48 protein-coding genes and 1 riboswitch (2 of these 49 running past the window's edge) are annotated in these 57,671 nt (G+C 62.8%); of the genes, 20 read left to right on the top strand and 28 right to left on the bottom strand.

Features of this window, described 5'->3' with window-relative positions:
• Positions 1-3,239, top strand: partial view of a double-strand break repair helicase AddA gene (gene addA, locus EET67_RS12010; protein WP_128626411.1) — the 3' portion only. 295 nt of this gene lie to the left of the window's left edge; the window shows 3,239 of its 3,534 coding nt (coding positions 296-3,534); the start codon falls outside the window, past its left edge; its stop codon occupies positions 3,237-3,239.
• 72 nt (positions 3,240-3,311) lie between these two features.
• Positions 3,312-3,635 carry a thioredoxin gene (gene trxA, locus EET67_RS12005; RefSeq protein WP_128626410.1) on the top strand — a complete coding sequence of 108 codons (324 nt, stop codon included), beginning with the start codon at positions 3,312-3,314 and terminating at the stop codon, positions 3,633-3,635.
• Between the two features lie 59 nt (positions 3,636-3,694).
• Here trxA and EET67_RS12000 read toward each other — a convergent pair whose 3' ends face one another.
• The 4 genes from EET67_RS12000 to EET67_RS11985 are packed head-to-tail and all read right to left on the bottom strand — an operon-like array spanning position 3,695 to position 8,203.
• Positions 3,695-4,474 carry an ABC transporter ATP-binding protein gene (locus tag EET67_RS12000; protein ID WP_128626409.1) on the bottom strand — a complete coding sequence of 260 codons (780 nt, stop codon included), beginning with the start codon at positions 4,472-4,474 and terminating at the stop codon, positions 3,695-3,697.
• Entirely contained in the window at positions 4,471-5,472 is a 1,002-nt protein-coding gene (locus tag EET67_RS11995) for a FecCD family ABC transporter permease (RefSeq protein ID WP_128626408.1), read from the bottom strand. Before EET67_RS11995 ends, EET67_RS12000 begins: the two co-directional genes overlap by 4 nt.
• A complete protein-coding gene (locus EET67_RS11990; RefSeq protein ID WP_128626407.1) occupies positions 5,469-6,308 on the bottom strand; it encodes an ABC transporter substrate-binding protein in 840 nt (279 codons plus the stop codon). Before EET67_RS11990 ends, EET67_RS11995 begins: the two co-directional genes overlap by 4 nt.
• Positions 6,309-6,313: 5 nt before the next feature.
• A complete protein-coding gene (locus tag EET67_RS11985) occupies positions 6,314-8,203 on the bottom strand; it encodes a TonB-dependent receptor domain-containing protein (RefSeq protein WP_128626406.1) in 1,890 nt (629 codons plus the stop codon).
• A 161-nt stretch (positions 8,204-8,364) separates the two neighbouring features.
• A riboswitch (cobalamin riboswitch) is annotated at positions 8,365-8,567 on the bottom strand.
• A gap of 187 nt (positions 8,568-8,754) precedes the next feature.
• Between EET67_RS11985 and EET67_RS11980 the strand changes: the two genes are divergently transcribed.
• A complete protein-coding gene (locus EET67_RS11980) occupies positions 8,755-9,747 on the top strand; it encodes an adenosine kinase (protein ID WP_128626405.1) in 993 nt (330 codons plus the stop codon).
• A 4-nt stretch (positions 9,748-9,751) separates the two neighbouring features.
• Here the strand turns inward: EET67_RS11980 and EET67_RS11975 are convergent, their stop codons facing one another.
• A complete protein-coding gene (locus EET67_RS11975) occupies positions 9,752-12,037 on the bottom strand; it encodes an NADP-dependent malic enzyme (protein ID WP_128626404.1) in 2,286 nt (761 codons plus the stop codon).
• Positions 12,038-12,140: 103 nt separating this feature from the next.
• Here EET67_RS11975 and mutS point away from each other — a divergent pair, with 103 nt between their 5' ends.
• Entirely contained in the window at positions 12,141-14,912 is a 2,772-nt protein-coding gene (mutS, locus tag EET67_RS11970; protein WP_425359522.1) for a DNA mismatch repair protein MutS, read from the top strand.
• A gap of 90 nt (positions 14,913-15,002) precedes the next feature.
• On the opposite strand, the gene EET67_RS11965 is transcribed toward mutS, so the two are convergent.
• Positions 15,003-15,974 (bottom strand): small ribosomal subunit Rsm22 family protein, encoded by a 972-nt coding sequence (locus EET67_RS11965; RefSeq protein WP_128626403.1) that lies wholly within the window; start codon positions 15,972-15,974, stop codon positions 15,003-15,005.
• An 18-nt stretch (positions 15,975-15,992) separates the two neighbouring features.
• A complete protein-coding gene (locus EET67_RS11960; protein ID WP_128626402.1) occupies positions 15,993-17,255 on the bottom strand; it encodes an Hsp70 family protein in 1,263 nt (420 codons plus the stop codon).
• 202 nt (positions 17,256-17,457) lie between these two features.
• Here EET67_RS11960 and EET67_RS11955 point away from each other — a divergent pair, with 202 nt between their 5' ends.
• The 5 genes from EET67_RS11955 (at position 17,458) to EET67_RS11935 (ending at position 24,287) form a co-directional block, all read left to right on the top strand.
• Positions 17,458-20,271, top strand: a complete 2,814-nt coding sequence (locus tag EET67_RS11955) for a [protein-PII] uridylyltransferase (RefSeq protein WP_128626401.1) — start codon at positions 17,458-17,460, stop codon at positions 20,269-20,271.
• A 15-nt stretch (positions 20,272-20,286) separates the two neighbouring features.
• Positions 20,287-21,888: a murein biosynthesis integral membrane protein MurJ gene (gene murJ, locus EET67_RS11950; protein WP_128626400.1), complete on the top strand. Its 1,602-nt coding sequence runs from the start codon at positions 20,287-20,289 to the stop codon at positions 21,886-21,888.
• Positions 21,889-21,979: 91 nt separating this feature from the next.
• Positions 21,980-23,044: a tryptophan--tRNA ligase gene (gene trpS, locus EET67_RS11945; protein ID WP_128626399.1), complete on the top strand. Its 1,065-nt coding sequence runs from the start codon at positions 21,980-21,982 to the stop codon at positions 23,042-23,044.
• 86 nt (positions 23,045-23,130) lie between these two features.
• Positions 23,131-23,622 (top strand): universal stress protein, encoded by a 492-nt coding sequence (locus EET67_RS11940; protein WP_128626398.1) that lies wholly within the window; start codon positions 23,131-23,133, stop codon positions 23,620-23,622.
• 89 nt (positions 23,623-23,711) lie between these two features.
• Positions 23,712-24,287: a NifU family protein gene (locus tag EET67_RS11935; RefSeq protein ID WP_128626397.1), complete on the top strand. Its 576-nt coding sequence runs from the start codon at positions 23,712-23,714 to the stop codon at positions 24,285-24,287.
• A gap of 113 nt (positions 24,288-24,400) precedes the next feature.
• Here the strand turns inward: EET67_RS11935 and EET67_RS11930 are convergent, their stop codons facing one another.
• The 6 genes from EET67_RS11930 to EET67_RS11905 all read right to left on the bottom strand — a co-directional run bounded on the left by EET67_RS11930 (position 24,401) and on the right by EET67_RS11905 (position 32,551).
• Positions 24,401-24,967 carry an ActR/PrrA/RegA family redox response regulator transcription factor gene (locus tag EET67_RS11930; protein ID WP_128626396.1) on the bottom strand — a complete coding sequence of 189 codons (567 nt, stop codon included), beginning with the start codon at positions 24,965-24,967 and terminating at the stop codon, positions 24,401-24,403.
• A 112-nt stretch (positions 24,968-25,079) separates the two neighbouring features.
• Positions 25,080-26,405, bottom strand: coding sequence for an ActS/PrrB/RegB family redox-sensitive histidine kinase (locus EET67_RS11925; RefSeq protein WP_128626395.1), 1,326 nt, complete (start codon positions 26,403-26,405; stop codon positions 25,080-25,082).
• Between the two features lie 38 nt (positions 26,406-26,443).
• Entirely contained in the window at positions 26,444-28,933 is a 2,490-nt protein-coding gene (gene hrpB, locus EET67_RS11920; protein ID WP_128626394.1) for an ATP-dependent helicase HrpB, read from the bottom strand.
• Positions 28,930-29,577: an ATP-binding cassette domain-containing protein gene (locus tag EET67_RS11915; protein WP_128626393.1), complete on the bottom strand. Its 648-nt coding sequence runs from the start codon at positions 29,575-29,577 to the stop codon at positions 28,930-28,932. The genes hrpB and EET67_RS11915 overlap by 4 nt, the downstream gene beginning before the upstream one ends.
• 34 nt (positions 29,578-29,611) lie before the next feature.
• Positions 29,612-31,291 carry an ABC transporter permease gene (locus tag EET67_RS11910; RefSeq protein WP_128626392.1) on the bottom strand — a complete coding sequence of 560 codons (1,680 nt, stop codon included), beginning with the start codon at positions 31,289-31,291 and terminating at the stop codon, positions 29,612-29,614.
• A 42-nt stretch (positions 31,292-31,333) separates the two neighbouring features.
• Positions 31,334-32,551 (bottom strand): ABC transporter substrate-binding protein, encoded by a 1,218-nt coding sequence (locus EET67_RS11905; RefSeq protein ID WP_128626391.1) that lies wholly within the window; start codon positions 32,549-32,551, stop codon positions 31,334-31,336.
• 382 nt (positions 32,552-32,933) lie between these two features.
• Between EET67_RS11905 and EET67_RS11900 the strand changes: the two genes are divergently transcribed.
• Positions 32,934-33,641 carry a DUF1045 domain-containing protein gene (locus EET67_RS11900; protein ID WP_128626390.1) on the top strand — a complete coding sequence of 236 codons (708 nt, stop codon included), beginning with the start codon at positions 32,934-32,936 and terminating at the stop codon, positions 33,639-33,641.
• A gap of 93 nt (positions 33,642-33,734) precedes the next feature.
• The gene (phnN, locus tag EET67_RS11895; protein WP_128626389.1) at positions 33,735-34,361 is read left to right on the top strand and encodes a phosphonate metabolism protein/1,5-bisphosphokinase (PRPP-forming) PhnN; all 627 of its coding nucleotides are present in this window, start codon (positions 33,735-33,737) and stop codon (positions 34,359-34,361) included.
• A 67-nt stretch (positions 34,362-34,428) separates the two neighbouring features.
• On the opposite strand, the gene EET67_RS11890 is transcribed toward phnN, so the two are convergent.
• The 15 genes from EET67_RS11890 to infC form a co-directional block, all read right to left on the bottom strand.
• On the bottom strand, positions 34,429-35,706 hold the full coding sequence (locus tag EET67_RS11890) for a polyhydroxyalkanoate depolymerase (protein WP_128626388.1): 1,278 nt from the start codon (positions 35,704-35,706) through the stop codon (positions 34,429-34,431).
• 297 nt (positions 35,707-36,003) lie between these two features.
• The gene (locus tag EET67_RS11885) at positions 36,004-36,291 is read right to left on the bottom strand and encodes a DUF1330 domain-containing protein (protein WP_128626387.1); all 288 of its coding nucleotides are present in this window, start codon (positions 36,289-36,291) and stop codon (positions 36,004-36,006) included.
• Between the two features lie 37 nt (positions 36,292-36,328).
• Positions 36,329-37,027 carry an orotidine-5'-phosphate decarboxylase gene (gene pyrF / locus EET67_RS11880; RefSeq protein ID WP_128626386.1) on the bottom strand — a complete coding sequence of 233 codons (699 nt, stop codon included), beginning with the start codon at positions 37,025-37,027 and terminating at the stop codon, positions 36,329-36,331.
• Positions 37,024-37,614 carry an NADPH-dependent FMN reductase gene (locus EET67_RS11875; RefSeq protein WP_128626385.1) on the bottom strand — a complete coding sequence of 197 codons (591 nt, stop codon included), beginning with the start codon at positions 37,612-37,614 and terminating at the stop codon, positions 37,024-37,026. Before EET67_RS11875 ends, pyrF begins: the two co-directional genes overlap by 4 nt.
• Before the next feature lie 67 nt (positions 37,615-37,681).
• Positions 37,682-38,290, bottom strand: coding sequence for a phospholipid N-methyltransferase PmtA (pmtA, locus tag EET67_RS11870; protein WP_128626384.1), 609 nt, complete (start codon positions 38,288-38,290; stop codon positions 37,682-37,684).
• Between the two features lie 115 nt (positions 38,291-38,405).
• Positions 38,406-39,533 (bottom strand): molecular chaperone DnaJ, encoded by a 1,128-nt coding sequence (gene dnaJ / locus EET67_RS11865; protein WP_128626383.1) that lies wholly within the window; start codon positions 39,531-39,533, stop codon positions 38,406-38,408.
• Between the two features lie 190 nt (positions 39,534-39,723).
• Positions 39,724-41,643 carry a molecular chaperone DnaK gene (gene dnaK / locus EET67_RS11860; RefSeq protein ID WP_128626382.1) on the bottom strand — a complete coding sequence of 640 codons (1,920 nt, stop codon included), beginning with the start codon at positions 41,641-41,643 and terminating at the stop codon, positions 39,724-39,726.
• A gap of 200 nt (positions 41,644-41,843) precedes the next feature.
• On the bottom strand, positions 41,844-42,830 hold the full coding sequence (locus tag EET67_RS11855) for a Gfo/Idh/MocA family protein (protein WP_128626381.1): 987 nt from the start codon (positions 42,828-42,830) through the stop codon (positions 41,844-41,846).
• Positions 42,831-42,933: 103 nt separating this feature from the next.
• Positions 42,934-45,339 (bottom strand): phenylalanine--tRNA ligase subunit beta, encoded by a 2,406-nt coding sequence (pheT, locus tag EET67_RS11850; RefSeq protein WP_128626380.1) that lies wholly within the window; start codon positions 45,337-45,339, stop codon positions 42,934-42,936.
• A gap of 21 nt (positions 45,340-45,360) precedes the next feature.
• Positions 45,361-46,446 carry a phenylalanine--tRNA ligase subunit alpha gene (gene pheS, locus EET67_RS11845; RefSeq protein ID WP_128626379.1) on the bottom strand — a complete coding sequence of 362 codons (1,086 nt, stop codon included), beginning with the start codon at positions 46,444-46,446 and terminating at the stop codon, positions 45,361-45,363.
• Between the two features lie 3 nt (positions 46,447-46,449).
• Positions 46,450-47,328 carry a lipopolysaccharide kinase InaA family protein gene (locus tag EET67_RS11840; protein ID WP_210211118.1) on the bottom strand — a complete coding sequence of 293 codons (879 nt, stop codon included), beginning with the start codon at positions 47,326-47,328 and terminating at the stop codon, positions 46,450-46,452.
• A gap of 87 nt (positions 47,329-47,415) precedes the next feature.
• Positions 47,416-47,814 (bottom strand): 50S ribosomal protein L20, encoded by a 399-nt coding sequence (gene rplT, locus EET67_RS11835; RefSeq protein WP_128626378.1) that lies wholly within the window; start codon positions 47,812-47,814, stop codon positions 47,416-47,418.
• Positions 47,815-47,847: 33 nt separating this feature from the next.
• The gene (gene rpmI / locus EET67_RS11830; RefSeq protein WP_128626377.1) at positions 47,848-48,057 is read right to left on the bottom strand and encodes a 50S ribosomal protein L35; all 210 of its coding nucleotides are present in this window, start codon (positions 48,055-48,057) and stop codon (positions 47,848-47,850) included.
• Between the two features lie 171 nt (positions 48,058-48,228).
• Entirely contained in the window at positions 48,229-48,849 is a 621-nt protein-coding gene (locus EET67_RS11825; RefSeq protein WP_128626376.1) for a methyltransferase family protein, read from the bottom strand.
• Positions 48,850-48,960: 111 nt separating this feature from the next.
• Positions 48,961-49,497, bottom strand: coding sequence for a translation initiation factor IF-3 (infC, locus tag EET67_RS11820; protein WP_128626475.1), 537 nt, complete (start codon positions 49,495-49,497; stop codon positions 48,961-48,963).
• A 206-nt stretch (positions 49,498-49,703) separates the two neighbouring features.
• Between infC and EET67_RS11815 the strand changes: the two genes are divergently transcribed.
• The 9 genes from EET67_RS11815 to EET67_RS11775 form a co-directional block, all read left to right on the top strand.
• Positions 49,704-50,477, top strand: a complete 774-nt coding sequence (locus EET67_RS11815) for an alpha/beta hydrolase (RefSeq protein WP_128626375.1) — start codon at positions 49,704-49,706, stop codon at positions 50,475-50,477.
• Between the two features lie 4 nt (positions 50,478-50,481).
• On the top strand, positions 50,482-51,624 hold the full coding sequence (locus EET67_RS11810) for a benzoate/H(+) symporter BenE family transporter (protein WP_128626374.1): 1,143 nt from the start codon (positions 50,482-50,484) through the stop codon (positions 51,622-51,624).
• A gap of 116 nt (positions 51,625-51,740) precedes the next feature.
• On the top strand, positions 51,741-52,181 hold the full coding sequence (locus EET67_RS11805; protein ID WP_128626373.1) for a DUF2852 domain-containing protein: 441 nt from the start codon (positions 51,741-51,743) through the stop codon (positions 52,179-52,181).
• A 120-nt stretch (positions 52,182-52,301) separates the two neighbouring features.
• On the top strand, positions 52,302-53,057 hold the full coding sequence (locus EET67_RS11800; RefSeq protein ID WP_128626372.1) for a M48 family metallopeptidase: 756 nt from the start codon (positions 52,302-52,304) through the stop codon (positions 53,055-53,057).
• Between the two features lie 114 nt (positions 53,058-53,171).
• Positions 53,172-53,828, top strand: coding sequence for a phosphoribosylanthranilate isomerase (locus EET67_RS11795; RefSeq protein WP_128626371.1), 657 nt, complete (start codon positions 53,172-53,174; stop codon positions 53,826-53,828).
• Between the two features lie 33 nt (positions 53,829-53,861).
• Complete coding sequence (gene trpB / locus EET67_RS11790; protein ID WP_128626370.1) at positions 53,862-55,082, top strand: tryptophan synthase subunit beta; 1,221 nt, start codon at positions 53,862-53,864, stop codon at positions 55,080-55,082.
• A 2-nt stretch (positions 55,083-55,084) separates the two neighbouring features.
• Complete coding sequence (trpA, locus tag EET67_RS11785) at positions 55,085-55,903, top strand: tryptophan synthase subunit alpha (RefSeq protein ID WP_128626369.1); 819 nt, start codon at positions 55,085-55,087, stop codon at positions 55,901-55,903.
• A 36-nt stretch (positions 55,904-55,939) separates the two neighbouring features.
• Positions 55,940-56,863, top strand: a complete 924-nt coding sequence (gene accD, locus EET67_RS11780) for an acetyl-CoA carboxylase, carboxyltransferase subunit beta (RefSeq protein ID WP_128626368.1) — start codon at positions 55,940-55,942, stop codon at positions 56,861-56,863.
• A gap of 189 nt (positions 56,864-57,052) precedes the next feature.
• A protein-coding gene (locus tag EET67_RS11775; RefSeq protein ID WP_128626367.1) for a bifunctional folylpolyglutamate synthase/dihydrofolate synthase crosses the window boundary here: on the top strand, positions 57,053-57,671 show its 5' end (the start). Its footprint extends 713 nt past the window's final position; only the first 619 of its 1,332 coding nucleotides appear in the window; it begins with the start codon at positions 57,053-57,055; its stop codon lies off the right edge, out of view.

The following is a 57,671-nucleotide window of genomic DNA, read 5'->3' as shown; positions in this document are numbered from 1 at the left end:
GGCCGAATGCCGCCAAGCTGCGCCGTGCGCGGCGGCTTTTTGCCGAAGCGCTGGAAACGCCGGGCGGGCTGAAGATCCAGACGATCCATGCGTTCTGCGAATCGGTGCTGCACCAGTTTCCGCTCGAAGCCAATATCGCGGCGCATTTCCAGCTTCTCGACCCGCTGATGGAGGAAACGCTGTTTGCGGCGGCGCGCCGCGAAATGGTTACCGGTGCCGCGGCAAGCGAAAACCCGGCGCTCGCCGAGGCCTTCGCCATGGTGCTGGAGCGCGGCGGCGAGGCAGGGCTTGATGCATTGCTCGGCGAAATCGTGCAAAAGCGCGACGGGCTGCGTGCCTTCATCGATGCGGTAGGGGACGGCACGTCGGACTATGCCGCGCTGTTCGAGGAATTCGGCTTCGGCGAGGGCGACACGGCGAGCGGCATAGCCGATACCGTCTGGCCGGACGCCTATTTCAACGAAGCGCTGGCGCTGGAATTTGGCCGCCGCGCCATTGCCGCCGGCAAGGTCAATGCGCAGAGTTTTGCCGAAAACCTGGCCGAGGCCTGCCGGCAGGACGATCCGGTAAAGCGGCTGCAAAAGCTGCATGCGACCTTCCTGACGAAGAAATCGGGAGAGGGCTGGGTGCTTCGCAGCACCAGGACCATCGCCTCGAAAGGCGTGGCCGAGCATTTCCCCGACTTCGAGACCCAGTTCGAGCGTATGGGATTATTGGTCCTCGAGACATCCGATCGGCTGGCGCTGATCCGTATGCTGGAAGGGACCCGCGCGGCCCTTACCATCGCCGACTGGCTGATCGCGCGCTACGAACAGTTGAAGGCCGGGCGCGGCTTTCTCGACTTTAACGATCTCATCACCCGCACCGTGCGCCTGCTGGCAAGGCAGGATGCCGGGCCATGGGTCCAGTACAAGCTGGACAAGGGCATTGACCATATTTTGCTCGACGAGGCGCAGGACACCAGCCCCGAGCAATGGCAGGTGGTCGAAAGGCTGGCGGAGGAGTTCTTCGCCGGCATGGGCGCGCGCGACAATGTGCACCGCACGGTCTTTGCCGTCGGTGACGAGAAACAGTCGATCTATTCGTTTCAGGGCGCGGCGCCTGAATCCTTCGCCCGTACCGGTCATGAGTTTTCGCAGAAAATCCGCGCCGCCAATGGCAGTTTCGAGGCCATCCGGCTGACATTGTCCTTCCGCTCCACCGACGACGTGCTGCGCGCGGTCGACACCGTATTTTCCAGCGATGAAGCGCGACGCGGCATCACGCTCGATCCCGAACCCATCCAGCACAGCGCCATCCGTTCCGGCGCCGCAGGCTATGTCGAAATCTGGCCCTCGCTCGGTGCCTCCAGCGTGGAGGAGCCGGAGGATTGGACCAAGGCCATCGACCATGCCGATGCGCCGGCCGTGCGCGTTGCCGAAAATGTCGCCGCCACCATCGAGAAATGGATTTCTTCAGGCGAGATCATCGAAGGTACCGGCAAGCGGCTGACGGCGGGCGACGTCATCATTCTGGTGCGCAAGCGCGACCGTTTCGTCCATGCGCTGGCGCGCAGCCTGAAGAACCGCAATATCCCGGTTGCGGGTGCCGACCGGCTAAGCCTGCCGGCGCATATTGCGGTCAAGGACATGATGGCGCTTGGCCGCTTCCTGATCCAGCCGGAAGACGACCTTTCGCTGGCGGCGGTGCTCAAGAGCCCGATCTTCCAGCTTTCGGAAGAAACGCTGTTTGCGCTGGCAAATGGCCGGCCGGCGGGCATGTCCTTGTTCAACTCGCTGCGGTGGCATGGGCAGGGCGCACCCGAATTGGCGCGGGTGGCGGATCAGTTGGACACATGGTCGACCCAGGCCGCGTTCAAGCCGGTCTTCGAGTTCTATTCCGCCATTCTCGCCCGCGACAAGGTTCGCCGCAAAATGATCGCCCGGCTCGGACGTGATGCTGGCGATATCCTCGATGAGTTCCTGAATTTCTGCCTTGCCGAAGAGCGTACCGGGCTTCCGGGGCTGGAGGCCTTCCTGGCCACGCTCGAAAGTGCGGGCCCCGAGATCAAGCGCGAGATGGACCAGACACGCGACGAGGTCCGTATCATGACCGTGCACGCCGCAAAAGGGTTGGAGGCGCCGGTGGTGTTCCTGGTCGATGGCGGTGCCGCGCCCTTCAGCGAGCAGCATCTGCCGCGCCTGATGCCGTTCCAGCCTCAGGGCGAATTGCGCCATGTCAAAGGCTATCTCTGGCGGTCGGGCAGTGACGTCGCCAATGGTTTCTCGCAAGCTGCCAGCCTTGGCGCAAGGGAACGCGCGGACGATGAATATCGCCGCCTGCTCTATGTCGGCATGACGCGCGCTGAGGATCGGGTGATCATTTGCGGCTATCACGGCAAGCGGGCGCAAAACCCCGCGACCTGGCATGCATTGGTGAGTGCCGCGCTGACCGCCAGCCCGCAGAGCGAAGCGCGCCAGCATCCGGTGAGCGACGATAGCGTGCATCGCTTCCGGGTCACGCCGATACAGGAAGTGCAGCCGACACCAGACGGCGAGGCGAGCGAAGTGGTGACGACCCCGGCACCCATGCCTGAGAGGTTGCTGAAAGGGCCGCCATTATCCGAGCAACTGCCGCGACCGCTGTCGCCATCCGGGGCATCGGCCCTGATCGAAGAGGAGCAGGAAGCGCCGGTGTCCAGCCGCTCGCCGGTGCTGGACCCGGATATCGAGCCCGGTTTTGCCATTGCACGCGGCCTCATCCTGCACAAGCTCTTGCAGGTCCTGCCGGGCATCGACCAGGCCGGGAGGGCGGCTGCCGCGGTGCGCTATATGGACCGGGTTGCGGCGGACTGGCCCGAACATGAGCGCGCCGCCGCGCTTGCCGCGGTCGAGGGGATCATGACGGCGGCGCAATTTGCGCCCTTGTTTGCGCAAGGCTCGCGCGCCGAAGTCGCCGTCATGGGCAAACTGATGGTGAGGGGTAGCTTGCGCCCGATCTCGGGTAAGATCGATCGCCTCGCCGTCACCGCCGACGAGGTCCTGATCGTCGATTACAAGACCGACCGGCACCCGCCCGCAACACCGGAGGAAATTCCGCTGGGCTATGTCACGCAGCTTGCGCTTTACCGGGCCCTGCTTCAGCCGCTTTATCCCGGGCGCAAGGTCTCGGCCTGCCTGCTGTTTACGGCAGCACCCGCCCTGCTGCAGATTCCCGATCGCGCGATGGAAGACGCCCTTGTCCGACTCACGCAGGCGTGACACAAGGGGTGCTTGAACGCCCGCCCGATATCCACCACATATGGTGCGACATCGAACCGAAAGGATTTTCTCATGGCCACTGTGAAGGTCGACAAGAGCAATTTCAAATCCGACGTGCTGGATGCTTCCGGGCCTGTCGTGGTGGATTTCTGGGCCGAATGGTGTGGCCCCTGCAAGATGATCGGCCCGTCGCTGGAAGAGATTTCGACCGAACTGGCCGGCAAGGTGAAGATCACCAAGCTCAATATCGACGAGAATCCCGAGATCGCCGCGCAATATGGCGTGCGCTCCATTCCGACGCTGATGATCTTCAAGGATGGCGAGGTCGCCGACATCAAGGTCGGCGCGCTTCCCAAGACAGCGTTGTCGCACTGGATCGGCGGTAGCGCCGCCTAATTGCAGCCAATCTGTTTGAAAGCCCGGCCGTCGTGCCGGGCTTTTTTTGTTGGCTGCGATCAGTGGGCCTTGCGGTCAACGTCCAGCGGCTGCACCACCATCCCGCCAGCGATAGTGTCGATAAAACTCGTCACGCCATAGACTTGCCGCAGGCGCTCGGCGGTCAGCACCGCTTCCGGTGAACCATCGGCAACGATCATGCCGTGATCGATCATGATCAGGCGTGTGCACCAGCGGGCTGCGAGCCCGAGATCATGCATCGAGGCGATCACGCCCCGGCCTTCGCGGGCAAGATCGGCAAATATCCGCATCAGCGTTATCTGGTGCCAGGGATCGAGCCCGACGGTCGGCTCGTCCGCCAGGAGCAGCGGCGCGTCCTGCGCCAGCGCGCGGGCAATCAGCACCCGCGCCTTTTCGCCGCCTGAAAGTTCGATTGCGGATCGATGGCGGAATTCGTCGATTTCCATGCGCTGGATCGCCTGCTCGATCACCGCGATATCCTGTGCACTCAATCCGCCAAGACTACGATGCGGAGCGCGCCCGAACGCGACCAGCGTTTCGACCGATACCGGCCAGGCGATTTCACGCTCCTGCGGCAGATAGGCGATGTGATGGGCGCGCTCACGCGCGGAGATGGCTTTGGTATCGCGCCCGGCGATGCGGATATCGCCGCTGCCGCGCAGCAACCCGAGTGCGGCGCGCAGCAGGGTCGATTTGCCCGCACCATTGGGGCCGATCAGGCCGATGAACTCGCCGGCCGCGACGTCGAGGGTGATGCCTTTCAGGACTGGCCGTTGGCCGAGCGAGACTTTCAGGCTGGATAGCGAAAGCAGCGTCACGCCAGCTCCTTTCGCGTCTTGTAGACCAGCCAGAGGAAGAATGGCGCGCCGACGATCGCAGTCAGCACGCCGAGTTTCAGGTCGCGGTCCGGCGCGATGATGCGCACCAATATGTCGGCGGAAAGCAGCACGCAGCCACCGCCAAGCGCGCTGACCGGCAGCAGACGCGACGGCTTGGCCCCGACCAGCGGACGCAATATATGCGGTACCACCAGGCCGACAAAGCCTATCGCGCCGGCTACGGCGGTGGCCGCACCGATCGATGCGGCGGTGCCGAACACCGCCAGGAACTGCACCCGCCTCAGATCGACGCCCATGCTCGCTGCTGCATCGCGGCCGAGCGTGAGCGCATCCAGAGAACGGCCGAGACCGGCAAGCATCAGGCAGCCGGCGAGGATGAACGGGCCGGCCAACCAGACATGGGTCATGGAACGGTCGGTCAGCGAGCCGAGCATCCAGAACATGATTTCAAGCGCGGCAAAGGGGTTGGGCGAGAGATTGAGCGCCAGCGAGGTCATGGCGCCGGCAAAGCTGGTGACGGCGATGCCGGCGAGGATGATGGTCAGCGACCCGCCGCGCGTTCCGGCCATGGCCTGCACGACGACAACGGCTATAACCGCGCCGGCAAGGGCCGCGAGCGGCAGGCCGAGCGCGAAGGCGGCCGACAGGCCGGTATAGATGGAAAGCACGGCGCCGAGCGAGGCCGAGGCGCTGATGCCCAGCAGGCCGGGCTCGGCGAGCGGGTTGCGCAGATAGCCCTGGAGCACCGCGCCCGACAGGCCGAGCGTGACGCCGATCATCAGCCCCAGGATAGCGCGCGGCAGGCGGATCTCCTGCATGATGAGCGCGATGCCGTCGCCCTTGTCGGAAAACAGGGCAGCCATGCTGTCGCCGAAGGCGATGCCGGCCGGTCCCACCGTGAGCGAGAGCAGGAACAGGACCACCGTCGCGACGGCGAGGATCGACGCAACAAGTCTGTACCGGGCGAGATCGCTCACTGTGCCGCCGCCTTCTGGAGAATGGTTGCCGCCTCCAGCGTGAAGGGGGCACCGCAGATCATATTGGGCACCGGCACCTCCACCATCTGCGCCTTCGCGCCGAGCGCCCGATAGGCGGGATGCACGAAATTCTCCTGCGCCAGCGCCGGCGCGCCATAGTCGTGATTGCTGATGGCGATCATGTCGGGCTTGGCCATAATCAAGAGCTCCATCGGCAGGCGCACCGTGCCGGCGACGCCGAGCTTTTCGGCGATATTGGTAAGGCCGGCGGCCTGGAAGATTTCATCGGCGAGCGTGCCGGTCCCGGTGGTGTAGCTGTTGGAATCGGAGAGTGCGATGGTCTTGCCCGATGCCGGCGCTTGCTGCAGGGCGGCAAGTCCCCGGTCGAGCCCAGCCACGAGTTCGGCGGCTCTTTGCCGGCGACCCAGCAACTCCCCGATACGGGTGATGTTCTCGCGCACATCGCCGAAGGACCTCGCCGGCGCGAATTCCTCGACGCGGAAGCCGAGACGCCGCAGGAGGCCGACCGTCGCGCGTGGCGAGAAGGTTCCGGCAAGGACCAGGTCCGGTTCCATCAGGAAGATTTCCTCGGCGAGTGCGTGATTGGCGACATAGCGTTTCGCTTGCCTGACCATGACGGAAGTGCTGGGATCGCTGGCGAGCACCGAGACGGAATGGAGCTGGCCCTCGCCGGCGATCAGCATGGCAAGCTGGTCGGTGCAGACATTCATCGACACGACCCTGCCCGGCGCCTGCCCCGCCGCAGCGGGCGACACTATGGAAAGGGCCGCCGCCGCGAGAAACAGGCATGTGCCGAACCGGGTGAGGGATAGCATTCCCGTCAGAAGCTCCGTGAGAAGCTCAGATTGAACGTGCGGCCGGGAGAACGGAAGCCGTTCGAGGTTGAATATTGTTCGTCGAACACATTCTCGACTGCCAGCTTCAGCTCTGACCGCTCGTCGAAGGCATAGGATGCCCGCAGGTCGACCGTCGTATAGGCCGGCAGCTTGACTGTGTTGAAGTCATTGGTGAAGCGGCTGCCCGTATAGACGACTGCGGCCCCGAGAGCGAGTTCCTCGGTCGCCTGGAATTCCAGCTCTGCAGCCGCCTTGAAACGGTACTGATAGGGAATGTCGAAACCGCTTGTGCGGTTTTTCGGATCGCGGATGTCGATCGAGGCGCGCCCCGACAGGCTATCATTGAATCGGTGGCCCAACGTGGCTTCGAATCCGGTAATCATAGCGCGCTCGATATTCGACGGCAGCCAGACTTCCGGCCTGACTTCGCCCCAGTTGATCTGGTTTCGGATCAGTGTCCGATAGAGCGCCAGATCAAGGCTGGTGGCTTCGGTGGGTTGCCAGTTCAAGCCGACCTCGTAAGAGCGCGATTCCTCCGGCAACAGGTTCGGATTGCCCATGAAGGGATAGTAGAGCTCATTGAAGGTCGGTGCCCGGAACCCGGTGGCGAATGAGGAGCGGGCGACCAGTCCCGGCACGAATTCATAGCTCGCGCCGATATTGTAGGTGGTGGCGCCACCGAACTGGTCATTGTGATCATAGCGCAGGCCCGTATCGACGGTGAGCACCTCATATTCGAATGAATATTGGCCGAATACCGCGGCCAGGTCGCGGTCGGTCACGTCATAGGGCAGGCCGAAGACCGAACTCCCATCGACGCTCTCACGATAGGCTTCCACGCCGCCGGTCACCACATGGCGAGCCTTCTCGGTTTCGAAGGTCTTTTGCGTGGAAGCGAAGATGCCGTAGCGCAGCGTGTCGAAAATGTCTCCCTGCACGTCGCCGCGGAAATTGATCGACTTGTCGACCGAGCTCGTCAGCTCGAGCGTCGAGGACCAGCTTTCCGAATGGTCGACGCGCGCGCCGATCTTTCCGGCGAAATTGTCGGTGTCGGACTCGTTTGGAGCCGGAGGCCGCTGATCATACTGATTGCGCCCGCGCGCATAGAGCCCGTCGGCATAGAGACGGCCCCAGTCGAATTCCTTCGACAGAGCGAAGTTCAGCGAGCCCTGCCGAAAGCCATCCTCATCGAGCTCATCACTGCGAGTGGTAAAGTCGTAGCCGCGCGTGCCGAACAGGCTGCCGCCCAGAGAATAGTCCACCCCGTCGGCGGTGCGGCCGCCGACATTGCCGGAGACATATCCACCCCAGGGATGCATCACGCCGGCGGTCAACGTACCGCAAGCGGCATTGCCATTGTCGCAGGCACCGCCCTGCCTGGTGATGATGTTGATGATGCCGCCGATGGCGTCGGCACCGTATTGCGCCGAATGCCCGCCCTTGGCGATTTCGATGCGCTCGATGGAGGCAAGTGGAATGGCCGAGATCGCTGTGGTGCCGAGCGTGGCGGAGCTTGCGCGAACACCGTTGATGAGCACGAGCGTCTGTCTTGGCGACGTTCCGCGCAGCGATACGCTGGAATCGGCACCAAAGCCGCCATTGGTCCTTACGGAGACGCCCGCATAGGTCTTCAGTAGCGATGGCAGGTCGGCGGCAGCCGATTTTTCGATTTCCTGTTCGCCGATGACCGTCACGGATGACGTGCTCCTCGCCAGTGCCGATTCGCGCCGCAAAGGAGTGGTTACCGTTATCTGGTTCAGCTGGATCGTCGCATCATCGCTTTCCTGGGCGGATGCAGGTGCCAGAGATATGAGTAGCGCGGCGGCACCGGCTGCCAGAGCCACGATGCCTGCGCGTAAAACTCCTGTCGTCATTCATCCCTCCGTTTGGCCTGAGGCGTATCGCCGGCCAAGCCATTAAAAACCGCGGATCGGAAGGATTGCGGGGCACTGAGCCCCTGAGCCATTCGAACGCGCGGCAACACATTTGTGTCACCGCTACGGACGGCCGCGCCTGAGCACCCCTCGTGCCCGGGCATGGGTGACCGGAAAAGGCAGGTCTCCTGACTTCCGTGTCATTGCCTGCTTCTGTCTTCCCGACCCGCAAACGGGTCAGTGACTTGGGTGAAGCGGCTCAACGGTTACAGTTGCGGGGGCAGTCACGGATTCGGCCGACCGATCGACCTCACCATGTTCCCTTTTCATTCGCCGAGGCGAAACCAATTCCGGCGACAGGATTAGCGATGGTTTCGGATGGCGTCAATCATCGGTTGCGGAGGCTGTCGGGACAGGCTTGTTCAGGGGCGTTTTCCCGCATAGCGCGGCAAACGGGAAGGCAGGCGTCCAAATTCCTTGCAAGAAGCCGTTGCAAACGGCTAGACCGCTGGCGATTTGATCGCGCGACCAGCCTTTGCCTGCGGGGATTCATGACCAAATATGACGTGCTTTGTATCGGCAACGCTATCGTCGACATCATCGCCCAGTGCGACGAAGCGTTCCTGCGCGACAACGCCATCATCAAGGGCGCCATGAACCTGATCGATGCCGAGCGCGCCGAACTGCTCTACAGCCATATGGGTCCGGCGATCGAGGCCTCGGGCGGCAGCGCTGGCAACACGGCGGCGGGCGTCGCCAGCTTCGGTGGTCGCGCCGCCTTCTTCGGCAAGGTGTCGCAAGATCATCTCGGCGACATCTACACGCATGACATCCGCGCGCAGGGTGTGGCGTTCGACACCAGGCCGCTTGCCGGCAACCCGCCGACGGCGCGCTCGATGATCTTCGTCACGCCCGATGGCGAGCGCTCGATGAACACCTATCTCGGCGCCTGCGTCGAACTCGGGCCGGAGGATGTCGAGGCCGACAAGGCGCGCGCGGCCAAGGTCACCTATTTCGAGGGCTATCTGTGGGACCCGCCGCGGGCGAAGGAAGCGATCCTGCTGGCCGCCCGGCATGCGCATGAAGCCGGACGGGAAGTCTCGATGACGCTGTCCGACCCCTTCTGCGTCGACCGCTATCGCGGCGAATTCCTTGACCTCATGCGCAGCCGCACCGTCGATATCGTCTTTGCCAATGAAAGCGAGCTGAAATCGCTCTACCAGACGGAGTCGTTCGAACAGGCGCTGGAGCTTGTCCGCAAGGATTGCAGCATCGCCGCTGTCACACGTTCCGAACGCGGTTCGGTTATCGTGAAGGGCGACGAAACCGTCGCCGTCGATGCAATCGAGATCGACAAGCTTGTCGATACGACGGGTGCCGGCGACCTTTATGCCGCCGGCTTCCTGTTCGGCTATACGGCAGGCCGCAGCCTTGTGGATTGCGGCCGGCTGGGGTCGCTTGCCGCAGGCCTGGTCATCCAGCAGATTGGGCCGCGTCCGCGTGAAAACTTGCGCGAGGCCGCCGGGCAGGCCGGCTTGTTGTAGCGTATTACGTGTCGGCGCTATAGGCGGCGATCACCGCCATATTGACGATGTCGCTGTCCTTTGCGTTGAGCGGAACGATCTGCACCGGCTTGTTGAGGCCGACCAGCAGCGGGCCGATCACGGTCGATCCGCCGAGTTCCTGCAGGAGCTTGGTCGAGATTGAGGCCGAGTGATAGGCCGGCATCACCAGCACGTTCGCCGGCCCGGAGAGACGGCAGAACGGATATTGCTGCATAATGCGCGGATTTAGCGCCACATCGGCGGCCATCTCGCCGTCATATTCGAAATCGACGCGGCGCTTGTCCAATATCTTCACCGCTTCCTGGATGCGCTCGGAGCGCTCGCCGGCCGGATGGCCGAAGGTCGAATAGGCGAGCATGGCAACACGCGGCTCATAGCCCATGCGGCGCGCGAAGCCTGCGACCTCCTCGGCGATGTCGGCGATCTCGACCGCATCGGGCATGTCATGGACGGCGGTGTCGGCGATGATCACGGTGCGTCCACGGCACAGCGCGATCGATACGCCGATGACGCTGTGGCCGGGCCGTGCGTCGATCACCCGGCGGACATCTTCCAGCACGGTGGAATAGTTGCGCGTCACGCCGGTGACCACGGCATCGGCATCGCCGAGCGCCACCATTGTGGCAGCGAAGTGGTTGCGGTCGGTATTGATCAGCCGCTGGCAGTCGCGGAACAGGAAGCCCTTGCGCTGCAGCCGTTCATAGAGATAGTCCGCGTAGATGGCATTGCGGCGTGAAAGCCTTGCATTGATGATCTCGATGCCGGGCTTGTTGATGTCGATGCCGGCATTGCGGGCGTTTTCCTTGATGATCTCGTCGCGTCCCACCAGGATCGCGGTGCCGAGTTCCTGATTGGCATAGGACACGGCCGCCCGCATCACCTGCTCTTCCTCGCCCTCGGCGAACACCACCCGCTTGGGGTGGCGGCGAACGCGATCATAGATCCGCTGCAGGGTGGAGGCGATCGGGTCGCGACGGGCCGACAGCTCGTTGGCATATTTGCCGAGATCGAGGATCGGCCTTTGCGCGACGCCCGAATCCATCGCCGCCTTGGCGACGGCGAGCGGAACGGCGGCGATCAGGCGTGGATCGAACGGCACCGGAATGATGTAGTTGGGGCCGAATTTCGGCCGGCTGCCGCGATAGGCGGCGGCGACGTCGTCGGGCACGTCCTGCCGGGCAAGGGCGGCCAGCGCCTGCGCGGCGGCGATCTTCATTTCATCATTGATGGTGGTTGCCCGCACGTCGAGCGCGCCGCGAAAGATGTAGGGGAAGCCGAGCACATTGTTGACCTGGTTCGGATAATCCGAGCGGCCGGTCGCCATGATGGCATCGGTGCGGATGTCGGCCACTTCCTCGGGCGTGATCTCCGGGTCGGGATTGGCCATGGCGAAGATGATCGGGTTCTTCGCCATGGATCGCACCATGGCAGATGTCAGTGCTCCCTTGGCCGAAACGCCGAAAAAGACGTCGGCCCCATCCATCGCCTCGGCCAGCGTGCGTTTTTCGGTCTTGACGGCATGGGCCGATTTCCACTGGTTCATGCCCTCCGTGCGGCCCTGATAGACCACGCCCTTGGTGTCGCACAGGATGATGTTTTCGGGCGAAAAGCCCATCGCCTTCGCCAGTTCGATACAGGCGATGCCGGCCGAGCCGGCGCCGTTGCAGACCAGCCGCGTCGTCTTCATGTCGCGGCCGGTGATCTCCAGCGCATTGATCAGTCCGGCAGCGGCGATGATCGCCGTTCCGTGCTGGTCGTCGTGAAACACCGGAATGTCCATCAGTTCGCGCAGGCGTTGCTCGATGATGAAGCATTCCGGCGCCTTTATATCCTCCAGATTGATGCCGCCGAAGGACGGTCCGAGATAGCGCACGCAATTGATGAATTCGTCGACATTCTCGGTGTCGACTTCCAGATCGATGGAATCGACATCGGCAAAGCGCTTGAACAGCACCGCCTTGCCTTCCATCACCGGCTTGGAGGCAAGCGCGCCGAGATTGCCGAGCCCGAGGATCGACGTGCCGTTGCTGATGACGGCGACCATATTGCCGCGCGATGTATAGTCGAAGGCGCGGCTCGGATCGTCGGCGATGGCCAGAACCGGCGCGGCTACCCCCGGCGAATAGGCCAGCGACAGGTCACGTTGTGTCGCCATCGGCTTGGTGGGGTTGATTTCGAGCTTGCCCGGCCTGCCGGCGGCGTGGAACTCGAGCGCCTCCTGGGTGCTGACGGAAGGACCGAGATTTTCAGGTTTGTTGCCGGATGCCATGCTTTGCGTTTCCTCGCCTGACGCAGTCTATTTTTGTGGACCGTTCGGCATTAAGGCTACACTCCGACGCTGTAAATCGCCAATCAGGGCGGGGCTCTTCTTTTTGGACGATACATTGAACGACGAAACACCGATCCACATCGAGAACAGTTCCCCGGCGCAGCCGGCCGCGGCCGCCACGCCGATGATGGAGCAGTATATCGAGATCAAGGCGGCGAACCCCGATTCGCTGCTGTTCTATCGCATGGGCGATTTCTACGAATTGTTCTTCGACGATGCCGAAGTTGCCTCGCGCGCGCTCGGTATCGTGCTCACCAAGCGGGGCAAGCATCAGGGCCATGACATTCCGATGTGCGGCGTGCCGGTCCATGCCGCCGACGATTATCTGCAGAAGCTGATTGCCCTTGGCCATCGCGTCGCCGTCTGCGAGCAGATCGAGGACCCGGCCGAAGCCAGGAAACGCGGCTCGAAATCGGTGGTGAAGCGCGATGTCATCCGGCTGGTCACGCCCGGTACCATCACCGAGGACAAACTGCTGGCGCCGTCGGAATCGAATTTCCTGATGGCGCTGGGGCGGGTCAAGGGTGGTGCGGATACAAGAGCCGGGGAGCGCGTCAGCGCGACAGGCAACCAGACAAGTTACGCGCTGGCCTGGATCGAGCTTTCGACCGGTATTTTCCGGGTGGCCGAAACCAGCGCCGACAATCTGCTGGCAGACATCTTCCGGGTCGATCCGCGCGAACTGATCCTGGCCGAGCCGGTGTTCCGTGATGAGGAGCTGAAGCCGGTATTCGATCTCATCGGCCAGGTGGCGAGCCCGCAGCCGCCGAGCCTGTTCGATTCAGCTTCGGCGCCTTCCCGCATCGCCCGGTTCTACGAAGTGGCGACGCCCGACAGTTTCGGCACCTTCTCACGCGCTGAACTGTCAGCAATCTCCGGCGTCATCGCCTATGTCGAAAAGACGCAAAAGGCCGAACGGCCACCACTGTCGCGACCGGAGCGCGAGCAGGCCGGCACGACGCTGTTCATCGATCCGGCGACGCGGACCAATCTGGAACTGCTGCGAAGCACGGATGGCGGACGCGACGGCTCGCTGTTCAGCGCCATCGACCGCACGGTGACTGGGGCGGGCGCCCGCCTCTTGGCCGACCGACTAATGTCGCCGCTGACCGACCCCAAGGCGATCAACCGGAGGCTCGATGCGGTCGCGTTCTTTCTTACCGAGCGGCGGCTTGGCGAGGCACTGCGCGCCTGTCTCAAGGGCGTGGCCGATATGCCGCGCGCTCTGACGCGGCTCGCGCTCAACCGGGGTGGTCCGCGCGACCTTGGCGCGTTGCGCTCCGGCTTCGAGGCGGCCGTGGCGCTCAGGACGCTGTTTGCCGATGCGATCGTGCCGGCGGAGGTGAAGGAGGCGCTGGAAGCTATCTCGGCGCTGCCGATCCGCTTTGCCGATCAATTGACGGCAGCTCTGGCCGACGACCTGCCGCTGCTGAAACGCGATGGCGGCTTCGTGCGGGCGGGATACCATGCCGAACTCGACGAAATGCGGGCGCTGCGCGACGAATCGCGCCGCGTCATCGCTGGCATGGAGCGTGAGCTGGTCGAGGAGACGGGTATCCGTTCGCTGAAGATAAGGCACAACAATGTGCTCGGCTATTATATCGAGGTGACCGCCAATCATCAGGCGGTCATGACCGGCACCGATGAAGCCAAGGCGCGTTTCATCCACCGCCAGACCATGGCCAACGCCATGCGCTTCACCACGACCGAACTGGCGGAGATGGAGACGAAGATCGCCAATGCGGCCGAGCGGGCGCTGGCCATCGAACTTGCCACTTTCGATGCGCTGGTTGCCGAAGCTGTGGGCCATGCCGACACGATCCGTGCCGGAGCATTGGCGCTGGCGATGCTCGATGTGGCTTCAAGTCTCGCCGTGCTTGCCTCGGCCGAGGCCTGGCGTCGGCCGGTGGTCGATGACAGCCTTGCTTTCGAGATTGTCGGCGGGCGCCACCCGGTGGTCGAGCAGGCGCTGCGCCGCGCCGCCGCCAATGGCTTCGTCGCCAATGATTGCGACCTGTCGCCGGAGAACGGCGCCAAGGCCGGGGCGATCTGGCTTTTGACCGGCCCGAATATGGGCGGCAAGTCGACCTTCCTGCGCCAGAACGCACTGATCGCCATCCTCGCCCAGATGGGCTCTTATGTGCCGGCGGCATCGGCGCGCATCGGCGTGGTCGATCGGCTGTTTTCCCGTGTCGGCGCCTCCGACGATCTGGCGCGTGGACGCTCCACCTTCATGGTCGAAATGGTCGAGACGGCGGCAATCCTCAACCAGGCAGGCGAGCGCTCGCTGGTCATTCTGGACGAGATCGGGCGCGGCACGGCGACCTTCGACGGACTGTCGATTGCCTGGGCGGCGGTGGAATATCTGCACGAGAAGAACTGCTGCCGGGCAATCTTCGCCACCCATTTCCATGAGATGACCGCCCTTGCCGGCAAGCTGGAACGACTGCACAACGTCACCATGCGGGTCAAGGAGTGGGAGGGTGACGTGGTCTTCCTGCATGAGGTCGGCAAGGGCGCGGCGGATCGCTCCTATGGCGTGCAGGTGGCCCGGCTGGCAGGCCTCCCCGACGCTGTGGTGCAGCGGGCGAAGGACGTGCTGCACCAGCTCGAGGCCGGCGAGACATCCGGCAAGGCCGATCGCCTCGTCGACGATCTGCCGCTGTTTTCAGCGATGGTACGCAGGGAGCCGCCGAAGCCCGCCGCCAATGACGCGCTCGGCGGGGCGCTTTCTGCCCTCAATCTCGATGAGATGACACCGCGCGAGGCACTGGAAGCGCTCTACCGGCTGAAGGAGATAGTCGCGAAGGGGTAGCTCTTTACCAAAGAGATGCTTTGGCAAAACCGGCGCCCTACGTTGCCAGAGGGGGTGCGAAGGAACGAAGGCCGTGCAAGGTTCCGCCCCTCACTCCACCCACATCGCATCGCCCCAATCGAGCCGTTTCGCAGCCTTGAAGGCCGCGCCGTCGCGCCGACTGAAGACGTGTTCTCCGACCGCACCGCCGGCATCGCAGAGCTTGAGCCGGACCACGCCGCTGGACGTTTGCGGGGTGCCGAGCACACGCCCGGTTGGCCTCTCGCCCGGTGTTCTGGACGCTGCCAGGAATATGTATTTCTCGTCCTCCCACGGCACCTCGCCCCCCTTGGCCAACCGGTGCAGCCGCGAGCGGGCGACGCGGCGCGAAAAGTGACACCAGTCAGGAGCGGCAAGCGGACAATCCTGCTGATGCGGGCAGGGGGCGAGGATCTGTGCCCCGGCCCGGATAAGGCGCGAACGCGCGCGCAGGATGCGCTGCCAGCCGGCCGTCGTGCCGGGCTCGACAATGAGCAGGATACCGCCGGTCAGGCTCCAGAGCCGGTCGACCAGCGGCTCGATTTCATCGGGGGCGATCTCGTCCAGCACATAGGCGAGCGTGACAAGATCGGCCGGCTGCAGGTCGGGGAATTTGCTGGTGACATCGCCGGGGCAATAGCTTGCGGCGACGGGGGCGGCATGGCGGGCAAGCGTGCTGCCGACGGCGCGGATCGCCGGGCTCGCCTCGACCATCACCGCCAGCCCGAGGCTTTCCCAGCAGTCGCGCGCCGCCCAAAGCACGGTACCGGGGCCGGCGCCGATGTCGAGCAAGCTATGGGGTGAAAAATCCGGGCGGACTTCCGCCACCTTCCCGATGCTGGCGCGGACCGCCGCATAGGTTGCCGGCAGCCTCGCGGCGAGATAGGCCTTCGCCGCCATGTCGTCGGACAGATGCAGGCGACCGTCGCGTGTTTCGGCACGGTAGCGCCTGGAAAGCACATCTGCCGCCTGCTTCAGTGCCGGCAGCTTGACGCCTTCCAGAGCATGATCGACCGCCTGGCGCAGTGCGACGGGAAGTTCCATGGCCCCCTCGAACCTTTGTTACGCAGTCGCGAATTTGCGCTTCGCGTCGAGCGCCAGTCCGAGCCCGACGCTGCCGAACATATCGCCTTCGACCGCGATTGCCTTCGGGAAAAGCGCAAGGATGCTCTGCTTCAGCAGCGGTATCGCAGTCGAGCCGCCGGTGAGGAACAAGGTCGTGATTTGCTCCGGTTTGAGGCCGGCCTCGGCAACGGTCTTCGAGACGACGGCCACGACCCGCTCGACCGTGTCGTCGATGGCTTCATCGAGACCGGCGCGGGTCACCGGCAGCCTTAGCCGTTCGCCGGGAAGGCTGATGTCCATTGTCGTCTCTCGGGCGTCGGTGAGGTCGATCTTGGCTCGCTCGACCTTGGACGCGAGTGCATGGCCCTGCCTGTGGCTGACGACATCGATCATGCGTTCGACCAGTTCGGGCCGTGCCGCTTCGTAGCGGATCTGCCGCAGGTCGGTCATCGCCTTGGGCGTATAGAGCATATTGATGCGCTGCCATGTGGCGAGGTCGAAGAAGTAGCCCGCAGGCAGGTTGCGCTTGCCGTCCCTGGTCGGTGTCTTGTAGCCGAATTCAGGCATCACATGGCTGACGGAGAGCAGCTTGTCGAAATCGGTGCCGCCGATATGGATGCCGGTGCTGGCAAGGATATCTTCCCTGCGGTCGTTGGCTTGAGCGCGCTCGGGCGACACCCGGACAATGGAAAAATCGGATGTGCCGCCGCCGATATCGATGATCAGGGCCAGTTCCTCGCGTGTCACGCGCTGCTCATAATCGAGAGCGGCCGCGATCGGCTCGAACTGGAAGGCGATGTGCTTGAAGCCTTGCGCCCGCGCCGCGTTTTCGAGCTGATCCTGTGCCTCGCGGTCCGCTGTTTCGTCCTCGTCGACGAAATGCACCGGACGCCCCAGCACCACGCTTTCGACCTCCTCGCCGGCTTCTGCTTCGAGCCGGTCCTTCAGATAGCCGATGAAAGAACCGATGATATCCGTAAAGGCGATCGAGCGTGCCTTGATGCGGGTTTTCTCATGGACGAGCGACGAGCCGAGCACGCTTTTCAGGGCGCGCAGCAGCCGTCCTTCCGCATGGTCGGTATAGTCGGCGATGGCGCGCCGGCCGAAATAGGTGCCGTTGTCCTCGAAATTGTAGAAGACGGCGCTCGGCATGGTCACCTGTTCGCCTTCGAGCGCGACGAGTTTTGGGCGGCCGCCGCGGAAAATGCCGACGGTGGAGTTGGACGTGCCAAAGTCTATGCCGCCGCTGATCGGGCTCATGGTTCATTCCTCATGCGTGATTGTGGCCGTGGCGGCGGGAGAGAGGCGGTTACACAAAGCCTGGCGTGATGTCGAGGTGGCAGATTGCCTTTTATGGCGCCGCGACAATACGGGAGGGAGATTGCCGAGACGTGCGGGGCCATACCAACTGCATAAAAAACGCGCTATAGACGCCGGTCGAAACGCGAGTCTCCTAACCGGCATGGCCAAGATTCCCCTGAAGCTCGAGCGCCTGATCGACGGCGTGGCCTTGCGCCACGATCTCACCGCGTTGACGGCGGCGACAGGTGGCAATGGTTCGTCCATGGCTGTGCGCAGCGAAGTATTGAAGCTGCTCAAGGCGACGATCGCTTCGGGCAGGGGCACGGTCGAGACCATGGTGATGGAGGATGGCAGCGGCACGGCCTGCGCCTCGCGCCTTTCCCATCTCATGGATGAGATCATCCGGGCGCTTTACGATTTCGCCGTCACCCATGTCTATCGTGCCAAGAACCCCTCCGCGGCCGAACGCATGGCCATCGTGGCGGTTGGCGGCTATGGCCGCGGCACACTGGCGCCCGGTTCCGACATCGATCTCCTCTTCCTTCTGCCCTACAAGCAGACCCCATGGGGCGAGCAGATCGTCGAATATATGCTCTATATGCTGTGGGATATGGGGCTGAAAGTCGGCCACGCTACGCGCAACATCGACGAGTGCATCCGCCAGTCGCGTGCCGACATCACCATCCGAACCTCTATCCTCGAAGCGCGCTTCGTCTGGGGCGAGCGCAAGCTCTATCAGGAACTGCTGCAGCGCTTCGACCAGGAGGTGGTGAAGGACAGCGGCCCGGACTTCGTTCAGGCCAAGCTTGCCGAGCGCGACGAACGCCACGCCAAGGCCGGTGAAAGCCGCTATCTGGTCGAGCCTAACATCAAGGACGGCAAGGGCGGCCTGCGCGACCTCCAGACGCTGTTCTGGATCGGGAAATATTTCTTCCGCGTGCGCAGCGGGGCGGAACTGGTGGCGCAGGAGGTCTTCACGCGCGCCGAATACAACCAGTTCCTCAAGGCAGAGGATTTCCTGTGGGCGGTGCGCTGCCACATGCATTTCCTGACCGGCAAGGCGGAAGAACGACTGCATTTCGACATACAGCGCGAGATCGCCGAGCGGCTTGGCTATACCAGCCATCCCGGCCTGTCGGCCGTCGAGCGCTTCATGAAGCATTATTTCCTCATCGCCAAGACGGTCGGCGATCTGACGCGCATCTTCTGCGCCGGGCTGGAAGAGGAGCAGGCCAAGCATGTGCCGGGCTTCAATCGCATCTTCCGCACCTTTTCGCGTCGCCGTCGCAAGCTTGCCGGCGCGCCCGACTTCATCGTCGACAATCACCGCATCAATATCGCCGATGATGAGGTTTTCCAGCGCGATCCGGTCAATATGCTGCGCCTGTTCTGGCTCGCCGACCGCCATGGGCTGGAATTCCACCCGCATGCGTTGAAGCTTCTGACGCGATCGCTGTCGCTGGTCGACCGCAATCTGCGCCGCGACAAGACCGCCAACCGGCTGTTCCTGGACATATTGGTTTCCGACCGCAATCCCGAACTCAGTCTGCGCCGCATGAACGAGGCGGGCCTGCTCGGCAAGCTCATTCCCGATTTTGGCCGTATTGTCGCGATGATGCAGTTCAACATGTATCACCACTATACGGTCGACGAGCATCTGTTGCGCTGTATCGGCATTCTGTCCGAGATCGAGCATGGCGCGGGCGAGCGCATCCATCCGCTGTCGCATTCGCTGATGGACAGCCTGAAAAAGCGCCGCGAGGCGCTTTATGTCGCCGTGCTTCTGCACGATATCGCCAAGGGCCGGCCTGAGGACCACTCCGAGGCGGGAGCAAAAATAGCCCGGCGCATCTGTCCACATATGGGCCTTTCCAAGGTCGATACCGAGACGGTTGCCTGGCTGGTCGAGAACCATCTCGTCATGTCGATGACAGCCCAGACGCGCGATCTAAACGACCGCAAGACCATCGAGGATTTTGCTGCCATCGTCCAAACGGTCGAGCGCATGAAGCTGCTGCTGGTGCTTACCGTCTGCGATATACGCGGTGTCGGGCCGGGCGTGTGGAACGGTTGGAAGGGCCAGTTGCTGCGCACGCTATATTTCGAGACGGAGTTGCTGTTGACCGGCGGCTTTTCGGAGGCACCGCGGGCACAGCGCGCCGACCAGGCACGCCAGACACTGGCCGCAGCCCTTGCCGACTGGCCCGACGCGGTCCGCCAGCGCGTCGTTGGCCTGCATTACGAAAACTATCTCCTGGCGGTCGATCTCAAGGATCAGCTTAGCCATGCGCACTTCATTCGCGAGGCGGATGAAGCCGGCCAGAAGCTCGCTACCATGGTCAAGACGCATGAATTCGAGGCCGTGACCGAGATAACCGTGCTGGCGCAGGACCATCCACGGCTGCTTTCGGTGACAGCGGGCGCCTGTGCCGCAGCCGGCGCAAACATCGTCGATGCCCAGATATTCACGACATCGGATGGGCGTGCGCTCGACACCATCCTGATTAGCCGTGAATTCGACCGCGACGAGGATGAGCGTCGGCGTGCCGAGCGTGTCGGCAACCTGATCGAGGATGTCCTTTCCGGCAAGGCCTGGCTGCCGGAAATGATCGAGAAGCGGGCCAAGCCCAGACGGGGAGCCAAGGCGTTCCGCCGGGAGCCGCGCGTGGACATCCGCAACACGCTTTCGAACCGCTTCACCGTGATCGACGTGTCCGGATTGGACCGGCCCGGCCTGTTGTCGGAAATCACCGGCGCGCTTTCTGATCTGTCGCTCGACATCGCCTCGGCCCACATCACCACCTTCGGCGAAAAGATGATCGATACCTTCTATGTGGCCGACCTGACCGGCCAGAAGATACACGACCAGGCGAGGCTCGAAACCATCCGCGCCCGGCTGATCGCTACGCTCAAGGGCGAACCGGCGCCGCAGCGTGGCGGCAAGGCACGCTCTGCTGCCGTGGCAGCGCAATAGGATGCCGTGCCGACCATGAGCCTGATCAAGAAATTCGCCACCGTTGCGTCCGGCACGATGCTGTCGCGCATTTTCGGCTTCACGCGCGAGATGATGATGGCGGCCGCCCTTGGCACCGGGCCGGTGGCCGATGCCTTCAACGCGGCTTTCCAGTTTCCGAACACCTTCCGGCGGCTCTTTGCCGAAGGCGCCTTCAACACCGCCTTCGTGCCGCTCTTTGCCAAGGAGATCGAAGCCAACGGCACCGATGGTGCAAGGAAATTTTCCGAGGAAGTGTTCGGCGTGCTGTTCAGTGTGCTGATCCTCCTGACCATCGTGATGGAACTGGCCATGCCGCTTCTGGTCGCGACCATTATCGCGCCCGGCTTTGCACAAGACCCGGAGAAATTCGATCTGACGCGCTCGCTCGCCACGATCATGTTTCCCTATCTGATGTGCATGTCACTGGCGGCGATGATGAGCGGCATGCTCAACTCACTACGCCGCTATTTTGCGGCGGCGCTTGCACCCGTATTCCTGAATGTCATCCTGATCGCGGTTCTGGCCTATGCCTGGTATGAGGGGTTCGATGAGCTGTCGGTCGGCTATGCTATTGCCTGGGGCGTGCTGGCCGCCGGGCTGGTGCAACTGGCCATCGTCTGGGGGGCCGTGCGGCATGCGGGCATTTCGATCGGCTTCCGCCGCCCCCGCTTCACGCCCAATGTCAGGCGGCTGCTGTGGCTCGCCTTTCCGGCGGCGATCACCGGCGGCATCACCCAGATCAACACGCTGATCGGCACCGCTATCGCTTCCGGCCAGGCCAGTGCGGTGTCATCGCTCGCCTATGCCGACCGTGTCTATCAATTGCCGCTCGGCGTGGTGGGGATTGCGGTGGCGATCGTGCTGCTGCCGGAACTTGCCCGCGCGCTGAAGGCCGGCAATGCGGTGGAGGCGGCCAATCTGCAGAACCGTTCGGTCGAGTTCACGCTGTTTTTGACCCTGCCGGCGACGGCGGCCCTGCTTGTTATGGCCGAACCGATCGTGCGTGTGCTTTACGAGCGCGGCGCCTTTGCCGCGACCAACGGCACGCCGGTCGTCTCGGCCATATTGTCGGTGTTCGGCCTCGGCCTGCCAGCCTTCGTGCTGATCAAGGCGTTCACGCCCGGCTATTTCGCCCGCGAGGACACCCGCACGCCGATGGTGTTTGCGGCGATTTCGGTGGCAGTCAATATTTCTCTGGCGCTGACGCTATTTCCCTCGATGGGTGCCGTCGGCATCGCCACGGCGTCTGCGGTTGCCGGCTGGGTCAACGCCGCGCTGCTGCTGGCAATTCTGATCCGGCGCGGTCACTGGGGAACAGATATTCCGCTCCTGACCCGCATTCCGCGCCTGGTGCTGGCCGCGACGGTGATGGCGGCGTTCCTTTATTTCGCGGTCCGGTGGCTTGCCCCCTATCTGGCGGCAGAGGCGCCGATCTACACCCAGGCGGCTACGTTGGGCGCGCTGGTCTGTGCTGCCACCATCATCTATTTCGCCATCGCCTTCGCCATCGGCGGAGCCGATATCGGGATGGTTCGCCGCAGCCTCCGGCGAGGCCAGCCAAAGGCCGCACGATCCGAAATTCCGCCGCTCGAATGAACCGCCCCTTGAACGCAGGATTCCGGCGCGGTATCAGGCCCGGCATATCTCACCTCTTTACGAGGCCCTCCACCAGCTCTCGGGGAATTTCATGACCTTCAAGCCGCTCGTCTTTTCCGGCGTCCAGCCAACCGGAAACCTTCATCTCGGCAACTATCTCGGTGCTATCCGTCGCTTTGTCCTACTGCAGGACAGCCATGACTGCATCTACTGCGTGGTCGACATGCACGCCATCACCGTATGGCAGGACCCGGTAGAATTGATGCGGGCGACGCGCGAGGTGACCGCGGCGTTCCTGGCTGCCGGGATCGATCCGAAGAAGCACATCGTCTTCAACCAGAGCCGGGTCATGCAGCACGCCGAGCTTGCCTGGGTGTTCAACTGTGTCGCCCGCATGGGCTGGCTGAACCGCATGACGCAGTTCAAGGAAAAGGCCGGCAAGGACCGCGAGAATGCAAGCGTGGGGCTGTTTGCCTATCCCACGCTGATGGCGGCCGACATCCTCGTCTATCGCGCTACCCATGTGCCGGTGGGCGACGACCAGAAGCAGCATCTGGAACTGACGCGCGACATCGCCCAGAAGTTCAACAACGACTATTCGTCCCGCATTGCCGATCTTGACGTCGGCGTAGAGATGATGATGGGCGACGAAAGGGTCAACGGCTTCTTCCCGCTGACCGAGCCGCTGATCGAGGGGCCGGCGCCGCGCGTGATGTCGTTGCGCGACGGCTCCAAGAAGATGTCGAAGTCCGAACCGTCCGATCTTTCGCGCATCAATCTTACCGACGATGCCGAGACGATCTCCAAGAAGATCCGCAAAGCCAAGACCGATCCGGACGGCCTGCCGTCGGATGTGGAAGGGCTGAAAGGGCGTCCGGAAGCAGAAAACCTCGTCACCATCTATGCCGCCCTTGCCGAAAGCACCAAGGAAAGGGTGCTTGGCGAATTCGGTGGGCAGCAATTCTCGGCCTTCAAGCCGGCTCTTGCCGAACTGGCGGTCGCCAGGCTTGCCCCGATCGCCAATGAGATGCGGCGCATTTCGGCCGACCAGGCCTATGTCGACGGCGTGTTGCGCGAGGGCGGGGAGCGCGCAAGCGTGATCGCCGAGGCGACGATGAAGACGGTGCGATCCATACTCGGCCTCGTAAGCAGCTGAAGCAGGTCGCGGCATTGTGCTTGCCCAATGGGGGGCGCAAGTGGCAGATTGTGCCGGCATGAACTTGCCGGCGGCAGGGTTTTAACATGGTCTCGAAGCGTCTTATCCGGGAAGCCGGACATCGAAGGAAATTCCTGGCGATCATCGACGACACGCCCGAATGCGAGCGCGCCGTGGCCTATGCATCAAGGCGCGCCAAGAGTACGGGCGGCGTTCTGGTGCTGCTCTATGTCATCGAGCCCGGCGATTTCCAGCATTGGCTCGGCGTTGAAAAGATCATGCGCGAAGAAGCTATGGCAAATGCCAAGGCGGCATTGGACGGCTATGCCAGCAAGATCCGCGAGACGCTGGGCATCGAGCCGGAACTGGTCGTGCGGGAAGGCAAGCCGACCGAGGAACTGCATCACCTCATCGAGGAAGATCAGGATATCGCCATCCTCGTCCTTGCCGCAGGCGCCGGCAAGGAAGGGCCGGGACCGTTGGTCGCCTCTGTCGCCGGCAAGGGGGCAGCCTTTCCGATTCCGGTGACGGTGGTGCCGCAGCATCTGTCCGACGAGGATCTGGAGAGCCTGACCTAGTCTCGTTTCGCCCGTAGCGTTTTGCTTGTATTTACCGGCAACAGAGCCTATTTAGAATTATTCCAATCTACACGCACGGAGATGCGGCGATGTTCATCCAGACCGAGGCGACACCCAATCCCGCCACGTTGAAATTCCTTCCCGGCAAGGAGGTTCTCGCACAGGGAACGGCTGATTTCCGCAGCGCCGCGGAAGCGCATGAGACATCGCCCCTGGCCGGACGGCTGTTCGAGATTCCCGGCGTTACCGGCGTTTTCTTCGGCTATGACTTCATCACCGTGACCAAGGATGGGCCGGATTGGCAGCATCTGAAGCCGGCGATCCTGGGCGCCATCATGGAGCATTTCATGTCAGGCGCGCCCGTCATGGCGGCTGGCGGCCATGCAGCGGTTACCGCTGCCGATGAGAGCGGCGAATTCTATGGCGAGGCAGACAGCGAGATCGTCGCCACGATCAAGGAATTGCTCGACACGCGAGTCCGTCCGGCAGTGGCGCAGGACGGTGGCGACATCACCTTCCGCGGCTTCGAGAACGGCACTGTGTTCCTGCACATGAAAGGCTCCTGCGCCGGCTGCCCGTCATCGACGGCAACCCTGAAACACGGCATCCAGAACCTTTTGCGCCATTTCGTGCCGGAAGTTCAGCAGGTCGAACAGGTCGCCTGATCCTGACGCCTGCGTGGTCCGGAAGGCCACGCTGATTTAAGGCGGGGCAGGCGCCGTCAAGTTCGCTTAAGAAAATGCGGGAGCGGCGGTGTCCGTGCACGCGCCGCTTTTTTCTATCGCGGTGCGCGCTTGGCCAGGATGCGCTGCAGCGTGCGGCGGTGCATGTTGAGGCGGCGCGCCGTTTCCGAGACATTTCGTTCGCACATCTCATAGACGCGCTGGATATGTTCCCAACGCACCCGGTCGGCGGACATCGGGTTCTCCGGCGGTGCTGCGCGCTCGCCCTTGGTGCGGGTGAGTGCAGCAAAAACGTCATCGGCATCGGCGGGCTTGGAGAGATAGTCGACCGCGCCGAGCTTCACTGCCGTTACCGCCGTCGCGATATTGCCATAGCCGGTCAGAATGATGGTGCGCGCATCGCTGCGCTTCTCGCGGATGGCGGCAACGACGTCCAGCCCATTGCCGTCGCCAAGCCGCATGTCGACCACGGCGTAGGCGGGTGCACGGGCGCGCGCCTTGGCGACCGCTTCTTCCACGCTCTCGGCGGTCTCGACCTGGAAGCCGCGCGTTTCCATGGCGCGGGCGAGGCGGGTCAGGAACGGCTTGTCGTCATCCACGATCAGCAGCGAAGTATCGCCGCCCGTAATGCTGCCGTCCACCGTTTCAGTTTCGCCGCTCATGCGCCTCATCCTTTTGTATTTTTGCGGCGAATATAATCACCAAAAGCCGATTTTGCCACCTTGGGCATGATCCGGGAAAGTGGAAACGGGTTTTCGGGAAGGATCATAGGCTCTAAGCCCGGTCGAACATCGATGCCGAGGCTGCCGCTGGCTTCAGGAACACGTCGCGCGGCCAGTCGACCTCCACGACGGCGCCCTTGCCGCGTTCATTGGCGTTATGGAAGGCCAGCGTTGCGCCGGAGCGCTCGAGCAGCGTCTTGGCGATGAACAGGCCAAGACCGAGGCCACCACCGGGTTCTGCTCCCTGCCGTGTCGACATATAGGGTTCGCCGATACGGTCGATGATTTCTGGCGGGAAGCCGGGGCCGTCATCGATGATTTCAAAGGCGACGCTGCGGTCGTCCCAGCGCCAGCTTATGGTGATCGTACTGGTGGCGAAATCGATCGCATTTTCCACCAGATTGCCCAACCCGTAGATGACACCCGGATTGCGGTGGCCGACGGGTTCCGGCCCGATCCTCTCGCCCGGATCGAGATTGATGGCGATGCCGAAATCGCGGTGGGGCGAGATCACCTCCTCAACCAGCGAGGTCAGGGGCAGGCGCGCCATGTGGACTTCGCTGTCGGACGAAAGGCTGGTCAGCCGCTTGAGGATTTCGCGGCAACGTTCGCTTTGCGAGCGCAGCAGCGTCACATCCTCATGGAATTTCGGATCCTTGCCCAGCGCTCGCTCCATTTCCTTGGCGACCAGCGTGATGGTCGCAAGCGGCGTTCCGAGTTCATGCGCGGCCGCTGCCGCCAGCCCGTCGAGGGCGGAAAGATGCTGCTCGCGCTGCAGCACCAGTTCGGTGGCGGCAAGCGCATTGGCAAGCAGGCGGGCCTCCTCGGCCACGCGCCAAGCATAGATGGCGGTGAAGGCAATGCTCGACAGCACCGCCATCCACATTCCCGCGACATAGACGAAGGGCATCGGCAGTTCGGTGCCGGCGACCCACGGCAGGGGAAGGTGGAAGAAGACAAGCGCCGTGGCCGTGGCCATGACCAGAAGACCGAGCCAGGCGGTCATCCGCAGCGGCAGCGAGGTCGCCGAGATCACCACCGGCACGGTCATCAGCAGCGAGAACGGGTTCGTCAACCCGCCTGTCATGTAAAGCAGGCCGGCTAGCTGGATCGCATCGAAAGTCAGGATGCCCAGCGCCGCGAGCGGGTTCAATCTGTGGGCTGCCGGAAAGCGGAATGTAAGCAGAAGGTTGAGCCAGGCCGAACAGGCGATGAGCGCGAAGCACAGGCTCACCGGCAGCGGATAGTTCAGCCAATAGGCGACCACCAGCACGGTCAGGCTCTGGCCGATGATTGCAAGCCAGCGCAACCGGATCAGCGTGTTCAGCCGCAACCGGTAGGGCTGCTGGAAGTCGGAGTTCTGCAGCTTCTTGATCATGCCGTCTTATGCGCCGGACGCCCCGCCCAGGCAAAGCATTATTTGCCGCGCGGCTTGGCCCGACTGGTCGCGGCGGTGGTGAGCGGGTCCTCGGGCCAGACATGTTTGGGATAGCGCCCGCGCATATCGGAGCGCACATCGGTCCAGGAGCCGCGCCAGAAGCCGGGCAGGTCGCGGGTGGTCTGGATCGGCCGGTGCGCCGGCGAGAGAAGTTCCAGCGTCAACTGCACCGTGCCGCCGGCAATGGAAGGGTGGCGGTCGAGCCCGAACAGTTCCTGCACACGGATGGCAAGCACCGGCTGCTCACCCTCATAGTCGATCGGCACGCGGCTGCCCGAAGGCGCGTCGAAATGGGTCGGCGCCAGGCTGCCGATCTTGCGCTGCAATTCGTGGGGCACGAGAGTGATGAGCGCATTCTGAAGGATAGATGATTCAATGCGCGCAAAGCTTGCCTCGCCGGGGAGGAAGGGCAGTAGCCAATCTTCCAGCGAGGCGAGGAGCGCGGCGTCGGAAACGTCGGGCCATGGCGCGCCAAGGCCCTGGTGCAGCCATTGCAGTCTGTGGCGTAGCGCCTGCGCTTCGCGGCTCCAGCCGAGCAGCGACAGGCCGTGCTCGCGCAGCGCATCGACTATAGCACTGTTTGCCTCGGGTCCTGTCGGGGCAGGCAACATGCGTTCCGACAGTGTAATGGCGCCCAGCATTTCGGTCTCGCGCACACGTACCGCCCGGCTTGCACGGTCGAAGCGGACAGAGCGCCGCTTTTCGATCCGGCCCGGCAGCGCCTCGCGAATCTCGCTTTCGGTAACGGAAGCAGCAGCGGCGATGCGGGCGTTCTGTGCCTTGCCCTGCAGGTCGGACACCACCAGGAACACTTCGCCGGCGAGGGGATCGGCTGGGTCGAGAACCGCCCCGCTGCCATTGGCCAGCACGAAGCGGCCTCGTTCGCCGCGTGCCTTGGCGACGCGGTCGGGCCAGGCGTGGAGAAGAAGAGCACCTGCATTACCCTCTCCTTGACGGGGAGGGTCGGACCTGTGGCTGGACCCTTTACACAGGGGCGAAGGTAATGGCTTCGCCAGCCGTTGTGCCAACTGCCGTGCAGCGGCAGCGCGTGGTGACTTGTCGGTGCGAAACCGCGACAGCCGCCGCTCCAGATCGACACTGTCGCCGCCAAGGCCGCGTTCGGTGAGGAGCACGGCAAGCATCGCCGCATCGCGGCCATGTCCCGTCTTCATCGCTTCCGCGACCATATGGGCAAGCCGTACCGGCAGCGCCAGTTTGCGCATAGCCGCACCCGATGAGGTCAGCCGCCCCTCGCCGTCGATCGCGCCGAGGGCGCCGAGCAACGCCTTTGCCTCGGCCAGTGCCGGGGCGGGCGGCGGATCGAGAAAGGCAAGGCTTGCCGGATCGGCAACGCCGAAATCGGCGCAATCAAGCAGCAAGCCGGAAAGATCGGCCTCCAATATTTCGGGTGGAGTGAATGGCGGGAGGGCTGCAGTCTGTTCCGCACGCCACAGCCGGATCGCAACGCCTTCCTGTGTGCGCCCGGCACGCCCCGCCCGCTGCTCGGCCGAAGCGCGCGACACCCGCACGGTTTCCAGCCTTGTCAGGCCCGTCGCCAGCTCGTATCGGGGCAGGCGGGACAGGCCGCTGTCAATGACGACGCGCACGCCGTCGATGGTGATCGAGGTCTCAGCGATGGAGGTGGCGAGCACCACTTTGCGCCGTCCGGCAGGTGCGGGCTTGATCGCCGCATCCTGCGCCTTACCGTCCAGCATGCCATAGAGCGGCACGATGTCGGTATCGGCGGTAATCCGCCCTTCCAGCCGCTCGCGCGTGCGCTCGATCTCGCGCTGGCCGGGCAGGAAGGCAAGCACGCTGCCCTCCTCGTCGGCAAGCGCCTGCCGGACCGCCTTGGCCATGGCGTCCTCAACGGGTGTTGCTGCCGGCCGCTCGGCATAGCGGATATCGACCGGGAAGCTGCGCCCCTTGCTCTCGATCACCGGAGCGCCATCGAGCAGATTAGCCACGCGCGCGCCGTCGAGCGTCGCCGACATGACCAGCAGCCGCAAATCCGGCCGCAGCCCGCCTTGCACATCCAGCGCCAGCGCCAGTCCGAAATCGCCATCGAGCGAACGTTCGTGAAATTCATCAAACAGGATCGCTGCAATGTCCGGCAATTCCGGATTATCGAGGATCATGCGCGCTAGAATGCCCTCGGTGACGACGAGAATTCGAGTCCGTTCGGAGACTTTGCTTTCCATGCGCATGGCATGGCCGACCGTGCCGCCGGGTTCCTCGCCCAGCAATTGCGCCATGCGTCTCGCGGCGGCACGGGCTGCCAGCCGCCGTGGCTCCAAAAGCAGGATCTTGCGGCCGGCGAGCCAGGAAGCAGGCAGGAGGGCGAGCGGCACCAGCGTGGTCTTGCCCGCACCCGGCGGCGCGACCAGCACGGCATTGTTGCCGTCGCTCAGGGCATCGAGCAGATGGGGCAGCACTGCCGTGACGGGCAGGTTTGGGAGCGCGTTCATTGCGCCTCACCAATCCGCACGATTGGCCCGCCGGCGGCATCCGCATCGGCTTGGTCATGGGTTACCAGCACCACCGGCAGCCGGCTTTCCCTTGCCTTGGCAAGGACCAGATTGCGGATCTGGCCGCGCAACTCGGCATCGAGCTTGGAGAAAGGTTCATCGAGCAACAGCAGGCGCGGCGACGACAGCAGCGCGCGGGCAAGGGCGGCGCGCGCCTTCTGTCCGCCCGAAAGCGTGGCAGGATCGCGCCCCGACATGCCGTGGAGACCGACACCGTCGAGAGCAGCGTCCGCAAGCGCCAGCCGTGCCGCCCGGCCTTTAGTCGACGCTGGAATGGCGAAGGCCAGATTGGCGCCGACCGACATATGCGGAAACAAGAGCGGGTCCTGGAACAATATGCCGGCATGGCGATCTTCGGCGGGGAGCGCAGTCAGTTCGAACCCGTCGGAAAACACCTTGCCCGAAGCCTTGAACACCGGATCGAGGAATCCGCCAATATAGGCGAGCAGCGTCGATTTTCCGGAGCCGGAAGGGCCCATGACAGTGAGCACCTCGCCCGGCGCCACGCGCTGCGTCAGCGCCAGCAAGACATGGCCGTCGAGCGCGATCGACACCTGATCGAGAAAAAGTCCTTCTTTGCCCATTCGCTCCGACCGGACCAGCTTTTGCGGCCAATATTTAAACGCGCATGGCGCGGCGATGCCGGAATATCAGCGCCGGGATGATGGTGGCAACCGCAAAGCCCAGCGCCGGCAGTAGCATCTGCAGGAAGGCATAGACGCCGATGATGCGCCGGTTGCCGCCGGAGGCCAACGCAACAGCCTCGGTGGTGATGGTTTCAAGCCGCCCGGCGCCAATCAGCACGGTGGGCAGATATTGGCCGACCGAGACGGCGAAGCCGACGGCCGCCGCAACCAGAATGGCGCGCGACAGCATCGGCAGGCGGATGCGCCAAAGCGTCATAAGGCGCGATTTGCCGAGGCCATGCGCGACCTCCTCATAACGCCGGTCGAAAGCGTGCCAGGGATCGGACAGCGACAGGAACACATAGGGCATGACGAAGACGAGATGCACCAGCACCAGTGCCGGCAGGCTGGCGACGGTTCCCGACACGATGAACAGCAATTGCAGTCCGAACAGAAATGCCACCTGTGGCACCAGCAGCGGCAAATAGAGCAGCAGGAGCGCACGCCGCCCGGCGACACGACCGGTCTCGTCCTCGCGGATCAGGCAAAGCACTGTCAGGCAGACCGCAATAAGTGTCGAGAGGGCCGCGACGAGCAATGTGGTGACCAGCGGATCGATGATCCGCGGGGCCGTCTGTAGCCAGCTTTTCACGGTGAAACTGGCGGGCAGCAGGTCCGGAAATTGCCAAAGGCCGGCAATCGACCAGACGCCAAGCGTGGCGAGCCCGGCAAAAACCGTCGCCGCTGCGGTGGCCATTGCGGCAAGCGCCACTCCTGCAAGCCACCGATCATGCCGGAACCGCAGGCCGCAATCGCGGCTATGGTCGCGCAGAAGCGCGCCGAGGCGTTCAAGGCCGATCCAGATCAGGATCGTAACGGCGGTGATGACAAGCTGCAGCATTGCTCCGGCTGAAGCCAGGAATCTCATCGACAGGTCCGGATCGTTCATCCAGCGCAGCAGGCGCAGCGCAAGCGGCGCCGGCGTGGTCGGGCCCAGTATGGCCGCGACATCGACCACCGAGGAGGAAAAGGCGATCACGGCGAATACGGCCAGCCTTATCTGGCGATAGAGCGGCGGCCAGACGCCATAGAAGAATCCCGCCATGGAGCCGTAGCCTAGCGAGGCGGCCAGCCGCCGCTTTCTGACCAGATCGACCTGCGGCAGCGCGGCGAGCGCAATCAGCAGCAGGAAGGGGATTTCCTTCACGATCAGCCCGGCCATCATCGTCAAGGCGAGCGGATCATGTACGATAAGAAGATCGGGCGGCTCGGCCCAGCCGGTCAGTTCGGGTGAGACCAGCCGTACGATCAGGCCGGACGGTGCGACCAGAAGGGCGAGGCCGAAAGCGGCCGCCGCATGCGGAACCGATAGAAGCGGCGACACCAGATGCTGGATGCGGGAAAAAACCCGCGTGCCGGCCCAGCCGGCAATGAACAAGGCGACGGCGGAAAGCGATATAGCGGCGGTCACCAGGCCTGTGGCGATGCTGAGCATTGATGAGCGGAGGATCGCCGGCCGCGAGGCAAGTTCGGTGAAGTGGTCGAGTGTGAACGCATCACCACCAAGCGCCGGCAGATAGCCGAAGGCCGGGAGCAGTGTTCCGACAAGCCCGGCAAGGATCGGGCCGGCGAGCAGGATCGTCGCCAGCGGCGGACCGAGACGGGCTAGCATCTGGGGCTGAGGTGGGATGCCTGTTTCGGCCCGGTCATCGGTTCAGTTCGCTACGCCGTAGCGATTTCGCCATTCTTTCTCCAGCCGCTCCATCCAGCTTGGATGCGGTTCGTCAATGGCCGGTCCCAGTTCGTCAGGCTTCAGCGTGGCGATACCGAGATCGAGCGCCTCGAAGCGGGCCTTGTCCTGGGCGTCCAGCTTGGCCATGGCAAGAACCGTTGGATCGCCCCAAATCTTCGGGTCCTGCTTGCGTGCCTGCGCTTCGGGCGAGATCAGGAAATCGGCGAGCACCAATGCGCCGGCCTTGGCAGCCGCATTATAGGGAATGGCGACGAAATGCGTGTTGGCAAGCGTGCCGGCTGGGAAAACGAATGAGCGCACCGTGTCGGGCAATTCGTCATTGGCGATGGCGCTCGAGGCTTCGGACGGGTTGAAGGCGAAGATGATGGCAAGTTCGCCATCGGCCAGTAGCTGCTTCATATCCGGATAGTTTTTCGGGAATGCGCGCCCGCTGCGCCAAAGCAGCGGATTAAGCTCGTCCAGATAGGCAAAGAGCGGTTCGGTCAGCCGCGCGAAGGAGGCGTCGTCGACCGGCTTCTGCAACACGGATCGATCCGCGACGAGTTCGACCAGGACCTGCTTGAGGAAGGAGGAGCCGGTGAAGTCCGGAGGCTGCGGATAGGAGAAGCGGCCGGGATTCTGCCTGGCCCATTCGAGCAAGTCCCTGGCCGATTTCGGCAGGCTGGCGGTGTCTGTCCTCGCGGAGTCGTAGAAGAAGACGAGCTTGGCCATGCCCCAGGGGCTTTCCAGCCCGTCGACGGGAGTGGTGAAATCGGTACGGATGGTCGGCTTGTTCGCGATGTCGACAAATCTCCAGTTAGGCAGCTTTTCCGCCCAGCCGGGGGTAAACAGCAGCCCTTGAGCCTTCATCGAGGCAAAGTTCTCGCCATTGATCCAGATGAGATCGACCGTGCCGCCCTCGTTGCGCCCGGCCGCCTTTTCCGCGACCACCTTGGCAACCGCATTGGCGGTGTCGTCAAGCTTGACATGGACGAGCTTGACGCCGAAGTGCTTCTGCATCTCGCCGGCGGTCCACTCAAGATAGGCGTTGATGTTCTCGGCCCCGCCCCAGGCATTGAAATATACGGTCTCGCCTTTGGCTTCGGCCAGAACCGCATCCCATTTTGCCGGGTCCGGGTCGGCGGCAGCCTGAAGGATCGTTCCCAGCAGAACGACGGCGGCTGCAAGCAGTGTTTTCATCCACACCCCCATTCGGTTGCCGCTAGTGGTTCGTTTCCAACATTTGCATCCCATTTGTATCAGGCGCGAGGGCAAATGTCGGAAACAAAAGAACCACTAGCAAGTTTATGATTCTAGTGGAATTTTCGAATTTGCCATTCGATCTCGCAGCCGACATCAATCGGGTATCGAATGTCAAATTCATGCCACTAGATTGAGCATTGTTGGGAAGGGCGGTCAATGTGCCGGCCAACGTGACGAAGTCACTTAGGCGTGAGGCCGCAGGCGGTGGGTGCCGGCAGCCAATGATGTTCCCTTGTTGCCGGATATCACCGTAAAATCGTCGGCTTCGTCAAACCGTCGCACAAATCGCTTATGACATCCGGCTAAAGAGGTTTCGTGAATGCGATATGCGATTTATTACACTCCGGCGCCGGATGACGCGCTGGCCTGCACCGCTGCAAGCTGGCTTGGCCGCGACCCGTTCACGGGCGCAATGAAGCCAGCGGTCGCAGTCGGCACGCTCACCGCTGCGGAAGTTGCCTTCCACACCGCATCCGCACGGCGCTATGGTTTTCATGCGACGTTGAAGGCACCGTTCTGGCTTGCCGAGGGAGAGAGCGAGGATCGGCTCTGCCAGGCGCTGGCGACTTATGCGGAATCTGTCTCGGCAGTTGTCTTGCCGCGCCTGGTCGTCGGCCAGATCGACGGCTTCCTGGCGCTGGTTTCGGAAGCGCCGTCACCGGAACTCCATCAATTCGCCGGCGACATAGTGGCGGCATTCGACCGCTTTCGCGCGCCGCTGAGCGAGCAAGAGATCGCCCGCCGCAATCCCGATACGCTGAGCCCGGCCGAGGTGCGGAACCTGTGCCAATGGGGCTATCCTCACGTATTCGACAGCTTTCGCTTCCACATGACATTGACCGGCAGGCTTACCGCCGAGCAAAGCCCGCGCTTGCGCGGCGCAATCGCGGAAATATTCGCGCAAGCGCTTGCCGAACCCTTCTCAGTCGATGGGCTGGCGCTGTTCGTCGAACCGGAGCCGGGCGCTCCTTTCACGGTCCATTCCTATCACGCGCTTGGCCGTTCCAGTGACAGAAAGATTGCCTGAGATGAGATCGAAAACGATAATGGCCGATGTCCGGATGGCGCGGAACATCGCCTTCGGCGTCCTGACCAGGACACACGAGGAAGGTGGCCAGGCATGATGGTTTCGGCACTCATTGAACGCGAGCAGGAAAATATGGCCAATCCGATCCGCAACGGCGTCTTCATCGCCGTGGTCGGTCCGAGCGGCGCCGGCAAGGACACGGTGATTGCCTATGCTCGTGAACATCTCGGCGACGACAGCGACGTGCGCTTCGTTCGCCGGGTCATCACCAGACCTTGCGACGGGGCAAGCGAGCACCATGACACGCTCGACGATGTGGCCTTTGCCGAAGCGGCAGCCGCCGGCGCCTTCGCGCTGACCTGGGAGGCCCATGGCCTCAAATACGGCATTCCGGCGGATGTCGATGTCGCGATTGCCAATGGCCGCGTGGTGATCGCCAATGGATCGCGCACCGCTCTGCCGGCGCTGCGCGCGCGTTACGAGAATGTCGTGGTGGTGGAGATCGTGGCAAGGCCGGAAATCCTGGCCGAGCGGCTTGCCAGGAGGGGGCGTGAATCGCGCGGCGAGGTGCTGGCCCGGTTGGCGCGCGCCGCCGATGTCACTATTGCCGGACCCGGTGTTGTCACCATCGACAATAGCGGTGAGCGCGAGATTGCCGGCAGGGATTTCGTTGCCGTTATCGGCAAGGCCATCGCCTTCAGCGATGTCGGGCGATTTTAGAGCATCATATTCGTATGCCGCCCTTGGGCGCTTGACCGCCCATGACGACCTGCCAGCGGCTTGGACGTCAGGCCTTTGCGGAACGAACCAGGCGCGGTTTTGGCCGCGCCGCATTTTCGCGGCCGTGCCGGGAAATGAAGTCGACGATGCGGGGCACGATTTGGGCACGGAAGCGCGAACCGTTGAACACGCCGTAATGGCCCACCGTCGGCTGGACGTAGTGGGAGCGCCGGCTGTCGGGAATATTGATGCAAAGGTCATGCGCAGCTTCGGTCTGGCCGAGGCCGGAAATATCGTCGTTTTCGCCTTCGACGGTCAGCAGTGCGACGTTGCGGATGGCTGCCGGATCGACGGCCGCGCCACGATGGGTCATTTCGCCCTTCGGAAGCGAATGACGGATGAAAACCGTATCCACCGTCTGCAGATAGAATTCTGCGGTCAGATCCATCACCGCCAGATACTCGTCATAGAAGTCCCGGTGTTTTTCGGCGCCGTCGCCATCGTGGCGCACCAGATGCATGAAGAAATCCTTGTGGGCGATGATGTGGCGGTCAAGGTTCATGCTCATGAAGCCGGACAATTGCAGGAAGCCCGGATAGACGCTGCGGCCAAAGCCCGGCGTCGGCCATGGCGCCGGCATGACGACATTGTCGCGGAACCAGTCGAGGCCCTTTTCCTCTGCCAGGACATTGACCGCAGTCGGATTGCGGCGCGTGTCGATGGGGCCGCCCATCAGCGTCATGGTCGAGGGCGCAAACCGATCGCCGCGCGCCTCCATGATCGCCGCCGCCGCGAGTACGGGCACCGATGGCTGGCAGACCGCCATCACATGCGTATCCGGGCCGAGTGCATGCAGCATGCCGATGACATAATCGATATAGTCGTCGAGATCGAACCTGCCTTCCGAAACCGGCACCATCCGGGCATCTACCCAGTCGGTGATATAGACGTCGGCATGCGGCATCATCGCTTCGACCGTACCGCGCAGCAGCGTGGCATAGTGGCCCGACATCGGCGCGACGATCAAAAGCTTGGGGTCCGGCCGACGCGCCGCGGGCAAGGCCCGCTCGAAATGCAGGAGGTTGCAGAAAGGTCGCGACCAGACTGTCTTCTCCGCGACCGGAACGGTCTTTCCGTCGATGGCGGTGTGCGGCAGGTCGAAGCTGGGCTTGCCGTAACGCCGTGTCGTGCGCTCGAAGAGCTCTGCCGTTGCGGCGATGGAGCGGCCCCATTGGGTATGCGAAAATGGATTGAGCGGATTTGAATAGAAGAACCTCACCGCGTCGGCGAAGGCGCGCGCCGGCTGAAGGGCTGCATGGTTCATCTCATAAAGCTGGTAGAACATTTGACAATTTCTCCGGCCGACTCAGATCAGGCCGGTCTCCATTCCCGCCCAGGGAAGCGAAGTTAACGCAGTTTTGCTGCGGTGCAATGCATCACACTGCGTAATGCAGGCTCATACTTTGGTCCAAAGCGTTGAAAAACCGTTCCAAAAATATGACGCCAGCTATGGTGCAGGTCCGGAAAGACGACGCTGCAACGCAGCAACCCTTTGTTCCTGCAGAAGATTTTCTCGCAAGTCATTACTCTGGAGCAGCGGACGTTGCCGCCAATGCTGTACCGCTACCGCGGAATGAATAAATCAGGAACCCTCGACCAGCACGATCTCGCCATCGGCGAATTTCTGGCGGATCAGTTTCGCGGCCTGATATTCGGGAGAATTGTAGCAGTCGCGTGCTGCTGCCATGGATTCGAACTCGATCACCACATTGCGGGCGCGGCCGGGGCCTTCGACCAGTTCATGGGCGCCGCCGCGTGCCAGAAACCTGGCGCCGAAGCGCTCGAATGCCGGCTTCGCAGTGGCGACGTAGTCCTTGTACCCTTCAGGATCGCGCACATCGACGCGAGCAATCCAATATCCCTTGGCCATTCCTGATCTCCTTTGGTTTCTCTTGTCCGATGGCAGTTCAAGCCTGCTCCATATCGGCAAGGATAGCTTGTGCGGCGGCACGCCTGTCAACAGATGCGACGATCGGCCGACTGACGACGAGGTGGCTGGAGCCGTTGCGAATCGCCTGTGCGGGCGTGGTCACCCGCTTCTGGTCGCCGCTTTCGCCGCCGGCAAGGCGGATTCCTGGCGTGACAACAGCGAGGTCCGGCCCGACAACAGTGCGTACAGCCGAGGCTTCCTCGGCCGAGCAGACGATACCGCCCATGCCGGCCTGCCGCGCCTGTTCGGCGCGGCGCAGGACCAGGCTGCGCGGATCGTACTGGTAGCCGGCGTCGATCAGGTCCTGTTCATCCATGGAGGTCAGGACGGTCACGCCGAGCAGGCACAATTCGCTGCCCCTTGCCGCCTCTACTGCCGACCGCATCGCCTTTGGGTAGGCATGCAGCGTCAGCATCGAGACACCCATTCGCGCGACATTTTCCACACCTTTGGCAACGGTGTTGTCGATGTCGAGCAGCTTCATGTCGAGAAAGACCCGGGCGCCGCCGCTTGCAAGTTCGCGGGCGAAGTCGAGGCCGCCGGCAAAGGCGAGCTGGTAGCCGATCTTGTAGAAGGTAACGACGCCTTCCAGATCGCGGACCACCGTTTCGGCGTCCTTCAGGGTCGGTACATCAAGACCGACGATCAGGCGTTCGCGCAGCGTGGCTGGGGTCATGGGTCTTTCCTTGCCGAAAGCATGAGGGCGCGTTCGATCAGCGTTCTGACCACATTTTCCATGGAATGGCGCAGCCGTTCTTCGCGGAAATCGCCGTTTTCATCGAATGCTTCGCTTGCGCGCGCAACCGAACATTGCGGCGTGATGATCTCGACCTGGCAGTTCATCAACACCGAACGAAGATGATAGAGCCCGCGTAGGCCGCCAAAATTGCCGTCGGAGGATGAGCACAATGCGGCGACCTTGCCGGCATAGGGCTTGAAGGGGCGGCCATTGTCCTTGCGCACCCGGCTTACCCAGTCGAGCGCGTTCTTGAGCAGCGGTGGGATCGAGGAATTATATTCGGGGCTCGCAATCAGGAAGCCGTCATGGGCGGCGATCTGCCGACCGAGTTTCACTGCGTTCTCAGGAACGCCGTGCTCCTTTTCGAGATTCTCGTCCATGATCGGCAGTGGGTAGTCGCCGAGCGATATCCGGGTCACCTCGGCGCCCTGCAGCGCGAGTTCTCTTGTGGCTGCATCCGCCGTCCTGATGCTGAAGGCACCGTTGCGGAGCGAGCCGGCAAAGACGAGTATTCTGGCTGTCATGAATGCACCTCCTGTCCGCCGGGTATAGGCGAACGGGCCGCCGATGCAAATGTCGTGATCTGCGGGCTCAACTGTGGCCGACGCGGCGGTAGAGCCAGAGCTGTGCCGGAGGAATGTTGCGGATGACGAAATCGAAATGCTCGACCGTGTACTCGCCATGCCGCGCCGGAACCGGCGACAGCGGGCCATAGGTGATCTGGATCACCGGCCGGCCGGGCGGCAGGCGATCAAGCAGGTCGTTGACATAGGCCACGCGCCGGATCATCGGGAAGTTGAGCAGCGGGACCGCCGAAATCGCGCAATCGAATGTCAACCCGGCCTTCTCGCCGAGCGTCGTGCCAAGGTCGAAGGCATCGCCCTGGATGACATTGACGCCGGGAAAGTTCTTGCGCACGTGATCGACGAATTCGGAGGAATATTCGACCGCATAGATGTCCTGCGGCTTCACGCCCCGCTTCAGGATCGCTCGGGTGACGACACCGGTTCCAGGCCCCAGTTCAAGCACCGGAAGCTTCGAGCCAAGATCAATGATGGACGCCATGCGCCGCGCGGTGACCGAACTGGTCGGGATGATGGAACCGACTGCCTTGGGCTTGTCCATCCAGCCCTTGAAGAAACGCAGTTCATCATCGAATTTCGTAGCGAGCGACTTCCGCAAACCGGACCCACGTGCCATTGACGTCTTCTCTCCTGCGCTCTCGCCCCCGGGCGAATACATACGCCGTGCCGCCGATGACGCAAGGTAAAACATGGGCTTGCGCTACGAAAGATCAACAGGCTTTTGGAGCGAGCTACTCGCTGAAGGATTCGAAGAAGTCCTTCATGCGGGCAAAAAATCCGCTCGACTGCGGGCTGTTGTCCTGCGAGGAAAGCTGCTCGAATTCCTCGAGCAATTCGCGCTGGCGCTTGGTCAGGTTCTGCGGCGTTTCCACGGCGGTCTGGATATAAAGATCACCGATCGTGGGCTGGCGCAGTACCGGCATGCCCTTGCCCTTGAGGCGGAACTGGCGGCCGTTCTGCGTGCCTTCGGGCACCTTCACGCGGGTCTGGGTGCCGTCGAGCGTCGCGACCTCGAAAGAGCCGCCGAGCGCCGCCGTCGTCATGGAAATCGGCACCTTGCAGTAGAGATCGGCGCCGTCGCGCTGGAAGAATTCGTGCGGTTTGACCGACAGGAAGATATAAAGATCGCCGGGCGGTCCGCCCCGCAAGCCTGCTTCGCCCTCATTGGCCAGCCTGATTCGGGTGCCGTCCTCGATGCCGGCCGGAATATTGACTGACAGCGAACGCTCTTCCACGACCCGGCCCTGGCCGGAGCATTTCGGGCAAGGGTCCTTGATCGTCTGACCGCGCCCCTGACATTGCGGGCAGGTCCGCTCGATGGAGAAGAAGCCCTGGCTGGCGCGGACGCGGCCGGAGCCGGAACACATGGAGCAGGTGACCGGCTGGGTGCCTGGCTTGGCGCCGGAACCGGAGCAATCGGTGCAGGAAATGGAGGCAGGGACATGGATTTGCGCGGTCTTGCCGGCAAAGGCCTCTTCCAGCGTTATCTCCATATTGTAGCGCAGGTCGGCGCCGCGCTCACGGCCACCTGACGAGCGCCGCTGGCGGCCGCCCATCATCTCGCCGAAAATGTCCTCGAAGATATCGGAGAAGCCGCCGCCGCCAAATCCATGGCCGCCGCCATTCATGCCGCCATTTTCAAAGGCGGCGTGGCCGAAGCGATCATAGGCCGCCCGCTTCTGCGGGTCCTTCAGCGTCTCATAGGCTTCGTTGATTTCCTTGAACTTGTGCTCGCAGGCATGATCGCCGGGGTTGCGGTCGGGATGGAACTGCATGGCAAGCTTGCGAAAGGCGCTTTTCAGTTCCTTTTCATCCGCGCCCTTGTGGACGCCCAGCGTTTCGTAGAAATCTGCTTTCATCTTGTCCCACGAACCGAACGAGAAATGTCTTGACGCATCGTTTCGTCCGCCACCTTCGTATCGGTATCTGATTTAGTAAGTCGAGCCGGCCGATACCAGAGACACGCCATCTCGCCTTCTATATTCCATCCCATCACAAAAAGGGCCCAGCAAAGGTGCCAGGCCTTTTCTTTGTCTCAAGCCGCGCGCATCAGGCCGACTTTTTCTTGTCGTCGTCGTCGTTGATTTCCTCGAAATCGGCATCGACGACGTCCGCGCCATCCTTGGCCGCATCAGCGGCAGCGTCGGCCTCGGCGGCTTCCTTCTGCGAGGCCTCATACATGGCCTGGCCAAGCTTCATCGAGACTTCCGCAAGCGTCTGGCTCTTGGCGTTGATCTCTTCGACGTCATCGCCCTCCGCAGCGGTCTTCAATGCAGCGATCGCATCGGAAATCGCGGTGCGGTCGGCCTCGGAGACCTTTTCGCCATAATCCTTGAGCGACTTCTCCGACGAATGCACCAGAGCCTCGGCCTGGTTGCGAGCCTCGACCAGAGCCTTGCGCTTCTTGTCTGCCTCGGCATTGGCCTCGGCATCCTTGACCATCTTTTCGATGTCGGCGTCGCTAAGGCCGCCGGAAGCCTGGATGCGGATCTGATGCTCCTTGCCGGTACCCTTGTCCTTGGCCGAGACGTTGACGATGCCGTTGGCGTCGATGTCGAAGGTAACCTCGATCTGCGGCACGCCGCGCGGTGCCGGCGGAATGCCGACCAGGTCGAACTGGCCAAGCAGCTTGTTGTCGGCCGCCATTTCGCGCTCGCCCTGGAAGACGCGGATCGTGACGGCAGACTGGCTGTCCTCGGCCGTGGAGAATACCTGGCTCTTCTTGGTCGGGATCGTGGTGTTGCGTTCGATAAGGCGCGTGAACACGCCGCCGAGCGTCTCGATACCGAGCGACAGCGGGGTCACGTCGAGCAGCAGCACGTCCTTGACGTCGCCCTGAAGCACGCCGGCCTGGATGGCCGCGCCCATGGCGACGACCTCGTCCGGATTGACGCCCTTGTGCGGCTCCTTGCCGAAGAACTGCTTCACCACTTCCTGGATCTTGGGCATGCGGGTCATGCCGCCGACCAGAACCACCTCATCGATCTCGCCCGCGCGCAGGCCGGCATCCTTCAGCGCCGCCTTGCATGGCTCGATGGTGCGCTGGACGAGGTCGTCGACCAGGCTCTCGAACTTCGCGCGCGTCAGCTTCAGCGTCAGGTGCTTGGGTCCGGTCGCATCGGCGGTGATGAAGGGCAGGTTGATCTCGGTCTGCGTCGTGGACGACAGCTCGATCTTGGCCTTTTCTGCGGCTTCCTTCAGGCGCTGCAGGGCAAGCTTGTCGTTCTTCAGGTCTATGCCCTGTTCCTTCTTGAACTCGGCCGCCAGATATTCGACCAGGCGCATGTCGAAATCTTCGCCGCCAAGGAAGGTGTCGCCATTGGTCGACTTGACCTCGAAGACGCCGTCGCCGATCTCCAGCACCGAAATGTCGAAGGTGCCGCCGCCAAGGTCGTAGACGGCAATGGTCTTGCCGTCGCGCTTGTCGAGGCCATAGGCAAGGGCTGCAGCCGTCGGCTCGTTGATGATGCGCAGCACTTCAAGGCCGGCGATCTTGCCGGCATCCTTGGTGGCCTGGCGCTGGGCGTCATTGAAATAGGCCGGAACCGTGATGACCGCCTTCTCGACCTTCTCGCCGAGATAGGCTTCAGCGGTTTCCTTCATCTTCTGGAGGATCATCGCCGAGATCTGGGAGGGCGACTGCTTCTTGCCGCCGGCATCGACCCAGGCATCGCCATTGTCACCCTTGACGATATGATAGGGGACGAGCTTCTTGTCCTTTTCGGTGACGGGATCGTCATAGCGGCGGCCGATAAGGCGCTTCACCGCAAAAATCGTGTTTTCGGGGTTCGTCACCGCCTGGCGCTTGGCCGGCTGGCCGACGAGCCGCTCGTCGCCATCAGTGAAGGCAACGATGGAAGGGGTCGTGCGCGCACCTTCCGCATTCTCAATGACCTTTGCGTCCTTCCCGTCCATGACGGCGACGCAGGAATTGGTCGTTCCCAAATCTATGCCGATTACTTTAGCCATATCTTCACTCTCCGCTAAGCAGGCTGCCAGGACCCCGTAGGCGTTCCGGCGGCAGCCCCTGTTCACAAGAAACTCACCGGACTTCGACCGTTTTCACGGCAGCCCGGCGATCCTCGGGCGTATATAAGAATAGCCGTCACAAGGCGCAAGCACTCTGATACCGCGGCGCCCGCAAGGTCAGCGGCAATTGACAGGCAGCGCTAGACCTGTTCCCAGCCGTCATGCATTCCGGCGCGGAAGATCGCGTCTATGACCTTCTGGTTCAGAACGGAATTTTCCAGCGAGAAGACGGCGTCCGCGCCGCCAAGTGCCGCCCGCGCGAAGGCCTCGACCTGCAGCCGGTATTGGCGTGCGCCCGAAAAACGAAAAACCGTCGCCTGCGCGTGGTTCTGGTTGTGAAGCTCGATCCGGTGGTGGTCATAGTCGCCGGCATTGAATGGTGCATGGACCTCGATGAAGCCGGTTTCGCCGTGAAACACCATGAATTGGCGCAGCGCCATCTGGGTCGAGCAGTAGAAGCCGAGGTCGAAGCCACCGAAATCGACCTTGGCGCTCGAATAGATGTCGGTGCCGAACTTCGGGTCACGCTCCACCGTCGCCTGGACCCGTAGCGGCTCCTTGCCCGTCACCATGCGCGTCACCACGATCGGATAGACGCCGATGTCGGGCAGCGCGCCGCCGCCCAGAGCAAGCTGGTTGCGCATATTGTTGGGATCGGTGTTGAAATAGGCGAAGGCGCCCTGAACGTGACGCAGCCTTCCGATGGCGCCCTCGCCGATCAGTTCGCGAACCTTCGCCCATTGCGGATGGTAGAACACCATGAAGGCTTCGCTGATCAGCACGCGCTTGTGCTCGCGGACCTCGATCAGCGGCTCGATGTCGCTGGCGTCGAGTGCCAGCGGCTTTTCGACCAGCACATGCTTGCCGGCCTTGGCTGCCTTGGCGGCCCATTCCACATGCTGCGAGGTCGGCAGCGGAATGTAGACGCCGTCGACCTCGTCGGACTCCAGCAGGGCTTCGTAGGAACCGAAGGCGTGGGGAGCGCCGAAGCGGTCGGCCAGCGCGTGTGCCTTGCCAGGATCGCGGCTGGCGATTGCGGCAACGACCCCGTTTTCGGCGTCGGCTATCGCCGGCAGCACCTGCTCGCGCGCGATCTTAGCCGTTGACAGAACACCCCAGCGGAACATTTTTGGCTCCTCCTCAAACTGCTCGCGTGAGCCTAGCCTAGCGGGTGGCCAAAAGAAAAGCCGGGCCCAAGGCCCGGCTTTCAGACTGGAATACCTGAGAAGATCAGCCGCGCAGCACACCGCCGGTCTGTTTGGCGACATTGGCGACGATACGTGCGGCCAATGCCTCGAAATCCTCATCGGTCAGCGTCCGCTCCACCGGCTGGATCGAGACCTCGATCGCCACCGACTTCTTGCCTTCGCCAAGAGAAGGACCTTCGAAGATGTCGAATACCGAAACACCGGTAATCAGCTTCTTGTCGGCAGAAGCGGCCGCGCGCGTCAGCACCGCCGCCTCCACTGTCTTGTCGACGACAAAGGCGAAGTCGCGCTTCACCGCCTGGAAGGGCGACAGTTCGAGCCTGGGCTTGGTGCGGGTCGGCTTTGCCTTCGGCTCGGGGATAACGTCGATGAACACTTCGAAGCCGCAAAGCGGGCCGGAGACGTCCAGGGCTTCCAGCGTCTTGGGGTGGAATTCACCGAAATGGCCGAGCACCACCTTGGGGCCGAGCTTGATGGTGCCGCTTCGGCCGGGATGATACCAGGAGGGGCCGCCCGGCTCGATCTGCAGTTTGTCCACCGGCGCGCCGCAGGCTTCCAGGACGGCCAGCGCATCGGCCTTGGCGTCGAACACGCCAACGGTCGTGGCATTGCCGGCCCAGTGCCGGCCCGCACCATCGAGCCCGGCGGTACCGCGCCGAACGCCTGAAGCAACGCGCCGCTGCGCCTCGGGCGTGTCGCCCTCATAGGTGCCGGACACTTCGAACAGGGCAACATCGCCGATGCCGCGGGCGGCGTTGCGCTGGGCGGCAGCGATCAGCCCCGGCAGAAGCGAGGGCCGCATGTCCGACATGTCGGCGGCGATCGGGTTGGCAAGCTTCAGCGCGCCCTGCCCGCCGCCGAACAGCTCGGCATGCCGGGCCGGAATGAACGACCACGTCACCGCTTCCATCATGCCGCGCACGGCGAGCGCCCGCTTGGCCGAGCGGGTGCGGATCTGGAGTGAGGTCAGGATCTTGCCATTGACGGCGTCATGGCTGGTCAGCGGCTGCGGCGCGATATTGTCGACGCCATGAATGCGCATCACCTCTTCCACCAGATCGGCCTTGCCGTCGACATCAGGACGCCAGGACGGCACCTCGACATCGACCACATCGCCATTGCCCAGCGGCTTGAAACCAAGGCGGGTGAGAATGTCGAGGCTTTCCTGCCGCGGAACTTCGATGCCGGTGAGCCGCTTGACCTCCGCCAGCGGGAGGGACACGACCTTCGGGGTATGGCCGGCATAACCGGTGACTTCTGCACGGGAGGGCGAGCCGCCGCACAGGTCGATCACCATCCGGGTCGCCAGATCCAGCCCCGGCGCCATGAATTCGGGATCGACACCGCGCTCGAAGCGATAGCGGGCATCGGTGATGATGCCGAGCGTGCGCCCGGTGCGGGCGATGTTGAGCGGCTCCCACAGTGCCGACTCGATCAGCACATCCGTGGTGCCCTCATCGCTGCCCGTATGCTCGCCGCCCATCACGCCGGCGATGGAATCCGGGCCCTTGGCATCGGCAATGGTGCACATTTCGGGGGTCAGCGCATATTCGCGCCCGTCGAGCGCCAGCACCTTCTCGCCCTCCTTCGCCCGTCGCACGACGAGGTCGCCCTTCACCTTCGCGGCATCATAGACATGCAGCGGGCGGCCGCGGTCGAAGGTGAGGTAGTTGGTGATGTCGACCAGCGCATTGATCGGCCGAAGCCCTATGGCGATCAGCCGTTGCTGCAGCCATTTCGGAGAGGGGCCGTTCTTGACGCCGCGAACGAGACGCACCGCAAAGCCGGGGCAAAGCTCCGGTGCCTCGATCGTCACCTTTATTGGGCATTCGCCTTCGCCCTCGATCTTGCCGATAGGGGCTGGCTTCAGCTTGCCGAGCCCGCTTGCGGCCAGATCGCGTGCAATGCCGTAGACGCCGGTGGCATCGGGGCGGTTCGGCGTCAGGTTGATCTCGATGACCGGGTCGTCGAGATGCGCATAGGCGGCAAATGACGTGCCGACCGGCGCATCTTCGGGCAGGTCGATGATACCGGTGTGCTCGTCGGAAAGCTGAAGCTCGCGCTCCGAGCACATCATGCCGTGGCTCTCGACGCCTCTGATCTTGCCGACCGTAAGCGTCACATCGATGCCGGGGACATAGGCGCCGGGTGCGGCGAAGGCTCCGATCAGTCCGGCGCGCGCATTGGGCGCGCCGCAGACCACCTGGACCGGCGCGCCCGCGCCGGTATCGACGCTCAGCACCTGCAGCTTGTCGGCGTCGGGGTGTCGGTCAGCCGTCAGCACCCTGGCGATGACAAAAGGCTTCAGCGCCGACTTGTCGTCGACGGATTCGACCTCAAGGCCGATCATGGTCAGTCGCTCGACGATCTCATCGAGCGAGGCTTCGGTTTCAAGGTGATCCTTGAGCCAGGAGAGGGTGAATTTCATGACAAATATCCTTTCCGCCGCTTAGCTGCTCAAGCCGCCGAACAGTGTCGGCATGTCGAGCGGGCGGAAACCGTAATGGGACAGCCAGCGCACATCGGCATCGAAGAAGGCGCGCAGGTCCGGCATGCCGTATTTCAGCATGGCGAGGCGATCGATGCCCATGCCCCAGGCAAAGCCCTGATATTCGTCCGGATCGAGCCCGCCGGCGCGCAGCACATTGGGGTGCACCATGCCGCATCCGAGAATTTCCATCCAGTCCGAGCCCTCGCCGAAGCGCACTTCGCCCGGGCGTGAACGATCGCACTGGATATCGACCTCCAGACTCGGCTCGGTGAATGGAAAGAAGGACGGGCGGAAGCGCATCCTGACCGACGGCACCTCGAAGAAGGCCTTGCAGAACTCCTCCAGCACCCACTTCATATTGGCGACATTGGCGGTTTTGTCGACCACCAGCCCTTCGACCTGATGGAACATCGGCGAATGGGTGGCATCCGAATCCTGCCGGTAGGTCTTGCCGGGAATAACGATGCGGATCGGCGGCTTTTGCGCTTCCATGGTGCGGATCTGCACCGGCGAGGTGTGGGTGCGCAGCACCTTGCGCTCGCCCTTCTCATCCGGCTGGAAGAAGAAAGTGTCGTGCATCTCGCGCGCCGGATGCCCTTCCGGGAAGTTCAGCGCGGTGAAATTGTAATAGTCGGTCTCGATGTCCGGCCCCTCGGCGATCGCAAATCCCATGTCGCCGAAAATCGCCGCGATCTCGTCGATGACCTGGCTGATCGGATGGATGCGGCCGCGCTCGGCCGGCGACTGGCGTACCGGCAACGTCACGTCGAGCTTTTCGGCGGCAAGGCGCGCGGTGATTGCCGCGTCCCTGAGCTCGGTCTTGCGGGCTGCCAGCGCCTCGGTGACACGGTTCTTCAGCCCGTTGATGGCCGGGCCCTTGATCTGCCGTTCCTCGGGCGTCATCGAGCCGAGCGTCTTCAGCATCTCCGAGACGGAGCCCTTCTTGCCCAGTGCCGTGATGCGGACGGCCTCGATCGCGGCTTCGTCGGTCGCTTCCGCCACTGCCTGCACAATGGATCGTTCAAGTTGTTCGAGATCTGTCATTGATTATCCCCTCGGTCCATCGTGGCCGGTGGCTGGTGCGAAATCACCCTCTGCCGCCCGAGTGCGGACAGCATCGAGGGCGGCTTTCAGGAAACCTGTTCCCTTCAAAATATTCCGTCCGTCCTTGCCAAGCATGGAAACGGGTGCGAGGCGCAGGGGCGAACTTACGGCGGAAAAGAAACGGGCAATGTCTTTCAGGGCGACAAGGGCATCGTCAGGTGCATTGCTGCGGTAGGCGTCAAATGCCCGCGCCTTGGTATCGGCCCTCAACGCCTGGCCGGATATCTGCAGGAAAAGCAGCCAGACGTCGCGGGCCTGTGCGAGTGCCAGAGGCATGACGGCTTCGGGTTCTTCCTCGAAGTCGATGAACCCCCAATGGTCGCCATGCGCGAACATGTCGCGTGGATGCGGCCGCCCATGGCAGAGCCCGGCCCGGTGAAGGCTGGCCAGTGCACCGGCCATGCCGACCAGCAGATCATCATGTGCCACCTCGTCCACGCCGCGCAAGCGCCAAAGCCGTTGCTGGACGATCTCGGCGGTCTCCGAAAGCACCAGCACCTTCTCATTGCGGAACACTATATCGGCGACCGAAAAGCCAGCATCGCGGAAAGCCGTCATCTTGCGGACTTCACGATCGATGAAACCCTGGCTGTCTACCCGTGGCGAGGCGCGCAGATAGAGCGGCAGGAGTGGCGAAAGCACGGAATGCGCGCCTTTGGCCAAGGGCTGCTCCGCAACGTCGTAGCGCTTGATCCACAGCGTGCAACCATCGATGACGGCACTGGAAACGCGCGCATGCGGCGCAGTCACCAGCAGCCTGAGCAATGTCGCCAGGCCGTCGGCGGAGAGCGTATCGCTGCTGTGTTGCGGTTCCTTGGTCATGCCCGTTTTTCACACGAAAAACCCGCGCCAGCCTGCCAGCGCGGGTTTCCCAGGATGGATATGTCGAAGCTGGGGAAAGCGCTGGTCTTAGGCGACTGCGCTTTCAAAAGCGTTCGGTGTGGTGTTCTTCAGATATTCGAGCGCCACCTTGGCCTTGGCGACCAGCGCCGCGAATGCCTGCGGTTCATGGATGGCCATGTCGGACAGCACCTTGCGGTCGATCTCGATGCCTGCCTTGTTGAGGCCATCGATGAAACGGCCATAGGTCAGGCCATGCTCGCGCACCGCGGCATTGATGCGCTGGACCCAGAGCGCACGGAAATTGCGCTTGCGGTTCTTGCGATCGCGATAGGCGTATTGCAGCGACTTCTCGACTGCCTGCTTGGCGATGCGGATGGTGTTCTTGCGACGGCCGTAAAAGCCCTTGGCGGCCTTCAGGACCTTCTTGTGCTTGGCGTGGCCGGTAGTGCCTCTTTTTACGCGCATGTCATGATCTCCTTAATATCGCTTCCAACCGGCTCAGATGCCGCCGCCGTTAGGCAGGAAATTCTTGATGACCTTCTTGGCATCCGGTTCTGCCAGAACCATGGTGCCGCGGGCATCGCGGATGAACTTGTTGGTGCGCTTGATCATGCCGTGGCGCTTGCCGGCGGCTGCCGACAGGACCTTGCCCGTGGCAGTGATCTTGAACCGCTTCTTGGCGGCCGATTTGGTCTTCATCTTGGGCATTTTGCTTTCCTTTTTCTCGCGCGCATAATTGCGCTTGTTCTTGCTTCAGGCAGACCAACGCCCGAAAGCATTAGAAACCGCCACGGCATGCCCTGCCGGACGGTTCTTGGACGCGGCCTTATAGCGGCGCCTTGAAAAAAGCGCAACCGGCGAATCCAGCCGGCGATGCGCTCAGTAAAGCCAGAGGAAAACCGGCAGCACTCCCGTATCCTGGAGATACTCCACCAGTTCGAAAAACGGGTAGGCGGCCAGGAAGATCAGGCCATCGGTGAAGGTGCGGTAGATCAGTTGCGGCTTCACCGTCAGGGTTTCGCTTTCATGGAACAGGCTGAAGCGGGGGAAGAACCGCGGCACCTGCTCCATGTAATCGAGGTACGGCTCGCCGAACGCCTGCTTGAGATAGGCTTCCTCGACCAGCGTCACCGAATGAAATGCGAGATAGGTGATGACGGCAAATGCCACCGCGACCGTCACGCTTCCCGTCATCGCACCGATCCCGGCTGCGCCGATGGTGCTGAACACGTAAAGCGGATTGCGGGTGACGGAATAGGGGCCGCCCCGCACGATCTCGGCGCTTTTGCGCCCGCCAATATAGAGCGTGCACCATGTGCGCCCGAGAATTGCCACCAGAATGGCCGCTCCGCCAAAGGATTCCACATATTCGTGGAAGGTGTTGTCGGTGGTGACGGCCGATCGCACGAACAGAAGCGCTGCGAAAATCACGCTCACCAGGATCGCGATCGCAATGCGCCGCCGCCTTTGAAAGCGGCTCAGATCATAGGCAGGAATCATGGCGGACATCGTCCTGAGAAAAGGCCAGCGGCGGTTGGCGCAACGCCGCTGGCCTCAGTTGTTTGGAGACGATGTCCAAAAACACAGACCTGTCTCAATTATGGCGGCCGGTCAGCGCGGCGCGAGCACCATCATCATCTGGCGGCCTTCAAGCTTCGGTTCGGCCTCGACCTTGGCGATGGTCGCGGTCTCCTCACGCACCTTGTTGAGAAGTTGCATGCCCAACTCCATATGCGCCATCTCGCGGCCGCGGAAGCGCAGCGTCAGCTTGACCTTGTCGCCTTCTTCGAAAAAGCGCCGCACGGCCCGCATCTTCACGTCGTAATCGTGACTGTCGATATTCGGACGCATCTTGATCTCCTTGATCTCGATGGTCTTCTGATGCTTGCGCGCTTCGGCTGCCTTCTTCTGGTTGGCATATTTCAGTTTGCCGAGGTCGAGAATCTTCGTGACCGGCGGATTTGCATTTGGGGATATTTCGACGAGATCGAGGCCTGCCTCTTCGGCGGCCAGCAGTGCGTCATTGATTGAAACTTCACCGCGATTGGTGCCATCTGCGTCGATGAGCTGGACCCGGGGTACCCGGATGTCGCGATTGGAGCGCGGCCCGTCCTTGGTGGGTGCCGCTGCTTTGAAAGGTCTGCGAATGGTCGTGGTCTCCTTAGCCGTTGACATTCATTGCGTAGGGGTCTGCGCCTATGTCGGCACAGAACGGAGCGAGTCAATAGCACAGCAGACAGAATAAATCACCTGAAACTGCTTATGACGATCAGGTTGTTGCTGCGGCTCAACACAGGACTTCCCGCCGGATTGGAGCTGTGCCAAAAGAACGGCGCTTTGCAGGAAAATTCAATATGACGATCACGCCCCCCGACTTTATCGATGTGAACGGCAATGCCGTTGCGTTTCGGCGCCTTGCCGGAAAGGTGCCGGGCGTGATGTGGCTTGGCGGCTATCGCTCCGACATGCTCGGCACCAAGGCCGAAACCTTGAGCGACTGGGCGGGACGCAACGGTCGGGCCTTCCTGCGCCATGATTATTCCGGCCATGGCGAGTCCGGCGGCGCCTTTGCCGATGGCACGATCTCGAAATGGCTTGGCGAAAGCCTGGCAGTCTTCCGCCGCTTCACCTCCGGCCGGCAGGTCCTGGTCGGCTCCTCGATGGGGGCATGGATCGCGCTCAGAATGGTGCAGGAACTGCACAAGGCAGGAGACGGAGAGCGCATCGCAGGGCTGGTGCTTTTGGCGCCGGCGCCCGATTTCACGACGGAACTGGTCGAGCCGCAACTCAGTGCTGCGCAAAAGCGCGACCTACAGGAAAGAGGCTTCTTCGAGGAGCCCTCGGAGTATTCGGACGATCCTAATATCTACACAAGGGCGCTGATCGAGGATGGCCGGTTGAACAAGGTGATGGCAGGACCGATCGATACGCACTGCCCGGTGCATATATTGCAGGGATTGGCCGACCCGGACGTGCCGCATACCCACGCATTGAAGCTCGTCTCCTGCCTGCCGGCGGACGATGTCACGCTGTCGCTCATTCCAGACGGCGACCATAGGCTGTCGCGGCCGCAGGATCTCGAAATGCTGATCCGGGCGGTCGAGGCCGTCAGCGCGCAGGCGGGTTAGCGGAATGCGCGCTTCCATCCCGGCATCGGCCGTCGTCGCTGCAATCGTCGGCTTCGGCGGCACGCTGGCGCTCATCATCGCTGCCGCCAATGCGGTTTCGGCCACGCCTGCCCAGACCGCGAGTTGGGTGACGGCGATGTGCATCGCGATAGCGCTGGAAACGGCGCTGCTGAGCTGGCGCAGCCGCATGCCGGTGATCGCGGCGTGGTCCACGCCAGGCGCGGCTCTGATTGCCGCAAGCGCCGGCTTTTCGATGGCTGAGGCGGTCGGCGCTTTCATCGTCACCGCCGTGCTGCTCATCGTCACCGGCCTGTTCAAGCCATTGATGTTGTTGATCTCGAAGATACCTTCATCGGTCGCGTCCGGCATGCTGGCCGGCATCGTCGTCACCTTCGCCACCGGCGCGGTGATGACCGTTCCGATCGATCCCTGGCTGATCCTGCCGCTGGTCGCCGGCTTCTTCATCATCCGCCTGTTCAATCCGGCGCTATCGGTCCTTGCCGTGCTGATCGCCGGCGGGGCAATGGCATTCCTCACCGGCCGCGTCGGCGGTCTGCCGTCGCTGGAATTCTCGAGCCTGGATTATATTGCGCCGACCTTCTCGACGGGTGCCGTCATGGGCCTGGCCATTCCGCTCTATCTGGTGACGATGGCCTCGCAGAACCTGTCCGGCCTCGCCGTGCTGAAGGCCGCCGGCTACGAGCCCGTGCCGGGCAAGCTGATTTCGATCACTGGCCTGTTCTCGCTCCTTTCCGCGCCCTTTGGAGCGCTCACCACCAATCTCGCAGCCATTTCGGCGGCGATCTGCACCGGCCCGGACACGCACCCCGATCCGGCGCAACGCTGGCTGACCGGCCCCTTCTATGCGCTGACCTATCTGGTCTTCGCCGTTTTCGGCGCTTCGCTGGTGGCGATTTTCATCGTGCTGCCGCCCAGCCTCATCGTGCTGGTGGCGGGCTTGGCCCTGATGGCGCCGCTTGCCAATGCGCTGTCGATTGCCCTTGCCGAGGAAGGCGAGCGCATGGCGGCGACCACGGCCTTTGCCGTCACCGCCTCCGGCCTGACGCTGTTCGGCATCGGTTCGGCATTTTGGGGGCTGGTCGCAGGCATGGTTGTGATCGGTATGGAGCGTTTCAAAAAAGCCTAACGAGTTCTGCGGTTTGTACGGTTTTCGCTGCCATTGTCTTGAAGCTTGGCAGGTCTCTTCCCATGTCGAATGGAGCAGCCCCGCCGGCTGCCATCAACGGAAGGACGCGAACAAACATGAACACGACTGCACTGATCCGCCCGGCCTGGACGCCGGCGACCATCGCGCTGATGGTGATCGGCTTCATGGTGTTCTGGCCGCTGGGCCTGGCCATGCTTGCCTATATCATCTGGGGCGACCGGCTCGAGGGCTTCAAGCGTGACGTCAACCACGCGACGGATGGCGTTTTTGCCGGCTGCCGCCGAGCCTCCCGCAAGGCGCATCGACACACCGGCAATGTCGCGTTTGACGATTGGCGTGAAAAGGAACTCGATCGCCTGGCCGAAGAGCGCCGCAAGCTCGACGAGACGCTTGCCGAGTTCGACGACTATATGCGCGAATTGCGCCGCGCCAAGGACCAGGAAGAATTCGACCGCTTCATGGCCAATCGTAACAAACCGGGCGCACCGACCACAAACAACAGCGGCAACTCCAAGCCTGGCCTGCTCGACGAATAAATTCGTCCAGGGCGATGAAGATACGGCGTCGCAGATTGCGGCGCCGTTTTTGTCGGCTGCGACTGGCGCGCCCCTTGTTTTTTCCGAACTATCGATCCCGAATCGCATAATCTCACCACCATGCTCGGTCTCTTGAGGAAATTGCCGTCCCGCCAGCCCACTCCCGTCCAGGAGCGGGAGCATGTCGTTGCCGGTCGCGCGCTGCCGCTGCGCATCGTTGAAAACGAACGTGCCCGGCGGTTGACATTGCGTATCGACGCGGGCGGGCGCGGTCTCAGGATCACCGTTCCGCCCGGTCTGGCGCGCGGCGAGGTGGAACGCTTTCTCACGCGCCATCAGGGTTGGCTCGAACAGCGCCTGGCCAAGGTGCCGGATCGGCCGCAGGTCAGGCCGGGGATCAAGCTCCCGCTGCGCGGCATGCCCCATCTGATCATGCACGAGCCGGGCAAGCGGGGCACGGTCACGGTCGGCCGCGATGGGAGCGGGCCGACCCTGCTGGTTCATGGCGAGCGTCTCCATCTGCCCCGCAGGATCGCCGATTTCCTCAAGCGCGAGGCAAAGCGCGACACCGAGGCGCTGGTCGAAAAACACAGCGCCGCAGTCGGCAGGCGCGCCAAGGCGATCCGCTTCCGCGACACATCAAGCCGCTGGGGCTCTTGCACCGCTGACGGGGTGCTGTCCTTTTCCTGGCGCATCATGATGGCGCCGCCACCGGTGATAAACTACCTCGTCGCCCATGAAGTCGCCCATCTGCGGGAAATGAACCACGGCCCGAAATTCTGGAAACTGTGCGAGGAACTCTGCCCCGATACCGAACGCTGCAAGGCATGGCTCAAGCGCAATGGCGGAGCCTTGCAGGCGATCATGTTCGAATGAGCAGGCCAAGTAGCGAGGCGCAGGCACAAAGCCTGTTCGCCTGATCCGTACCGTTCTTGCCTGTCACGCGCTGTTCTCCTCGACTTTGCCGCCATTTCGTGGCACTTCCCCGCCATGGCGTTCGACATCAAGATATGCGGCCTGAAAACGGAACCGGCGCTGGAGGCTGCCCTTGCAGGCGGTGCGAGCCATGTCGGCTTCATTTTCTTTGAGAAAAGCCCGCGCAACATCACGCCTGCGGATGCCGGACGCTTGCGGCAGCAGGCAGCAGGCCGCGCCGCAGCGGTGGCCGTGACGGTCGATGCCGACGACGCAGCGCTGGATCATATTGTCGCGACGATGGCGCCGGACATGCTGCAATTCCACGGCCGGGAAACGCCCGAACGCGTCGCTGAACTGAAGATGCGCTATCGCCTGCCGGTGATGAAAGCGTTTGCCATCCGTGAAGCCGTGGATCTCGCCGCAATCGCTCCCTATCGCGGCATCGCCGACCGCTTCCTGTTCGATGCCAAGCCGCCGGCGGGCTCACAACTTCCGGGCGGCAACGGCGTCTCCTTTGACTGGCGCCTGCTTGCCGGTCTTGACGCTGAAGTCGATTACATGCTTTCGGGGGGCCTCAACGCCGCCAATATCGGCGACGCCATCCGTTTCGCCAACCCGCCCGGCATCGATATCTCGTCGGGGGTGGAAAGCGCACCTGGCATCAAGGATGTGGCGCTGATCGAGGATTTTTTCCAAGCCGTGCGGGCAGGCGAAAGTCGCGCCGCCTGACGCCATGTTCAATTCCAGCCAAGGAGCTCGGCAGTGAACAAGCCGGCAGAACCCAATTCCTTCCGCACCGGACCCGACGAGCAGGGCATGTTCGGCATTTTCGGCGGCCGTTTCGTTGCCGAAACCCTGATGCCGTTGATCCTCGATCTGGAAAAGCATTGGGACGAGGCGAAGAACGACCCGGCCTTCCGGGCAGAGCTGCAGGAACTGTCGACCTTCTATGCCGGCCGGCCGTCGAAGCTCTATTTCGCCGAAGGCCTGACCCGGCATCTCGGCGGCGCCAAGATCTATTTCAAGCGCGAGGATCTGAACCATACCGGCAGCCACAAGATCAATAACTGCCTGGGCCAGATCCTGCTTGCCAAGCGCATGGGCAAGACGCGCATCATCGCCGAAACCGGAGCCGGCCAGCATGGCGTCGCCTCGGCCACGGTCACCGCACGCTTCGGCCTGCCCTGCGTCGTCTATATGGGCGCGACCGATGTCGAGAGGCAGAAGCCCAATGTGTTCCGCATGAAGCTGCTTGGTGCCGAGGTCAAGGCGGTCAGCGCCGGCCATGGCACGCTGAAGGATGCGATGAACGAGGCGCTGCGTGACTGGGTCACCAATGTCCACGACACCTATTACCTGATCGGGACGGCGGCCGGGCCACACCCCTATCCGGAACTCGTTCGCGACTTCCAGTCGGTGATAGGCTCGGAAGCGCGCGCCCAGATCCTCGAACAGGAAGGCCGGCTGCCGGACGTGATCGTCGCGGCTGTCGGAGGCGGTTCCAATGCCATCGGCCTGTTCCATGCCTTCCTCGACGACCGCAGCGTGCAGATCGTCGGCATCGAGGCCGGCGGGCGCGGGCTGGAAGGCGTCGAGCACTGCGCCTCGATGAATGCCGGCAAGCCCGGCGTGTTGCACGGCAATCGTACCTATCTGCTGCAAAACGACGACGGCCAGATCATCGACGGCCATTCGATTTCGGCCGGCCTTGATTATCCCGGCGTCGGGCCGGAGCATTCCTGGCTGCGCGACACCGGCCGTGTCGACTATCTGCCGATACTCGACGACGAGGCGCTGGAGGCATTCCAGTTGACCACGCGCGTCGAGGGCATCATCCCCGCGCTGGAATCGGCACATGCGATTGCCCATGCCATCAAACTCGCGCCGACTATGGGCAAGGACCAGGTCATGATCGTCAATCTCTCCGGCCGCGGCGACAAGGACGTCCACACCGTGGCCAAGATGCTGGGCATGGAGATCTGACGATGAGCACCCGTATCGATCGCCGTTTCGACAAGCTCAAGGCCGAAGGCCGGCCGGCGCTGGTCACTTATTTCATGGGCGGCGACCCGGATTATGATACCTCGGTCGCCGTCATGAAGACGCTTGCCCGCTCTGGCAGCGACGTCATCGAACTCGGCATGCCGTTTTCCGATCCGATGGCCGATGGTCCGGCCATCCAGGCAGCGGCCTTGCGCTCGCTGAAAGCCGGGCAGACGCTGAAGAAGACGCTGCAGATGGCGCGCGACTTCCGCCGCGACGACGATGAAACACCGATCGTCCTGATGGGCTATTACAATCCGATCTATATCTATGGTGTCGAGCGGTTCCTGGCCGATGCCGTCGAGGCCGGCATTGACGGGCTCATCGTGGTTGATCTGCCGCCCGAGATGGATGCTGAACTGTGCCTGCCGGCATTGAAGGCAGGGGTGAATTTCATCCGCCTCGCAACGCCCACGACGGACGACAAGCGCCTGCCCAAGGTGCTCGAAAACACCTCCGGTTTTGTCTATTATGTATCGATGACCGGCATTACCGGTTCGGCGCTGTCGAACACGACCGAGGTTTCTGCTGCCGTCACCCGCATCAAGAGCCATACCGACCTGCCCGTCTGCGTCGGCTTCGGCGTCAAGACCGCCGAACAGGCCCGCGTGATCGGCGCTTCGGCGGATGGTGTGGTGGTCGGAACGGCCATCGTCAATGTTGTTGCCGACACCAGCGCCGATCCGGTCGAGGCTGTGGCTGCACTGGTCGGCGAATTGGCAGACGGCGTGCGCGCCTCCCGCCTTGCTGTCGCCCCATAGAACTCCCATGTCTTCGACATCACAGGGAAAGACGTCATGAACTGGATCACCAACTTCGTCCGCCCGAAGATCAACTCGATGCTTGGCCGGCGGGAAATGCCCGAAAATCTCTGGATCAAGGATCCGGAGAGCGGCGAGATGGTCTTCCACAAGGATCTGGAGGAAAACCAGTACGTCATCCCTTCTTCGGGTCATCACATGAAGATTTCAGCCAGGGAGAGGTTGAAATTCTTCTTCGACGGGGGCAGGTTCGAAACGCTCGACAACCCCAAGGTCGTGGTCGATCCGCTGAAATTCCGCGATGAAAAACGCTATGTCGACCGGCTCAAGGACGCCCGGACCAAGACCGGCATGGACGATGCGATCCTGAATGCCACGGGCACGATCGAGGGCCTGCCGGTTGTCGCCACCGTCCAGGATTTCGCCTTCATGGGTGGCTCGCTCGGTATGGCGGCAGGCGATGCCATCATCCATGCCTTCGATACGGCGCTGAAGAAGCGCCGGTCGCTTGTGCTCTTTGCCGCTTCCGGCGGTGCACGCATGCAGGAAGGCATTTTGTCGCTGATGCAGTTGCCGCGCACGACGGTTGCGGTCGATCGCCTGAAGGAGGCGGGCCTGCCCTATATCGTTGTGCTGACCAATCCGACGACGGGCGGTGTCACCGCCTCCTATGCCATGCTGGGCGATGTTCATATCGCCGAGCCCGGTGCGCTGATCGGCTTTGCCGGCCCCCGCGTGATCGAACAGACGATCCGGGAGAAGTTGCCGGACGGCTTCCAGCGCGCCGAATATCTGATGGACCATGGCATGGTGGACATGGTCGTCTCGCGCCTTGAGCTGAAGGCGACCATTGCCCGGCTGCTGAAAATCTTGATGAAGGAACCGGTGACTGCCGAAGAACCGGAGCCGGAAATCTTGTCGCCGGCGATTGCGGTGGCACAACATCGCCCACCGGCGTAAAACAAACCAGCGCCGCATTTTTTTCCCGCGCACTTTGGTCCAGGGTGCATCATTGTGCGGCGGCGCAACCTTTCAGAATCGCGTCGTTCCTGCGAAAGCCGTTGCCGGCTTTTCAGGACGATGTTCAGGACAGGTTCCGTGATTTTTTGCGGATCGCCTGATATCTTTTGCTCCGGGGAGGAGCCGTTGATGTCCACCCTTCTGGCCGACCGCGAAATCGAGCGCCTGATGGCGCTGCACCCGAAGGGTTTCGACCTTTCGCTGGATCGGATTTTGCGTCTGCTCGAACGTCTTGGCAATCCCCAGGACCGGTTGCCGCCGGTGATCCACATCGCCGGAACCAATGGCAAGGGCTCGGCAGCCGCCTTCTCGCGTGCGCTGCTGGAGGCGGCGGGCTATCGCGTCCATGTCCACACCTCGCCCCACCTGGTCAACTGGCACGAACGCTACCGCCTCGCAGCCGAAGGCGGCGGCCGGTTCGTTGCCGACGATGTGCTGGCGGATGCGATTTCGCGCGCGGCGGAAGCCAATCGGGGCGAGACGATCACGGTTTTCGAGATATTGAGCACCGTTATGTTCCTGCTCTTTTCGGAGTATCCGGCTGATGTCGCCGTCATCGAGGTCGGCCTCGGCGGCCGCTTCGATGCCACCAATGTCATCCGCAAATCGGCGGTATCGATCATCATGCCGGTTTCGCTCGACCATGAAGCCTATCTTGGCGACCGGGTCGAGCTGATTGCCGCCGAAAAGGCCGGCATCATCAAGCCGGGATGCCCTGTCGTCATAGGTGCCCAGGAAGCCGCCGCGG

The sequence above is a fragment of the Borborobacter arsenicus genome (assembly GCF_003934165.1).
GTDB classification, from domain to species: domain Bacteria; phylum Pseudomonadota; class Alphaproteobacteria; order Rhizobiales; family Rhizobiaceae; genus Pseudaminobacter; species Pseudaminobacter arsenicus.
Note: the sequence above shows the minus strand (reverse complement) of the source record. Positions and strands in the feature narration are given on the sequence as shown.

Coding starts and splice junctions, on each gene's coding strand:
- accD (WP_128626368.1), top strand. CDS start 55,940: ATGAACTGGATCACCAACTTCGTCCGCCCGAAGATCAACTCGATGCTT.
- EET67_RS11815 (WP_128626375.1), top strand. CDS start 49,704: ATGACGATCACGCCCCCCGACTTTATCGATGTGAACGGCAATGCCGTT.
- pheS (WP_128626379.1), bottom strand. CDS start 46,446: ATGACAGATCTCGAACAACTTGAACGATCCATTGTGCAGGCAGTGGCG.
- EET67_RS11855 (WP_128626381.1), bottom strand. CDS start 42,830: ATGTTCCGCTGGGGTGTTCTGTCAACGGCTAAGATCGCGCGCGAGCAG.
- EET67_RS11925 (WP_128626395.1), bottom strand. CDS start 26,405: ATGATCAAGAAGCTGCAGAACTCCGACTTCCAGCAGCCCTACCGGTTG.
- EET67_RS11905 (WP_128626391.1), bottom strand. CDS start 32,551: ATGAAAACACTGCTTGCAGCCGCCGTCGTTCTGCTGGGAACGATCCTT.
- EET67_RS11975 (WP_128626404.1), bottom strand. CDS start 12,037: ATGGCATCCGGCAACAAACCTGAAAATCTCGGTCCTTCCGTCAGCACC.
- pheT (WP_128626380.1), bottom strand. CDS start 45,339: ATGAAATTCACCCTCTCCTGGCTCAAGGATCACCTTGAAACCGAAGCC.
- EET67_RS11900 (WP_128626390.1), top strand. CDS start 32,934: ATGCGATATGCGATTTATTACACTCCGGCGCCGGATGACGCGCTGGCC.
- EET67_RS11800 (WP_128626372.1), top strand. CDS start 52,302: ATGCTCGGTCTCTTGAGGAAATTGCCGTCCCGCCAGCCCACTCCCGTC.
- EET67_RS11825 (WP_128626376.1), bottom strand. CDS start 48,849: ATGATTCCTGCCTATGATCTGAGCCGCTTTCAAAGGCGGCGGCGCATT.
- EET67_RS11940 (WP_128626398.1), top strand. CDS start 23,131: ATGGTCTCGAAGCGTCTTATCCGGGAAGCCGGACATCGAAGGAAATTC.
- rpmI (WP_128626377.1), bottom strand. CDS start 48,057: ATGCCCAAGATGAAGACCAAATCGGCCGCCAAGAAGCGGTTCAAGATC.
- EET67_RS11805 (WP_128626373.1), top strand. CDS start 51,741: ATGAACACGACTGCACTGATCCGCCCGGCCTGGACGCCGGCGACCATC.
- EET67_RS11955 (WP_128626401.1), top strand. CDS start 17,458: ATGGCCAAGATTCCCCTGAAGCTCGAGCGCCTGATCGACGGCGTGGCC.
- EET67_RS11795 (WP_128626371.1), top strand. CDS start 53,172: ATGGCGTTCGACATCAAGATATGCGGCCTGAAAACGGAACCGGCGCTG.
- pyrF (WP_128626386.1), bottom strand. CDS start 37,027: ATGACCCCAGCCACGCTGCGCGAACGCCTGATCGTCGGTCTTGATGTA.
- trpS (WP_128626399.1), top strand. CDS start 21,980: ATGACCTTCAAGCCGCTCGTCTTTTCCGGCGTCCAGCCAACCGGAAAC.
- EET67_RS11935 (WP_128626397.1), top strand. CDS start 23,712: ATGTTCATCCAGACCGAGGCGACACCCAATCCCGCCACGTTGAAATTC.
- EET67_RS11980 (WP_128626405.1), top strand. CDS start 8,755: ATGACCAAATATGACGTGCTTTGTATCGGCAACGCTATCGTCGACATC.
- EET67_RS11840 (WP_210211118.1), bottom strand. CDS start 47,328: ATGACCAAGGAACCGCAACACAGCAGCGATACGCTCTCCGCCGACGGC.
- phnN (WP_128626389.1), top strand. CDS start 33,735: ATGATGGTTTCGGCACTCATTGAACGCGAGCAGGAAAATATGGCCAAT.
- EET67_RS11960 (WP_128626402.1), bottom strand. CDS start 17,255: ATGAGCCCGATCAGCGGCGGCATAGACTTTGGCACGTCCAACTCCACC.
- EET67_RS11810 (WP_128626374.1), top strand. CDS start 50,482: ATGCGCGCTTCCATCCCGGCATCGGCCGTCGTCGCTGCAATCGTCGGC.
- rplT (WP_128626378.1), bottom strand. CDS start 47,814: ATGCGCGTAAAAAGAGGCACTACCGGCCACGCCAAGCACAAGAAGGTC.
- EET67_RS11965 (WP_128626403.1), bottom strand. CDS start 15,974: ATGGAACTTCCCGTCGCACTGCGCCAGGCGGTCGATCATGCTCTGGAA.
- dnaJ (WP_128626383.1), bottom strand. CDS start 39,533: ATGAAAGCAGATTTCTACGAAACGCTGGGCGTCCACAAGGGCGCGGAT.
- EET67_RS11930 (WP_128626396.1), bottom strand. CDS start 24,967: ATGAGCGGCGAAACTGAAACGGTGGACGGCAGCATTACGGGCGGCGAT.
- EET67_RS11910 (WP_128626392.1), bottom strand. CDS start 31,291: ATGCTAGCCCGTCTCGGTCCGCCGCTGGCGACGATCCTGCTCGCCGGC.
- EET67_RS11885 (WP_128626387.1), bottom strand. CDS start 36,291: ATGGCCAAGGGATATTGGATTGCTCGCGTCGATGTGCGCGATCCTGAA.
- EET67_RS11890 (WP_128626388.1), bottom strand. CDS start 35,706: ATGTTCTACCAGCTTTATGAGATGAACCATGCAGCCCTTCAGCCGGCG.
- murJ (WP_128626400.1), top strand. CDS start 20,287: ATGAGCCTGATCAAGAAATTCGCCACCGTTGCGTCCGGCACGATGCTG.
- trpA (WP_128626369.1), top strand. CDS start 55,085: ATGAGCACCCGTATCGATCGCCGTTTCGACAAGCTCAAGGCCGAAGGC.
- pmtA (WP_128626384.1), bottom strand. CDS start 38,290: ATGGCACGTGGGTCCGGTTTGCGGAAGTCGCTCGCTACGAAATTCGAT.
- EET67_RS11985 (WP_128626406.1), bottom strand. CDS start 8,203: ATGACGACAGGAGTTTTACGCGCAGGCATCGTGGCTCTGGCAGCCGGT.
- trxA (WP_128626410.1), top strand. CDS start 3,312: ATGGCCACTGTGAAGGTCGACAAGAGCAATTTCAAATCCGACGTGCTG.
- EET67_RS11875 (WP_128626385.1), bottom strand. CDS start 37,614: ATGACAGCCAGAATACTCGTCTTTGCCGGCTCGCTCCGCAACGGTGCC.
- EET67_RS11915 (WP_128626393.1), bottom strand. CDS start 29,577: ATGGGCAAAGAAGGACTTTTTCTCGATCAGGTGTCGATCGCGCTCGAC.
- hrpB (WP_128626394.1), bottom strand. CDS start 28,933: ATGAACGCGCTCCCAAACCTGCCCGTCACGGCAGTGCTGCCCCATCTG.
- EET67_RS11990 (WP_128626407.1), bottom strand. CDS start 6,308: ATGCTATCCCTCACCCGGTTCGGCACATGCCTGTTTCTCGCGGCGGCG.
- dnaK (WP_128626382.1), bottom strand. CDS start 41,643: ATGGCTAAAGTAATCGGCATAGATTTGGGAACGACCAATTCCTGCGTC.